Here is a 54,385-nt window from a genome sequence, read left to right on the forward strand (position 1 = left end):
GCGGCACGCACGAACGCCCCGGCACCCGGCCCGAAGCCGGCGGCCCCGCGCCCCGGCCCCAAGCCGCCGCGCGTCGGCAACAACCCGTACTCGACGGCCGCTCCGGCGGAACGCCCCGCGCCCCGGCCCGGCCCCGCGCCGCGCCCTGGTGCGCCGCGTCCCGGTCAGGGCGGACCGCGTCCCGCACCCGGTCAGGGCGGTCCCCGTCCGGCTCCCGGCCAGGGCGGCCCCCGTCCCGCACCGGGCCAGGGCGGTCCCCGTCCGGCCCCCAGTCAGGGTGGCCCCCGGCCCAGCCCCAACTCGATGCCCCCGCGTCCGAGCCCGGGTGCGATGCCGCAGCGTGCGGCACGTCCCGCGCCCGGTGGTCGTCCCGGTCGCCCCGGCGGCGGCCCCGGTGGACGTCCCGGTGGCGGCGGTGGCGGTGGCTACCGCGGCGGCGGTGGCGGCGCTCCCGGTGCACCCGCGGGCGGTGGCTTCCGCGGTCGTCCCGGTGGCGGCGGCGGTCGTCCCGGTCAGCGCGGTGGCGCGGCAGGCGCGTTCGGTCGTCCCGGCGGAGCACCGCGTCGCGGTCGCAAGTCGAAGCGGCAGAAGCGTCAGGAATACGATTCGATGCAGGCGCCCGCCGTCGGCGGCGTTCGGCTGCCGCGCGGCAACGGCGAGACCATCCGGCTCGCTCGCGGCGCATCGCTCTCCGACTTCGCCGAGAAGATCGACGCGAACCCCGCCGCACTCGTGCAGGCGCTGTTCAACCTCGGCGAGATGGTGACGGCGACGCAGTCGGTCAACGACGAGACGCTCGAGCTACTCGGCGGCGAGATGAACTACGTCGTCCAGGTCGTCAGCCCGGAGGACGAGGATCGCGAGCTGCTCGAGAGCTTCGACCTCACCTACGGCGAGGACGAGGGCGACGACGAGGACCTCGCGGCACGTCCGCCGGTGGTCACCGTCATGGGCCACGTCGACCACGGCAAGACGCGACTGCTCGACACCATCCGTAAGGAGAACGTCCGCGAGGGCGAGGCCGGCGGCATCACGCAGCACATCGGTGCGTACCAGGTGCCGACCGATCTCAACGGCGAAGAGCGGCTCATCACGTTCATCGACACCCCGGGTCACGAGGCGTTCACCGCCATGCGTGCCCGTGGTGCGAAGTCGACCGACATCGCGATCCTCGTGGTCGCGGCGGACGACGGCGTGATGCCGCAGACGGTCGAGGCGATCAACCACGCCCAGGCCGCCGACGTCCCGATCGTGGTCGCGGTCAACAAGATCGACAAGGAAGGCGCGGCACCGGACAAGATCCGTGGCCAGCTGACCGAGTACGGTCTCGTGCCCGAGGAGTACGGCGGCGACACGATGTTCGTCGACATCTCCGCGAAGCAGGGGCTCAACATCGAGCAGCTGCTCGAAGCGGTGCTGCTGACGGCGGACGCGTCGCTCGACCTGCGTGCCAACCCCGACATGGACGCCCAGGGCGTCGCGATCGAGGCGCACCTCGACCGCGGCCGCGGCCCGGTGGCGACCGTGCTCATCCAGCGCGGCACGCTCCGCGTCGGCGACTCGATCGTCGCGGGCGACGCCTACGGCCGTGTCCGTCGCATGATCGACGAGTACGGCGAGGACGTCTCCGAGGCGCTGCCGTCGCGGCCCGTCCAGGTCGTCGGCTTCACGTCGGTGCCGGGTGCAGGCGACAACCTCCTCGTCGTGGACGAGGACCGCATCGCCCGCCAGATCGCCGACCGCCGCAACGCGCGCAAGCGGAACGCACTGGCGGCGAAGAGCCGCAAGCGGATCAGCCTCGAGGATCTGGATTCGGCGCTCAAGGAGCACAGCCAGCTCAACCTCATCCTCAAGGGCGATAACTCGGGCACCGTCGAGGCGCTCGAAGAGGCGCTCCTCGGGATCGAGATCGACGACGAGGTGCAGCTGCGGGTCATCGACCGCGGTGTCGGTGGTGTCACCGAGACCAACGTCAACCTCGCCGCCGCGTCGAACGCCGTCATCATCGGCTTCAACGTCCGCTCGGAGGGCAAGGCGACGGAGCTGGCGAACCGCGAGGGCGTCGACATCCGGTACTACTCGGTCATCTACCAGGCGATCGACGAGGTCGAGAAGGCCCTCAAGGGCATGCTCAAGCCGGTCTACGAAGAGGTCGAGCTCGGCCGCGCCGAGATTCGGGCGATCTTCAAGTCGTCCAAGGTCGGCAACATCGCGGGCTGCCTCGTCACGTCCGGTTCGATCCGCCGCAACGCCAAGGCACGGTTGCTGCGCGACAACGCCGTCGTGGCCGAGACGACCACGATCCAGTCGCTGCGTCGCGAGAAGGACGACGTCACCGAGGTGCGCGACGGGTACGAGTGCGGTCTGACCATCTCGTACTCCGACATCAAGGTCGGCGACGTCATCGAGGCGTACGAACTGCGCGAGAAGCCGCGCGACTGATCGCGTAAGGTGCTCGCCTGCCCCGGAATGAATACCACCGGGGCAGGCGAGAAACGCGTGAAGGAGGACGGTCTGGTGTACGTCGGGGCACTCGAGCTCGACATTCTGCTCGGTGACGTCCGCTCGCTCAAGGAGAAGCGCGCGCTCGTCAAACCCGTGCTCGCCGAGTTGCGACGCTTCGGCGTCTCGGCGGCCGAGACGGGCGAACAGGAGCGTTATCGGCGGTCGATGCTCGGTGTCGTGCTCGCGAGTTCCGGGGTCGATCACCTCCACGAGGTGCTCGACACGTGCGAGCGGCACGTGGCGGAACGGCCGGAGTTGCAGTTGCTCGCCGTCCGGCGGCGGGTCTTCGGGCCCGAGGACTGAACGGTCCACACACAAGCAGGGATGGTGGCCGGGCAGCGCCCGGCCGGTGAGGGAGAGGACTTCCGGTCATGGCTGATCCGGCCCGCGCGCGCAGGCTCGCGAAGCGCATCGGAACGATCGTCGCGAGTGCCATCGATCACGAGATCAAGGACCCGCGGCTCGCATACGTGACGGTGACCGACACCCGCGTCACCAACGATCTGCACGACGCGACGGTGTACTACACCGTGCGCGGCGTCGATCTCGACAGCCCGCCCGACCGCGAGGCGGCCGCTGCGGGACTCGAGAAGGCGAAGGGCGTGCTCCGCTCGAAAGTCGGTGCGGGAACCGGGGTTCGGTTCACCCCGACGCTGACGTTCGTCGAGGACACCGTCCCGGACGCTGCACGGCACATGGAGGAGCTGCTCGCGAAGGCTCGTGCCGCGGACGACGAGGTCGCCCGTGCGGCAGCGGCGGCGCAGCCCGCAGGCGACGCCGATCCGTACCGCGAACCGCGTGACGGCGACGACGCGGACGTCGACGACGCGAGCGACGAGACGGCTGCCGGCGGCGCCGACGAGGACGCGCACGCGCGCCGCCCCCGGTGACCGACCGGACGTCGTCCATGACCGGCACGGCACGCGACGTCGACGTGGCCGGCGCGGTCGCGTCGCTCGACGCCGCGACGTCGGTGACGGTGCTGTGCCACGTCAACCCCGATGCCGACACGATCGGAAGCGGCCTCGCCCTCGGACTCGCGTTCGAGCGGCGAGGCGTTCCCGTGCGGGTGGCGTTCGCGGCGCCCGACGCGCTACCCGAGTCGATGTCGTCGCTTCCGGGACGGCACCTGCTCGTCCCGCCGTCGGACGTCCCGAGCAGTGACGATCTCGTCGTCGCGGTCGATGCGGGGAGCGCGGCACGGCTCGGCCGTCTCGCGGATCGCCTCGACGGCGCCCGCACGTCGCTCGTCGTCGATCACCATCTGTCCAACACGCGCTTCGCGGACGCGAATCTCGTCGTCCCGAGAGCCGAATCGACGACGGCCGTCCTGGTCGAGGTGTTCGACGCGTGGGGTGTCGACATCGACGCCGAGATCGCGACGTGCCTCTATGCGGGGCTCGTCACCGACACCGGGTCGTTCCGGTGGGTCGCGCCGGGGAGTCACGCGCTCGCGGAGCGGCTCATCGCGACGGGGGTCGATGCCGCGGCGATGGCGCGCACCCTGCTCGACACGCACCCGTTCGGCTGGCTCCCGATGCTCTCGGCCGTTCTCGCGACGGCGACCCTCCATCCGGCTGCCGCGGGCGGCCGAGGCGTGGTGACGGCGCTCGTCCGTGCGGCGGACTCGGCGGGGCTGCGCCCCGAGGAGATCGAGTCGGTCGTCGACATCGTCCGCACGACGCAGGAGGCCGAGGTCGCGGCGGTGTTCAAGGAGGCGGCCGACGGCACGTGGGCGGTGTCGTTGCGCTCGAAGTCCTCGGTCGACGTGTCCGCCGTCGCGTCGCGGCTCGGCGGCGGCGGTCACAAGCGCGCCGCCGGCTACACCAGCACGGCAGCGGCGGACGATCTCGTCGACGAGCTGGTGGCCGCGCTTGACTGAGCCGGTGCGTCCGGTGTCCGGTGACGTGTCGGCCCGGACGATCTTCGCGCTCGCGTTCCCGGCGCTCGGCGTCCTGGCCGCCGAGCCGCTCTATCTGCTGTTCGACACGGCCGTCGTCGGCCGCCTCGGCGCGCTCGATCTCGCCGGGCTCGCCGTCGGCGGGCTGGTACTCGCCCAGGTGACGACGCAGCTGACGTTCCTGTCCTACGGCACGACCGCCCGGGCGTCGCGGCGCCACGGCTCCGGGGACCGCGCCGGTGCCGTGGGCGAGGGCGTCCAGGCGACGTGGCTCGCCGTGGCCGTCGGGCTCGTCATCGTCGTGCTCGCCCAGTTCGTGGCCGGTCCGGTCGTCGGGGTGCTCGCGGGCGATTCGGGTATCGCGGCGTCGGCGGAGTCGTGGCTGCGGATCGCGATCGTCGGTGCACCGCTCGTGCTCGTCTCGATGGCGGGAAACGGGTGGATGCGCGGGGTGCAGAACACCGTGCGCCCACTGCGCTTCGTGATCGCGGGGCTCGGGCTGTCGGCGCTGCTGTGCCCCGTGCTCGTCCACGGCATGTGGGGCACACCCGAACTCGGGCTCGAGGGCTCCGCCATTGCGAACGTGATCGGCCAGTCCCTCACCGCTGTGCTCTTCGTCGTGGCTCTCGCGCGCGAACGTGTCCCGCTGCGACCGGATCTCGCGGTCATGAAGGCGCAGGCGGTGATGGGCCGCGATCTCGTCGCCCGCAGCCTCGCGTTCCAGGCGTGCTTCCTGTCGGCCGCCGCCGTCGCCTCGCGGTTCGGTGCGGCGTCGGTCGCGGCGCACCAGGTGGTCCTGCAGCTGTGGAACCTCGTGACGCTCATGCTGGACTCGCTCGCGATCGCGGCGCAGACCCTCGTCGGTGCCGCACTCGGCAGCCGGCACGCGGGCTCGGCGCGCCGGATCGCACGCCGCGTCACGGTGTGGTCGGCGATCTTCGGTGCCGGCCTCGCCGCGCTGTTCGCGGCCGGATACACGGTGATACCGCGGTTGTTCACGAGCGACGACGGCGTGCTGGACCAGATGGACAGCGCATGGTGGTTCTTCGTCGCGATCATGCCGATCGCGGGCATCGTGTTCGCGCTCGACGGCGTGCTGCTCGGCGCGGGCGACGTGAAGTTCCTGCGCAACGCGACGCTGCTGTGCGCGATCACGGGTTTCCTCCCGCTGATCTGGCTGTCGCTGGCCTTCGGGTGGGGGCTCGTCGGAATCTGGAGCGGCCTCACGCTGTTCGTCGTGCTACGGATGGTGGCGGTCGTGTGGCGGTTCCGTTCGAATCGCTGGTCGATCGAGGGCGCCGAGATCGGCGGGCGCACGAATGGAAGGATGGCGACGTGACGGCGAGACTGCTGGCGATCAGCGACACCCACGTCGGTCATCGCGGCAACCGCGAGATGACCGAGCGGCTGCATCCGCACTCACCCGACGACTGGCTGATCCTGGCGGGAGACGTCGCCGAACGGTCCGACGACATCCGCTGGTCGCTCGAGGTGCTGACGCAGCGCTTCGCGAAGGTGCTGTGGGTGCCCGGGAACCACGAGTTGTGGACGACGGCGAAGGACCCCGTGCAGATGCACGGCCTCGCGCGATACGACCACCTCGTCGCGATGTGCCGGGAGCTCGGCGTCGTGACCCCGGAGGATCCGTATCCGGTGTGGAACGACCCCACACTGGGGCCGGTCACCGTCGTCCCGATGTTCCTGCTCTACGACTACTCGTTCCTGCCGGACGGCGCGACGGACAAGGCGAGCGGGCTCGAGATCGCGCGGGAGCGCGGCGTCGTCGCGACCGACGAGTTCCTGCTCGCCAGCGAACCGTACGCGACGCGTGACGCCTGGTGCCGCGCCCGGATCGAGTACACGGCCGCGCGGCTCGACGCACTCGCGCCCGGCACGAGAACCGTTCTCGTCAATCACTTTCCGCTCGTCCGTGAGCCCACGCACGTGCTGTGGTACCCGGAGTTCGCGCTGTGGTGCGGCACCGAGGCGACCGCCGACTGGCACGTCCGCTACAACGCGGTGTGCTCGGTCTACGGGCACCTGCACATCCCGCGCACGACCTGGTACGACGGCGTGCGGTTCGAGGAGGTCTCGCTCGGCTACCCGCGCGAATGGCAGCGGCGCGGGCTGCCGGACGAGCTGCTCCGGACGATCCTGCCGGTGCCCGAGTATCCGCCGGGCGCTCTGAACAAGTGGGGCGGGCACTTCGCGGTCACGGCCGAGCAGGAGGCCGAGGCCGAGGAGATGCGTGCCAAGGTTCGGGAACGGAGATCGCGGTCGTGATCGAGCGGATTCTTCCCGGTGGTGTCGCCGCGGCCGAGCTGTTCGAGGACCCGCCGGGTCTCGCACCGCACCCGCAGGAGGCGCCGCTCGTCGCGCGCGCCGTCGACAAGCGCAAGCGCGAGTTCGTCGGTGCCCGGCACTGCGCCCGGACCGCGATGCGCACACTCGGGGTCGAGGAGGGCCCGATCCTCAAGGGCGACAAGGGCGCACCGGTGTGGCCGCGCGGCCTGGTCGGGTCGCTCACGCACTGCGACGGCTACCGCGGCGCCGTGCTCGCGTACGCGATGGCGATGCGATCCCTCGGTATCGACGCGGAGCCGGGGGCCCCGCTGCCCGAGGGCGTTCTCGGGCACGTGAGCCTGCCGGAGGAGCGCGAGCGTCTCGCGGCCGCGGACGACACCGTGCACTGGGATCGGTTGCTGTTCTGCGCGAAGGAGGCGACGTACAAGGCGTGGTTCCCGCTCACGAACAGGTGGCTCGGTTTCGAGGACGCCGACATCACCTTCGAGCGGGACGCGGACAGCGCCGACGGCGCCGTGACCGGACGCTTCCGCTCACGGCTGCTCGTGAGTGGTGAGACCGTCGACGGCGGCGCGCCGCTCACGGAGTTCACCGGGCGCTGGCTCGCGGCGGACGGCCTGATCCTCACCGCCATCGCGGTCTCGTGAGGACGGGCCCCGGCGGGCTGGCACAATCGAATCACGTGAGCGCGAATCACGTGAGCGACGAGCATGACGGACCCCCCGCGTCCGGCCGAACCCCACGGTCCGGTCTGGACGGAGCGGGCCTGCTCGTCGTCGACAAGCCGCCGGCCATGACGAGCCACGACGTCGTCGCCCGCGTCCGCAAGCTGCTGAACACCCGCAAGGTGGGTCATGCCGGGACGCTCGATCCGATGGCGACCGGTGTGCTCGTGCTCGGCGTCGAACGGGCCACCAAGATGCTGGGTCTGCTCTCGCTCACCACGAAGGCGTACTCCGCGACGATCCGGCTCGGTGCGGCGACGACGACGGACGACGCGGAGGGCGAGACCGTCTCGGCTGCGGACGCCTCGCACGTCACCGACGCCGAGATCGCCGACCGCATCGCGGCGTCGACCGGCGAGATCGACCAGATCCCGTCGTCGGTCAGCGCGATCAAGGTCGACGGCCGTCGGGCGCACGCCCTGGTCCGTGAGGGACACGACGTCGCACTCGAACCGCGCCGCGTGCGGATCGACCGTTTCGAGGTGACCGCGCGGCGCGACGAGGGCCAGTTCGTGGATCTGGACGTCGAGGTCGAATGCTCGTCGGGGACGTACGTGCGCGCGCTCGCCCGTGATCTGGGCGCCGACCTCGGCGTCGGCGGTCACCTGACCGCGCTGCGCCGCACCCGGGTCGGGCCGTTCTCGCTCGATCACGCCCTGACGCTGGGCGGCCTCGCCGACGATCCGCGGGTGAGCCTCGACATCGACGAAGCCGCGCGGGTCGCGTTCCCGCACCGCGAGATCTCGGCGGACGAGGCGGAGTCGATCAGTCAGGGGCGCTGGCTCGAGCCGATCGGGCGCAAGGGCGTCCACGCGGCGATCGCACCGGACGGCACGACGATCGCGCTGATCGAGGAACGCGGCAAGCGTGCGAGTTCGGTGATGGTGGTGCGCCCCGCGACGCTGCGCTGAGTCGAGCGCTCAGACGAGCCAGATCGCTTCTGCCGCAGGGGTTCCCAGATCGACGGCGTCGGCGGACGAGCCGAGCCGGATCGAGATGGTGCCCGCGAAATCGCGTCGTTCGAGCACCTCGACGGTGACGTCGAGGCTCACGCCCACCGAATCGAAGTACCGGAGCATCGCCGGGTCCGCGTCGGAGATCCGCGCGATTCGGCCGCGTTCGCCGTTGCCGAAATCGCTGAGCTGACGCGCCGGGGGAGTGGGAATCGTGCCGTCGCTCCGGGGAATCGGATCGCCGTGCGGATCACGCGCCGGATGACCGAGCTTCGCGTCGATCCGCGACACGAGCAGATCCGAGACCGCGTGCTCGAGCACCTCGGCCTCGTCGTGGACCTCGTCCCACCCGTAGCCGAGTTCCTCCACGAGGAAGGTCTCGAGCAGCCGGTGCCGGCGGACCATGCCGATCGCGGCGAGGACGCCCGCGTCGGTGAGCGCGATCGAGCCGTACCGGGCGTGGTCGACGAGCCCCTGATCGGCGAGCTTGCGGATCGCCTCGGAGACGGTGGAGGCGGACACCCCCATCTTCTCGGAGAGCAGTTTGGTGGAGACGCGTTCGTGACTCCACTCCTGCACCGTCCAGATGACCTTGAGGTAGTCCTGCGCGACGGACGAGAGCGAATCGGCCGACGCCGCGGTCGCGGGAGCGGACTCGCCCACGCTCCGCCCGGTCTCGCCGTCCTTGTACGCAGTCACGTCCACGAGCCTATGTCAGCGCGTCGCGGCGGGTGCATGTGACCGCACGGGTCGTGCGACGTAGGCTTCCCCCGTGCTGAGGTGGCGTGGTCTCGACGAGGTTCCAGCCGATTGGGGTCGGTGCGTACTGACCATCGGCGTGTTCGACGGCGTCCACCGCGGTCACGAGCAGCTCGTGCGCCGCGCGGTCGAGGCAGGACGCAGACGCGGCCTTCCCACCGTCCTCATGACCTTCGACCCGCATCCGATGGAGGTCGTGCGGCCCGGCACCCACCCGCCGCAGCTGACGACGCTCGCGCGGCGCGCGGAACTCGTCGAGGAACTGGGCGTCGACGTCTTCTGCGTCATGCCGTTCACCCCGGATTTCATGAAGCTCACCCCCGAGGCCTACGCCCACCAGATCCTCGTCGAGCGCCTGCACGTGACCGAGGTCGTCGTGGGGGAGAACTTCACGTTCGGCAAGAAGGCCCTCGGCACCGTCCCGATGCTCCGCGAGTTCGGAGCGCGCTTCGGCTTCACCGTCGACGGCGTCAACCTCGTGTCCGAGCACAGCGCGCTCTCGGCGCAGGACGTCACGTTCTCGTCGACCTACATCCGCGCCTGCGTCGACGCCGGCGACGTGCGCGCGGCGGCCGAGGCGCTGGGCCGGCCGCACCGCGTCGAGGGCGTCGTGGTGCACGGTGACGGCCGCGGGCGCGATCTCGGCTACCCGACCGCGAACGTCGCGCCGCCCATGCACGCGGCGATTCCGGCGGACGGCGTGTATGCGACGTGGTTCACGGTGCTCGGGCCCGGCGCCGAGATCGGCACCGTCGTGCCGGGGCGCCGGTACGCCGCCGCCGTATCGGTCGGGACCAACCCCACCTTCTCCGGGCGGGCCCGCACGGTCGAGGCGTACGTCCTCGACCACGAGGCCGACCTCTACGGCCAGCACGTCGCCGTCGATTTCGTCGAGCGGCTGCGTGGGATGGAGAAGTTCGACAGCGTGGACGCCCTCGTCGAGGAGATGGGACGCGACGCGACGCGCACGCGCGAGTTGCTCGCGGGCGGCTGACGGTACGCGCGGGCGGGTCGTCCTCGCCGCGCTGCTAGACTGGTCCGTCGGTGTGTGCTGCGGTTCGCGGTGGCCACACCGGGGCACGCTCTCCCGGTCGGCCCGGGGCGGGCCCGTTCCTCGCACGCGGACGTAACCATCAGGAGTGATGACGTGGCACTGACCACCGATCAGAAGAAGCAGATCCTCACGGAGTACGGGCTCCACGAGACCGACACGGGTTCGCCCGAGGCTCAGGTCGCCCTGCTCACCAAGCGGATCACCGATCTGACCGAGCACCTCAAGATCCACAAGCACGACCACCACTCGCGTCGTGGCCTGCTGCTGCTCGTCGGTCGCCGTCGCCGTCTGCTCAAGTACGTGCAGAAGGTCGACATCAACCGGTACCGCTCGCTCATCGAGCGCCTGGGTCTGCGTCGCTGACCTCACGCGATCGTCTCCGGACGAGCGCGACCCGATGCCCGTCCGCCGTTCGGCGGGCGGGCATCGTCGTCTGCGGTGGGCACGGCCGTGCAGCCACACGCGCGGCGCCGAGGTGTGCCGCCGTTCGCATACCAACTGGTAGTGTTCGGCACCGGGGACGTGCTCTAGCACGTTCCGCGCGAGGTCCGCTTCTGCGATCGGTCGGTCCTCGGTAGTGGCTGCCGCGACGCGACACGCATCCGGCAGCTTCGATCGATGACCGCCGGGCAGGAGTACCGCCCCTTCGGCGGACCCCCCGGGATCTCACGGCACGCGGCTCCGCGTGCCCGCGCCGCCCGAGTGGCGAGCACACGCGGCACGAGCACGTGCCACCGACAAGACGATGCAACGAGAAGACGAAGAGAAAAGACGAAGCATGACACAAACCCCCGCAGTCGCCGAGATCGACGAGGGCGTGTTCGAGTCCACCGCCGTGATCGACAACGGTTCGTACGGCACCCGCACCATCCGATTCGAGGCCGGTCGCCTCGCACAGCAGGCCGCAGGCTCGGTCGTCGCCTACCTCGACGACGAGACGATGCTGCTCTCCGCGACGAGCGCGAGCAAGGCACCCAAGGAGCACTTCGACTTCTTCCCCCTCACGGTGGACGTCGAGGAGCGGATGTACGCCGCGGGCCGCATCCCCGGCTCGTTCTTCCGTCGCGAAGGCCGCCCGTCGACCGACGCGATCCTCACCTGCCGCCTCATCGACCGGCCGCTGCGCCCGTCGTTCGTCGACGGCCTCCGCAACGAGATCCAGGTCGTCGTCACCGTGATGAGCCTCGATCCCAAGGACCTCTACGACGTCGTCGCGATCAACGCGGCGTCCGCGTCGACGCAGATCGCGGGCCTTCCCTTCTCCGGCCCCGTGGGCGGTGTGCGCGTCGCGCTCATCACCTCCGAGGAGAACAAGGCCGGCCAGTGGGTCGCGTTCCCGACGGTCGAGCAGCTCGAGAACGCCGTCTTCGACATGGTCGTCGCCGGCCGCATCGTCTCCGGTTCGGGTGACGACGCCGACGTCGCGATCATGATGGTCGAGGCCGAGGCAACCGAGAAGGTCATCGAGCTCGTCGAGGGTGGCGCGCAGGCGCCGACCGAGACGATCGTCGCCGAAGGCCTCGAGGCCGCCAAGCCGTTCATCGCACGGCTCTGCACCGCGCAGGCAGCGCTCGCGTCGAAGGCCGCGAAGCCGACCGGCGAGTTCCCGCTGTTCCCCGCGTACGGACCCGATGCGTACGAGGCCGTCGAGAAGGTCGCTGCCGACAAGCTGTCGGAGGCGCTCACGATCGCCGGCAAGCAGGAGCGCGACGACCGTACCGACGAGATCAAGGGCGAGGTCCTTCTCGCGCTCGAGGAGTCGTTCGCGGGCCGCGAGAAGGAGATCGGCGCGGCGTTCCGCTCGCTGACCAAGAAGCTCGTCCGCCAGCGCATCCTGCGCGACCAGTTCCGTATCGACGGACGCGGCATCACCGACATCCGGTCGCTCTCCGCCGAGGTCGCGATCGTCCCGCGTGCGCACGGCAGCGCGCTGTTCGAGCGTGGCGAGACGCAGATCCTCGGCGTCACGACGCTCGACATGACGAAGATGGCGCAGCAGATCGACTCGCTCGGCCCCGAGACGAGCAAGCGCTACATGCACCACTACAACTTCCCGCCGTACTCGACCGGTGAGACGGGCCGTGTCGGCTCGCCGAAGCGTCGCGAGATCGGCCACGGCGCGCTCGCCGAGCGTGCGCTCGTGCCGGTGCTGCCGAGCGTCGAGGAGTTCCCGTACGCGATCCGCCAGGTCTCCGAGGCGCTGTCGTCCAACGGCTCGACCTCGATGGGCTCGGTCTGTGCGTCGACGCTGTCGCTGTACAACGCCGGTGTGCCGCTCAAGGCCCCCGTCGCGGGTATCGCGATGGGCCTCATCTCCGATCAGGTCGAGGGCGAGACGCGCTACGTCGCGCTCACCGACATCCTCGGTGCCGAGGACGCCTTCGGCGACATGGACTTCAAGGTCGCGGGCACGAAGGACTTCGTGACGGCGCTCCAGCTCGACACCAAGCTCGACGGCATCCCGTCGTCGGTGCTCGCCGGCGCGCTGACGCAGGCGAAGGACGCGCGGCTCACGATCCTCGAGGTCATGGCCGAGGCCATCGACGGACCCGACGAGATGAGCCCGTACGCACCGCGGATCACCGCGATCAAGGTGCCCGTCGACAAGATCGGCGAGGTCATCGGCCCCAAGGGCAAGATGATCAACTCGATCACCGAGGAGACCGGCGCGAACATCTCGATCGAGGACGACGGCACGGTCTACGTCGGTGCGTCCGACGGCCCTTCGGCGCAGGCCGCGATCGACAAGATCAACGCGATCGCGAACCCGCAGCTGCCCAAGGTCGGCGAGCGGTTCCTCGGCACCGTCGTCAAGACGACCGCCTTCGGTGCGTTCGTGTCGCTGCTGCCGGGCCGCGACGGCCTCGTGCACATCAGCAAGCTCGGTGGCGGCAAGCGCATCGCGAAGGTCGAGGACGTCGTGAGCGTCGGATCGAAGATCCGCGTCGAGATCGCCGACATCGACAACCGCGGCAAGATCTCCCTGGTCCCGGTGGAGGAGGATTCCGCCGCCGGTGCCGCGGACGAGGCGCCCGCCGCCGACGCGGAGTGACCTCGGTCTTCCGAGTTCGGACCTGAGCGAGGCCCCCGCACCGTTCCCGGTGCGGGGGCCTCGCCGTATCCCGTCCCCCTCCGTGTGATATGCGCTACACCGCAGGGGAACATGTCGTGAACACTGGCGCGGCATGTTGCCGTGAGCGGGGTGGCCGCGTCACTCTGGTGCCCAGGCGAGGGTGACGCGTCGCGCTCGCCGCAACAGGAGATCGCCGCAACAGGAGATCGCCGCAACAGGAGATAGACGGGGTCCTGGCTCGTGTCGGGGAAGTCACGACCGCGAAGAAGATCCCGGTGGGAAGGTTTCACCGGGCATGCAGCGCCGAGGCGGACGCGCGCCGAGGCGGACACGGTTGGCGGCAGTGCACGAGAGGAGGCCCAGCAGTGTTCCGGATACCCATGGTGAGAATGCCGGGCGTCTCACGCCCCGAGCACGCGACGTGGCTGCTCACGGAAGTACTCGAAGCACACGAACTCGGGCCGGGCACACGGGTGCTCGACCTGTGCAGCGGTGCGGGAGCGGTGACCCTGCGGGCGAGCTCCGCGGGAGCCGGCTGGGTGACGGCGATCGACGCATCGCCCCTCGCGGCCGCGACGACCTGGATCAACGCGAAACTCGGCGGCCAGTCCGTCCGGGTGGTGCGCGGTGATCTGACCGAACCCGTCAAGGCGCAGCGATTCGATCTCGTCGTCGCGGATCCCCCGAGGACCGCGCGGTACGCGGCCACGCCCGAAGCGCACCGCGTGTGCGCGGCGGCCGACCGCGATCTGGTCGAACGCATCTGCCGTCAGGCGCCGGAACTGCTCGAACCCCACGGTGTCCTGCTGCTCGCGCGCGTCGGCAGGGCCGAGATCGAGCACGCGACCGGGCTCCTGGAGCGGGAAGGGCTGCGCGTCGAGATCGCGGCGGAACGCGTTCACGCCTCGCCGCGGGCCGTCCGGACGCGCGGTGGTGCCCGCGGCGGGCGGTCACGTGGCGCGGCCACCGTCACCCGCCGTCGTCGCGACGACCTCGTCGCGGTCCTGCGGGCGACGGTCGGCTGACGCTCTCGCCCGGCAGGGACTCGCCCGGCAGGGAGAGGGGCTGCCGCGCCCACGGCAGCGGGCCGAGGACCTCGCACCACCACGCCTCGTCGAGTCCGTCCCGAGGATCGGTGACGCCGGTGTCGAACGGTGCCGCCTCCGGCCACGGCGCGCGCGTCCGTAGTTGCTCGTCGAGGACGGCGCCCGTCGCGTCGGACGGATCGTCGCCCGCCGCGCTGCGCCGTGCGATGCGTTCGTGGAGGACGGCGGGCTCGGCGACGCACTCGACCTGCACGATCTCGGCCTGCGTGCGGTGCGCCGCGGCGACCGCCGCGTGCCGTTCGGCCGGATCGAGCCACGTCGCGTCGAGGACCACCGAGCGGCCCGACGCGAGCTCCTCGGCGCCGCGGCGCACCAGTTCCCGATACGTCGCCGCGAGCCGGTCGGGCGTGTACGGGTCGGCACCGGGAGCGAGGATCTCCTTGCGCACGACGTCGGACCGCAGCACGGGGGCGTCGAGCAGTGCACCCACAGCGCGTGCCGTCGTCGACTTGCCCGAGCCCGACGCCCCGCCGACGAGGACGAGCCGGGGCCGGGCGCGCGCGAGATGATCGAGAGCGAGATCGAGCCGGTCGATCGCGGCCGCCCGCGCCGGCTCGTCACCCTGCAGGTGCCGCAGCGCCCACACCTTCGCGCGCACGACCGCCCGGTACGCGACGAAGTGGTGGACGAGCGCGGTGGGACACGGATCGCCCGTCTCGGCGCAGTACGTGTCGACGAGGACCCGTGCCGCACGCCGATCGCCGAGCCGATCGAGATCCATCACGAGGAAAGCGACGTCCATCATCGCGTCGCCGCAGCGCAGCGCGTCGTCGAACTCGAGGCAGTCGATGATCCTCGCGCCGTCGGGCAGGGCGAAGATGTCGTCGGCCATGAGGTCGCCGTGCCCGTCGACCGCGCGCCCGTCGGCGACACGCCACTCGAACAGCGGCCCGCGGCCCGCGAGGAACTGCGCTGCGAGCGAGCGGATCTCGTGCGATCGCCGCGCGACGTCGTCGCCCAGCGCGAGCGAGTCGAGGTGATCGAGATTGTCGCGCCACAGCGCGTCGAGGGCGTCGGCGCTCCCACGCTCGTCGACGGCGTCCGAGCGCGGCGAGCGGGCGTGCAGGCCCGCGATCCGCCGTGCGATGTCGGTGACGATCCCGGTGACGTCCGTACCGGCGCGCACGAGCGTCGAGAGCCGCCGGGACGCCGGCAGCAGCCGCATCGCGACGAGATGGTCGGTGGGTGCGCCGTCCGGGCCGAGAAGATCCTCGACACCGAGATACACGTCGGGCGCGAGCCGCCGATTCAGCTCGACCTCGCGGTGGCACGCGCGCTCCCGGGCGCTGCGCTCGCGGTGATCGAGGAACCCCAGGTCGAGCGGCTTCTTGAGTTTGTGTACGCGATCGGCGACGAAGAACAGCACCGACGTGTGGGTCTCGCTCACCGTCGCGTACGGCCCCGTCGTCTCGTCCGGCCGCGCAGTCTCGCCCGGCGTGTTCATTCGCGGCTCCTCGGTGGGTCGGTGCTCGCCCGGCGACGGCGCCGTGTCCGTAGCGCCGCCGGTGGTGCCGGCGCGCGCGTGTAGAGTGGGCCGTTGCCATGACCAGGACGTCTTCTTCAGTTTCGTCGCCGGCCACCGGCGTTCACCGCACATTGCTCGCGAACGGTGTGCGTGTCGTCACCGAGTTCGTGCCCGGCGTCCGCTCGGCGTCGGTCGGAGTGTGGGTCGGCGTCGGGTCGCGCGACGAGCACCCCACCGTCGCGGGTGCTGCCCACTTCCTCGAACATCTGCTGTTCAAGGCCACTCCCGAACGCACCGCGCTCGACATCGCCCAGCTCGTCGACGGTGTCGGAGGCGAGCTCAACGCGTTCACCTCCAAGGAGTACACGTGCTTCTACGCGCACGTGCTCGACTCCGATCTCGCGCTCGGGCTCGACGTCGTGTCCGACGTCGTGCTCAACGGGTCGTGCCGCACGAGCGACGTCGACCTCGAACGACAGGTCGTGCTCGAGGAGATCGCGATGCGCGACGACGATCCCGAGGACCTCGCGGGAGACGTCTTCTCCACCGCGCTGTTCGGTGATCACCCGGTCGGCCGGCCCGTCATCGGGACGATCGATTCCGTGAGCGACATGACGCGCAACCAGCTCCACTCGTTCCATCGCCGCCGCTACACGCCCGAACGCACCGTCGTGGCCGTCGCGGGGAACGTCGACCACGCGGACGTCGTCGAGTTGGCGTCGCGGCGCTTCGCCGGTCGCGACGGTGCGGGGTCCCCGGCGTCCCGGCGTTCCGGGCGTGCCCGCTTCCGCGAGAGCCCGGCGGTCGACGTCGTCGAACGCGACAGCGAACAGGCGCACCTCACGCTCGGTGTCCGTGCGTTCGGGCGCCACGATCCGCGCCGATGGCCGCTCGACGTCCTCAGCACCGCGGTCGGCGGCGGCCTCAGTTCGCGGCTGTTCCAGGAGGTCCGGGAGCGGCGGGGGCTCGCGTACTCGGTCTACTCGGGCGTCGACACGTACGCCGACACCGGATCGTTCTCGGTGTACGCGGGCTGCCAGCCCGAGAACCTGCCCGACGTCGCCGCCGTCGTCCGCGAGGTGCTCGCGAGCGTCGCCTCGGGCGGCGTCACCGACGCCGAGTGCGCGCGGGCGAAGGGCTCGCTCCGCGGCAATCTCGTCCTCGGCCTCGAGGACTCGGCGTCGAGGATGAACCGCATCGGGCGGCACGAACTCGTCTACGGCACGCACACCACCGTCGACGACACCCTCGCCGCGATCGACCGCGTCACGCCCGAGGACGTCCGCGACGTCGCCCGAAGCCTGCTGCGCAGGCCGTACGGCGCCGTCGTCGTCGGGCCGTACCGTCGGGTGCGCGATCTTCCGCCCGCCGTCCGCGATCTCGCGTCCTGATCCCGCCGCGCCCGGTGAGGGTGCCGGTGCGTAGTCTCGAAGCGACGGATCCCCCGTCCGAACGAGCCTGCATCCACGAGGAATCGGAGTGTCGAAGGTGAGCGAGCCGATCAGGGTCGGTGTTCTCGGTGCACGCGGGAAGGTCGGGCGCGCCATGTGCGACGCCGTCGAGGCCGCCGCCGACCTCGAACTGGTCGCGCGGATCGACAAGGACGACGCGCTCGACACCCTCGTCGCCACGCAGGCGCAGGTCGTCATCGACTTCACGCATCCCGACGTCGTCATGGACAACCTCCGTTTCGTCGTCGAGCACGGTATCCACGCCGTCGTCGGCACCACGGGTTTCGACGAGGATCGGCTCGAGACGCTGCGCGGGCTCCTCGCCGACGCCCCGCAGGTCGGTGTCCTCGTGGCACCGAACTTCGCTATCGGCGCAGTGCTGTCGATGCGGTTCGCCGCGGCGGCCGCACGCTTCTACGAGTCGGTCGAGGTGATCGAACTCCACCATCCGCACAAGGCCGATGCGCCGTCCGGCACCGCGTACCGCACCGCCGGGCTCATCGCGCAGGCGCGGCGTGAGGCCGGCGTCGGCGAGAGCCCGGACGCCACGACCGCCGAACTCGACGGTGCGCGCGGTGCGAGCGTCGACGGAGTGCGCGTGCATTCGGTCCGCCTCGCGGGCCTGATCGCGCACCAGGAGGTCCTGCTCGGGACGGAGGGGGAGACCCTCACGATCCGGCACGATTCGATGGATCGCATGTCGTTCGCGCCGGGTGTCCTGCTCGGTGTCCGCGAGATCGCGGCACGTCCCGGGCTGACCGTGGGCCTCGACCCGCTTCTCGACCTGTGAGGAATCCGGTCGTTCGCGTCGTCGCGATCATCGCGGTCCTCGTCGCGATCCTGCTGTTCTACTTCTTCCTGCTCGGTCAGCGTGGCATCGCGCTCATCGGGCAGGGCGGTGTCGTGCCCGTCGGTCTCGGCATCGGTGTCCTCATCCTGCCGATCATCGGGCTCTGGATCGTCGCCACCACGTTGCGCGCCGGATTCGCGCACCAGCATCTCGCGGAGCGTGCGCGCGACGAGGGCCTCGAACTCGGCGTCGAGGGCATGCCGCGGATGCCGTCGGGGCGGATCGACCGCGACGCCGCCGATGCGATGTTCGCGGAGGTCAAGGCCGAATGGGAGGCCGACCCGGACAACTGGCGGAACTCGTATCGGCTCGCGCGAGCCTACGACTACGCCGGGGATCGTTCGCGTGCGCGCGAGACGATGCGCCGCGCGGTCGCGCTGGAACGCCACGAACGTCGAGCCTGATGGCCCGTCCGGTCCCGTCCTGTCGGCGGCTGCGCCTAGGGTCGGGGTCGTGACGACTCTGCTCGTGGTGCACCACACCCCCTCGCCCGGCACGCGTGAGCTGCTCGAAGCGGTTCTGGCGGGCGCCCGTCATCCCGACATCGAGGGTGTCGACGTGCAGGTGCGGCCTGCCCTCTCGGCGACGATCACCGACGTGCTGGGCGCCGACGGCTATCTCTTCGGCACCTCCGCGAACTTCGGCTACATGTCGGGCGCACTCAAGCACTTCTTCGACACGACGTACTACCCGGTGCTCGGTGCGGTGGCGGGCCGCCCCTACGGGCTGTGGGTCCACGGCAACAACGACACCGCCGGTGCCGTGCGGGCCGTGCAGTCGATCACCGCAGGTCTCGAACTGTCGCAGGCGGCCGAGATCCTCGAACTGACCTCGGTCGATGCCGCGGGGCGCGACGCGTGCACCGAGCTCGGTGGCACCCTCGCCGCGACGCTCGCATGAGCGCGATCGGGGCCGCTGCGGCGCGCCGGATCGCCGTCGCCGCACAGGGACTCGACGGCCGCAGCTTCGGCGGAGTCCGGACGGACGCGTCGCCGAAGGCGGTGACGCGCCGAACCCTGGCCTCGGTGGTCGACCGGATCTCGGTCGTCCAGATCGACTCCGTCTCCGCGTTCGTCCGCGCGCACTACATGCCGTTGTTCAGCCGCGTCGGCCACTACGACCGCTCGCTCCTCGACTCCGCGGCGTGGTCACACGATTCCCGCCGCCCGCGCATGCTCGTCGAGTACTGGGCGCACGAGGCCGCGTTCGTGCGGATCGAGGACTGGCCGCTGTTCGCGTGGCGGCGCGAGGAATACCGCTTCGGCCGGTGGCGTGGCCGCCGAGAGGACGCGGCGCAGCGTGCGGCGCTCATGCGCGACGTGCTCGACGTCGTGACGGAGACCGGAGCGGCGAGCGCGGCCGAGATCGAGGCGGCGCTCGGTATCGCCGCACGCGAGAACGTCGGGCCGTGGTGGGATCCGAGCGAGACGAAGGTCGCCTGCGAGGCACTGTTCGCGTCGGGAGCGCTCGCCGTCGATCGCCGCGTCGGATTCGTCCGTCACTACGATCTCGCCGAGCGCGTCGTCCCCGCCGAGGTGCTCGCGCGACGAGTCGACGAGCCCGATGCGATCCGCGCGCTCGTGGAGCGCTCCGCACGAGCGCTGGGCATCGCGACGGAGCCCGATCTGCGCGACTACTTCCGGCTTCCGGCGGCCGTCTCACGCCGCGCGGTCGCCGAACTCGTCGACGCCGGCGTCCTCGCCCCCGTCGAGGTCGAGGGCTGGGACCGCCCCGCCTATCTCCATCACGACGCGAAACGGCCACGGATCGCGTCGGGCACGGCGCTGCTCAGCCCGTTCGATCCGCTCGTGTTCTTTCGTCCACGTGCCGAACGGATCTTCGGATTCCGCTATCGCCTCGAGATCTACACGCCCGAGGCCGCGCGCGTGCACGGCTACTACGTCTGCCCGTTCCTCATGGACGGCGAACTCGTCGCGCGGGTCGACCTGTCCAGCGACCGCCGGAGCGGTGTCCTGCACGTGAAGTCGGCCTTCGCCGAACCGGGACGCGATCCGGTGGCCGTCGCACACGCGCTCGCGGAACGGCTGGGCGCCACTGCACGCTGGCTGGGCCTCGATGCCGTCCGCGTCGCCGAACGAGGCGATCTCGCAGCCGATCTCGCGAAGGCCGTCGCCGCCTGAGGTCGATCTGCGGTCAGTGCTCCTCGACGAACTTCGTGAGGCCCTTGCTCGCAGTCTCGAGGGCGACCTTCTGGCCCTTCTTGACGAGGAATCCCGGGAGTGGGATCTTCGGATCGACCGTCAGCTCGAACTCGACCGACGTTCCCCCGGATTCGGTGGGGGCGAGGCGGTATCGCCCGTCCTGCGTGTTCTGCTGGCCGCTCTCGACGAGCGTCCACGCGATCTCGTCGTCGCCGACGAAGGAGTACTCGACGACCTGCTCGTCGTTGATGCCGAGGATCGACACGTTCATCCGGACGCGGTGCGGCCGTCCGTCGTCGTGCGTGGACTCGATCGTCACCTTCTTGTGGGTGGACGACCACTCCGGCAGCCGGTCGACGTCGGCGAGTGCCTTCATGACGGTCGCCGGCTCCGCCGCGATCTCGAACTGCTTGCTACCCGATACGGCCACTGTGTCCCCTCCTCGAATCGCCGGTGACCTCGATTCCCACGTCGAGAATCGATCCTCCGGAGAAAAGTCTCATGACGGCTGCAAGTACACCACGACCGGCGAGGGGGTACCGGGAGCGCGGTCGCTCACGCTCCGCCGTCGTCGCGGCGATCGGTGTCGTCGGCGGTGCGCCCCGGCTCGGACGTGCCGCCGTCGCCGGGCGACTCCGTCCGTTCGGACTCGGTACGGCGGACGTCGCCGGGGAACCCGCCGGGACGCTGCGTGCTGCGGCGCATCTGATCGCGCAGCGCGCCCTGGACGGCCTGCGACAGCCACGAGTTGAGCGATACACCGTTCTGCGACGCGGCTTCTTCGGCGCGCGACTTGAGCTGTTCCATCAGGCGCAGCGAGACGCGGCTGATCTCACCGCTCATGTTGTCGAACGCCGCCGACACGTCGACGGGATCGGTGGGGGGTGCATCGGAGGAGCGGACCTCGGCGACGATGCGGTCGCCGTCGAGCCGAACTCCGACGGAACGGTCGGGGAGTCGGTCGTCGATCTCGGAGGCGAGTTCCGTCGCGACCGAGAGGATCGTCATTCGGGCGGCGGGCACGATCGCTTCGGCGAGTGCTGCCGCGATCTGCTGGGTGCGTTCGTCGCCGAGGGCGGCAGCGGACACGAGGTCGTTGCGGAGCCGGGCGACGTGATCGTCGATGTTCATGATCTCCACGGTACATACCGTGGCGTCATGGTGATGTCACGATGACGCCACGGTCCGGCGGCCGGTGGCGTCACGCGAGCGCCGACGGCGCGCGACCCGGCCGCCGGGCTATACAGTGGTCGGTCCAGACGAAGGGGCCTGCTCATGCACGCGGTACCACTCGAGGTGCGCCTGATCGCCCGCACCGAGTTCCTCCCGCCGGACGACGTCCCGTGGTCGACCGATGCCGACGGCGGCGAGGCGCTCTCGGAGTTCGCGGGCCGCGCCTGCTACCAGAGCTGGTCCAAGCCGAACCCCCGGACGGCGTCCAACGCCGACTACCTCCGGCACCTGCTCGCCGTCGGGCACGACTCCGTCCTCGAGCACGCGAGCGCGTCCTTCTACATCACCGGCATGTCGCGATCGTGCACTCACGAACTGATCCGCCACCGGCACCTCTCCTTCTCACAGCTGTCGCAGCGATTCGTCCGTGACGATCAGGCGGCCGTCGTCGTGCCGCCGGCGATCGCGGGCGACGCCGTGCTCGAAGCGCTCTTCGAGAAGGCCACCACCGCTGCGCACGACGCCTACCGCGAACTGCTCGACGCGCTCGAGGAGGCACTCGGCGACGACGTCGCGCCCGCGCTACGCGGCCGGCTCACCCGGCAGGCCGCCCGCGCCGTACTGCCGAACGCGACGGAGACCCGGGTCGTCGCGAGCGGGAACTACCGCGCGTGGCGGCATTTCGTCGCGATGCGCGCCACTCCGCACGCCGACCTCGAGATCAGGCGGGTCGCGATCGCGGTGCTCCGGGAGCTGCAGACGCTCGCACCCAGCGTGTTCGGCGATTTCGTGATCGAGCGCGACGGGGACGGCACGGAGACCGCGACGAGCGAGTTCGGCGACATGTGATCGAGTCGGATTCGTGAAGCCGAGCCGCGTCGTTCGCCGCCGGACGACCGGGTAGCCTTCTGACCATGACCTACGGTGATCTCGTCCCTCCTGTCGAATGTCCTTTCGGCACGGTGTCCACCGCCATGGTGACGCCGTTCTCCGCGGACGGGAAACTCGACATCGACGCGGGCGTGCAGCTGGCGGTTCACCTGGTCGACAACGGCTGTGACGGACTGGTTCTCGCGGGTACGACGGGCGAGTCGCCCACGACCACCGAGAACGAGAAGCTCGATCTGCTGCGTGCCGTCATCTCGGCGGTCGGCGATCGCGCGCGCATCATCGCGGGTGCGGGCAGCAACGACACCGCGCACAGCGTGGAACTCGCCCGCGACGCCGCACGCGCGGGCGCACACGGCCTGCTCGTCGTCACCCCGTACTACTCGCGTCCGCCGCAGGCGGGCCTCTACGCCCACTTCACCGCCGTCGCGGACGCGACGGACCTGCCCGTCATGCTGTACGACATTCCGCCGCGCTCGGTCGTCCCGATCGAGACCGACACGATCCGCCGGCTCGCCGAGAACCCGCGGATCGTCGCCGTCAAGGACGCCAAGGGCGATCTCAACGCCGGTGGCGAGCTGATCGCGACGACGGACCTGCTGTTCTATTCGGGCGACGACCCACTCAACCTGCCGTGGCTCGCGGTCGGTGCCGCGGGCTTCGTCAGCGTGATCGGCCACCTCGTCCCGAACCGGCTGCGCGAGTTGCACACCGCGTTCATGGAGGGTGATCTCGCCCGTGCCCGTGCGATCAACCTCAGCCTCGTTCCCGTCATCCGGTCGGTGGCCCGGCTCGGTGGCGTCAGCGCGTCGAAGGCCGGTCTCCGTCTGATCGGCATCGACGTGGGCGAACCTCGCCTGCCGCAAGTCGCTCCGACCAACGAGCAGATCGACCTGCTCGCCGCCGAACTCCACGCCGCGGGGGTGCTGTCGTGACCACACCGAATCGTCGCAGGAGCTCGCGCCGTCCCGCGGGACCGCCCGAGGTCGCTCCCGAGGCACCCGCTGTGGCCGAGACACCGGCACCGGCACCGGCTGCCGCCGAGACACCCGCTGCAGAGCCGGCGGCGCGTCCGCAGCGCGACAGCGGCCGGGAGAAGGCCTCGCGCGGTCCCGTGAAGGCATCGTCCGCGAAGACCGGGGCATCGCAGGGCGGTGGTTCGCGATCGGGCCGTCGCTCGCGGAAGTCGGGCGGCTCGGCTCCGGTCCCCGTCGCGGATCCCTACGACCGGCTCGGAGCTCCGCCGAAGGCTCCCTTCAAGGGGCTGCGCGTCGCCGCACTCGGTGGCATCAGCGAGATCGGCCGCAACATGACGGTCTTCGAGCATCAGGGCAAGCTGCTCATCGTCGACTGCGGTGTGCTCTTCCCGGAGGACCAGCAGCCGGGCGTCGACCTCATCCTCCCGGACTTCCGGTGGATCGAGGATCGCATCGCGGACGTCGAGGCCCTCGTCCTCACTCACGGCCACGAGGATCACATCGGTGCCGTGCCGTTCCTGCTGCGACTGCGTCCGGACATTCCGGTCGTCGGCTCGAAGTTCACGCTCGCCCTGGTCGCGGCCAAGGCCCGTGAGCACCGGCAGCGGCCGACGCTCGTCGAGGTCCGCGAGGGACAGCGGACCCAGCACGGCCCGTTCGAACTCGAGTACTTCGCCGTCAACCACTCGATTCCCGACGCGATCGCCGTGGCGATCCGCACCGAGGCCGGAATCGCGCTCCACACCGGCGACATCAAACTCGACCAGTTGCCACTCGACGGCAGGCTCACCGACCTCGCCGGGTTCTCGCGCCTCGGCGACGAGGGCGTCGATCTGTTCCTCGTCGATTCGACGAACGCCGAGGTCCCCGGATTCGTGACGCCGGAACGCGAGATCGGTGGCGTCCTCGACACCGTGATCGGCAAGGCGCGCCAGCGCGTCATCGTCGCGTCGTTCGCGTCGCATGTCCACCGCATCCAGCAGGTCGTCGACGTCGCGCATCGCTACGGAAGGCGCGTCGCGTTCGTCGGGCGCTCGATGGTCCGGAACATGCAGATCGCGCAGGACCTCGGCTACCTGAACGTCCCCGACGGGCTCGTCGTCGACATCGACACCGCGGCCTCGATGCCCGACGACAAGGTCGTGCTCGTCTCGACGGGCTCGCAGGGCGAGCCGCTCTCGGCGCTGTCGCGGATGGCGCGCGGTGAGCACCGGCAGATCAACGTCCGTGCCGACGACCTCGTCGTGCTCGCGTCGTCACTGATCCCGGGCAACGAGAACTCGGTGTTCGCCGTCGTCAACGGGCTCGCACGACGTGGTGCGACCGTCGTGACGCAGCAGAACGCGAAGGTCCACGTGTCGGGTCACGCGTCGGCGGGTGAGCTGTTGTACCTGTACAACGCGGTGCGGCCGACCAACGCGATGCCGGTGCACGGCGAGTGGCGGCACCTACGCGCCAACGCCGCGCTCGCGGAGGCCACAGGCGTGCCCGCCGACCGGATCGTGCTCGCCGAGAACGGCGTCGTCGTCGACATGGTCGACGGCCTCGCCGAGATCGTCGGCCGGGTGCCCGTCGGGCACGTCTACGTCGACGGCCTCTCCGTCGGCGACGTCGGCGACTCGACGCTGTCGGACCGGCTCGTGCTGGGGGAGGGCGGTTTCATCGCGATCACGCTGGTGGTCGACGAGGACACCGGACGCGCCGTGGGCACCCCCGAGGTGTCGGGTCGAGGCTTCTCCGACGATCCGACGGCGCTCAAGGAGGCCGCGCGGCTCGTCGAGGTCGAGCTCGAGCGGCTCGCGAGCGAGGGTGTCAACGACACGCACCGCATCGCGCAGTCGATTCGCCGGATCGTCGGCCGCTGGGTGGCCGATACGTACCGTCGCCGCCCGATGATCGTCCCGACCGTGATGGCGGTTCCTTCGGGCGACGGGGCATGATCGGCGTTACCGTCGTGCGGTGACCTACGCACAGGACGAACGCCACGCCCTCGTCGACACGATGAGGCAGGTGGGCCCGGAGGCGCCCACGCTCTGCGACGGATGGGACGCGCGTGATCTCGCGGCGCATCTCGTCGTGCGGGAGCGGCGTCTCGACGCCGCCCCCGGCATTCTGCTCCCGCCGTTGGCCGGGCACACCGAGCGGATCCGGCGCGAGTACGCGGAGCACTCGTGGGAGGACCTGCTGGGCGACGTGCGCAGCGGCCCGCCCGTGTGGTCGCCGTTCCGGGTGCTCGACTCCGTCGCGAACGTCGCGGAGATGTTCGTGCACCACGAGGACGTGCGGCGCGCCCAGGACGACTGGACCCGCCGCGAGCTCACGGACGAGCAGGCCGACACGTTGTGGCGGCTCGCGCGCACCGCCGGCATGCGCAGCTACCGGCGTGCCCCCGTGTCGGTGGTGCTCGCGCGCCCCGGCGGCGACACCGCGACCGTGCATCGCTCCCGGACGCCGCGCACCGTCACGCTGACCGGTGAGCCGTCGGAACTGCTGCTCCACGCGTTCGGCCGGGACCGCGTCGACCTCGACGTATCCGGCGAACCGGACGACGTCGCGGCGATCCACGCACTCGATCGGGGACTGTGACGGGAGGGGCCCGCGAGACACTCGACACCGAGCGGGACGGGTGTTGCAGATGGTCCCGATGGTGCCGAAGCGGCTAACCTGAGCCCATGGCTGGTAAGACGAGCGCGCGGAACTCCAAGTCGTCGTCCCGATCCGGGACGGCGTCCGGTGCGCGCTCGTCGGCCGCCCGCGGGGGCACCGCAGGCAAGGGGTCGAGAACGACGAGGACCGTCACGACGCCGCGCAAGCCCACCGCCGCACGCACTGCCCCGGCACGCTCCCGGCCCGCGCCCAAACGCAGGTCCGGAGGCCCGGCGGCGGCGATCGGCCGCGGCGCGGGAGCCGTCTGGAACGTCGCTGCACGGGCCGTGGGCGGGACGGCGCGAGCGGTCGGCCGGGCCGGCGACATCGAGCCCGGACACCGGCGGGACGGGATCGCACTCGCGCTCGTCGCGATCGGCGTCGTGCTCGGCGGCAGTGTGTGGTTCACGGTCGGCGGCCCGGTGGGCGAGGGGATCGAGACCGGGGTGCGCGCGGTGTTCGGAAGCGCCTCGGTGCTGCTGCCGACGCTGCTCGTCGTCGTCGCGATCGTGCTCATGCGGACCGAGGCGAAGCCCGAGATCAGGCCGCGACTCGTGCTCGGCTCGCTGCTGGTCGGGCTGCCCGTCCTGGGGCTGTGGCATCTCGCGCTCGGGCAACCGGAGGACGCCGAGGGCCGCACGACCGCAGCCGGATTCGTCGGCTACGCCGTCGCGGGCCCGCTGACACACGGCCTGACGGAGTGGATCTCGGTGCCGCTGCTGCTCATCGCGGCGGCGTTCGGCGTCCTGCTGCTGACCGGCACGACCGTCCGCGAAGTGCCCGACATGCTGCGCGCGCACTTCGGATTCGGCCGCGGGCACTACGACGAGTACGGCGACGACGGCTCGTACGACCCCACGCTCTTCGACGCCGACGGATACCCGCTGCACGAAGCGGGCCGCAGCCCGCACGACAACTACCCGACGGACGAGTTCGTCCGGGACTCGCGCACCGAGGTCATCGGCGTGTTCGACGACGCGCCCGCCGCGGGCGACGAGCCCACGACCGCCCTCGCGCAGCCCGCCGCGCAGGAGAAGCCGGCCCAGCAGGAGAAGGCGAGGCGCACCCGGAAGAAGGCGAAGCCCGCTCCGGAACCGGCACCCGAGCCCGAGCAGCCGCCGCTGCCCGATCTCGACGCCGACAGCGCGTTCCTCACCGGCGACGACGCCGCCGGCGACTACACCCTGCCGCCCGCGTCGTTGCTCGTGGAGGGCGATCCCCCGAAGACCCGCAGCTCCGCGAACGACGCGATGATCGAGGCCATCACCGAGGTCCTCGAACAGTTCAAGATCGACGCCGCCGTCACGGGCTTCACGCGCGGCCCGACGGTGACGCGCTACGAGGTCGAACTCGGCCCCGGCGTCAAGGTCGAGAAGATCACGGCGCTCGCCCGCAACATCGCGTACGCCGTCGCCACCGACAACGTCCGGCTGCTCGCCCCGATCCCCGGCAAATCCGCCGTCGGCATCGAGGTCCCGAACTCGGACCGCGAGATGGTGCGGCTCGCCGACGTGCTCGGCGCGTCGTCGACCCGCCGCGATCGGCATCCCCTCGTCATCGGCCTCGGCAAGGACATCGAGGGCGATTTCGTGAGCGCGAACCTCGCGAAGATGCCGCACCTGCTCGTCGCGGGTTCGACCGGCTCGGGCAAGTCGAGCTTCGTCAACTCGATGCTCGTCTCGCTGCTCACGCGCGCGACGCCGGAGCAGGTTCGCATGATCCTCATCGACCCCAAGATGGTCGAGCTGACCCCGTACGAGGGGATCCCGCACCTGATCACCCCCATCATCACGCAGCCGAAGAAGGCGGCGGCCGCGCTCGCGTGGCTGGTGGAGGAGATGGAACAGCGGTACATGGACATGCAGGCCAACCGCGTCCGCCACATCGACGACTTCAACACCAAGGTGCGCTCGGGCGAGATCACGGCGCCGCTCGGCAGCGAGCGGGTGTACCGACCGTACCCGTACATCCTTGCGATCGTCGACGAGCTCGCGGACCTCATGATGACGGCACCTCGCGACGTCGAGGACGCGATCGTCCGGATCACCCAGAAGGCGCGCGCTGCGGGAATCCATCTCGTACTCGCGACGCAGCGGCCGTCGGTCGACGTCGTCACCGGCCTGATCAAGACGAACGTGCCGTCACGGCTCGCGTTCGCGACGAGCTCGCTCACGGACTCGCGGGTCATTCTCGATCAGCCGGGTGCCGAGAAGCTGATCGGCATGGGCGACGGGCTGTTCCTGCCGATGGGCGCCGGCAAGCCGACGCGACTGCAGGGTGCGTTCATCACCGACGAGGAGATCTCGGCGGTCGTCGACTTCACGAAGAACCAGGCCGACCCCGAGTACACCGAGGGCGTCACGTCGGCGAAGGCCGGCGAGAAGAAGGACGTCGACCCGGACATCGGCGACGACATGGACGTGTTCCTCCAGGCCGTCGAACTGGTGGTGTCGAGCCAGTTCGGATCGACCTCGATGCTGCAGCGCAAGCTGCGCGTCGGCTTCGCGAAAGCGGGCAGGCTCATGGATCTCATGGAGACACGCGAAATCGTCGGTCCGAGCGAAGGATCCAAGGCGCGCGACGTCCTCGTCAAGCCGGACGAACTCGACGGGCTGCTGTGGTCGATCAAGGGTGGCGATCCGGCCGACGCGCCCGAGTCCGACGCTCCCTGACGGCCCGCCACTGCCCCGCACCTGGCGTTTTGCGGAATGCTCCGCGGGTTGTGGTTGAATTGCCCGCAGTGGAGGGGAGTATCCCCGGTATCCGCGAGAGCTTCGTCAACACGATCGGCAACGGCGCCGATCCGGAGCGCTCGGCCCGGCACACGGGTGGGAGAGACCTCCGGTAACGATCTATGTTCACCGGAGGTTCTGCTCGTGCACGTTTCCCTGTGGGTCTGGATCATCACGATCGCCGTGGTGCTCGGATTCTTCGTCTTCGACTTCTTCGCGCACGTGCGCACGCCGCACGCACCGTCGCTGCGCGAGTCCGGCTTCTGGTCGGCCTTCTACATCGGCATCTCGATCATCTTCGGCTTCATCGTGCTGTGGATCTGGGGCCCGACCTTCGGCGGTGAGTTCTTCGCCGGATACGTGACCGAGAAGGCGCTGTCCGTCGACAACCTCTTCGTCTTCGTCATCATCATGGCGAGCTTCCAGGTGCCGCGCGAGTACCAGCAGAAGGTTCTGCTCATCGGCATCGTCATGGCCCTCGGTATGCGCGGCATCTTCATCGCGCTCGGCGCCGCGGCGATCGACCGCTACAGCTGGGTGTTCTACCTCTTCGGCGTGTTCCTGCTGTTCACGGCCGTCAAGCTGATTCGTGACGAGGCGAAGGACGAGGATCCCGCCGAGCAGCAGGAGAGCCGGATCATCAGGCTGGTCCGGAAGGTGCTGCCGACGACGGAGGAGTACCACGGCGATCGGCTCGTCGTGAAGATCTCCGGCAAGCGGTTCGTCACGCCGCTGTTGCTCGCGCTCGTCGCGATCGGCTTCACCGACCTGCTCTTCGCGCTCGATTCGATCCCCGCGATCTACGGCCTGACCCAGGAGCCCTACCTGGTGTTCACCGCGAACGCCTTCGCGCTGATGGGCTTGCGGCAGCTGTACTTCCTCATCGGCGGTCTGCTCGAGCGGCTCGTCTACCTGTCCTACGGCCTGTCGCTCATCCTCGCGTTCATCGGCGTCAAGCTCGTGCTGCACGCTCTGCACGAGAACACGCTGTGGTTCCTCAACGACGGCGAACCGATCCACGGCGTTCCCGAGGTCTCCACGACCCTCTCGCTCACCGTGATCATCGGTGTCCTCGTCGTGACGACGGTCGCGAGCCTCATCAGGACGCGCGGACGTGGTGCCGGCGGCGGCGACGCCCCGAAGCTCGCCCAGCCCGAGCGCGACCCGGGCAGCGACCGGGAGTCCGCGGAGAACTGACACCCGGCGGTGACTCGCGGCTGCCGCCGCGAGTCGGCCTACTCGGCGAGGACGCCGAGCACGGGCGTCCATTCGGCGAGGCGCATGCTCGCGACGAGGCCCGCGGTGGCGAACGGATCGTGCTCCAGCACGGACCGCACCGCGGCCTCGTCGTCGCCGCGCAGCAGCAGGACGGCGCCGCTGCCGTCGGCGAGCGGGCCCGTGGACACGACCACACCCTCCTCGACGAGGCCCGACAGCCAGCTGCGGTGATCGGGGCGTACCCGATCGCGGTCGGCGGCCTGCTCGGGGGCGTACGAGTAGTGGACGACGAAGATCGGCATCGAGGGACTCCGTTCGAGTTCGGGTGACGGCGGGCTCGGTCGGCGGCCGGCGTCGTCGGAGGGGCGATCGTCAGAGGGTCAACAGCATGCGGGTGTTGCCGAGCGTGTTCGGCTTGACGTAGCTCAGATCGAGGAACTCGGCGACGCCGGCGTCGTAGGAGCGGCACATCTCCGCGTAGACCTCGGCGGTGACGGGCGTCCCGTCGATCTCGACGAAACCGTGCCGGGTGAAGAAGTCGACCTCGAAGGTGAGGACGAAGACGCGTGAGAGCCCCAGATCGCGGGCGACGTCCACGAGCGTCTCGACGAGCAGGTGTCCCGCGCCGCGGCCACGCACGATGGGATCGACCGCGACCGTCCTGACCTCGCCGAGATCGGCCCACAGGACGTGCAGCGCGCCGCACCCGACGACAGCGCCCTCGTGCTCCGCCACCCAGAACTCCTGCACCGCCTCGTACAGCGTCACGAGGTTCTTCTCGAGCAGGATGCGGCCCGAATAGATGTCGACGAGCCGCTTGATGTCGGGAACGTCCGACGTGCGTGCGCGTCGCACGACGATGCCCCGAGCCTCGGCGGGTGCAGCAGGTTCGTGCGGTGTCCGGTTCGGGTCCGAGGGGGACGGGGTCATGCGGTGAACATTAGCCCTCCCCTCAACGGATACTCTGGGCACATGTGTGTCGACCTCCGATCCGCCCCGTGTCCGCAGGTGCGGTGTCTCGCGACGGTGACCGGATGAGCGGCACCCGCGACGAGCACGGCGGCCACGAGACGGCGGATCCGCGCACCGCGCAGCACGCCGTGACGTCCCGCGGCGAGCCGGTGACGCTCGATCCCGCCGAGACGCCGGTTCCGTTGCTCAACATCGCGAACGTCCTCACGATGCTGCGTATCGCGCTCGTGCCGGTCTTCCTCGCCCTCCTCTTCGCGGGGGACGGCCACGAGGGGCCGTGGCGGATGTGGGCGTTCGTGGTGTTCGCGGTCGCGGCCGTCACCGACCGGATCGACGGTCAGCTCGCGCGACGGCACGGGCTCGTGACCGACTTCGGCAAGATCGCCGACCCGATCGCCGACAAGGCACTGATGGGTTCGGCGCTCGTCGGCCTGTCGGCGCTGGGCGACCTGCCGTGGTGGGTCACCGTCGTCATCCTCGCGCGTGAGCTCGGTATCACGGCGCTGCGCTTCGCGGTGCTCCGTCACGCCGTGATCCCGGCGGGCAGGGGCGGCAAGCTCAAGACCCTCGTGCAGACGTTCGCGATCGGCCTGTTCGTTCTGCCGCTGCCGGACGTCGCGGCCTTCCACGTGATCGCCTGGATACTCATGGGCGCCGCGGTCGTGCTCACCGTCGCGACGGGGCTCGACTACGTCGTGCAGGCGATCCGGCTGCGTGCCGGCGTGCACCGCGTCGAGGCCGGTGACGAGCCGGAACGCTCGCGGGGCGACGCTCCGGCGTCGGATTCGCGGACGTGACCGACCCGCTGCTCGGCGCCGTCCCGGCAGCCTCCGACGTCGTGGCGGCGCTGACCCGTGACGGCGCGACCGTCGCGGCGGCCGAGTCGCTCACCGCCGGACTGCTGACGGCGACCCTGGCCTCCGTGCCGGGTGCGAGCGCCGTCCTGCGCGGCGGCCTCGTGGTGTACGCGACCGACCTCAAGGCGTCGCTCGCGGGTGTCGAGGCCGACGCGCTCGCGGCGGACGGCCCCGTCGCGGAGTCCGCGGCCCGTGCCCTCGCGACGGGGGCGCGCGAGCGGTGCGGTGCACACTGGGGTGTCGGCACGACCGGCGTCGCCGGGCCGGATCCGCAGGACGGGCATCCGGTGGGGACGGTCTTCGTCGCCGTCGCGGGGCCGGACGACGTCGTGGTGCGGCGGCTCGCGCTGGACGGCTCGCGGTGGCAGATTCGTATCGGAACCGTCTCGTGTGCCGTGTCGATGCTCCTCGACCGCATGCTGGGCGGCGGCGCACGATAAGGTCGGGAACCAATCGGTCTCGTACTCTCGTTGTATGGAGACAGGTGCCGGACGAAGGAGGACCGAAATGGCGCTGTTGTTGCGGGAAGCACTCGGCGAAAGTCTCCGGCGGACTCGCGTCGCGCAGAGCCGCACGCTTCGCGAGGTGTCCAACACCGCGCGCGTGAGCCTGGGGTACCTGTCCGAAGTCGAACGGGGGCGCAAGGAAGCGTCGAGCGAGTTGCTCGCCGCGATCTGCGAAGCACTCGACGTGCCGCTCTCGGACGTGCTCGTCGACGTGAGCGAGAATCTCGCGACCGTTCCGGTCGAGCGCGCCGCCGACGAGGTCGCGGTCGGTATCGACCGGGACACCCGGGTCGTCATTCCGCAGCCGTCCGCTCGCGCCCTCGCCGCGGCCTGACGGTCGACGTACTCACATCGTGGAAACCCCGGTCCTGTCGTGGCAGGGGATGGTCGGCGCGGAGGGGAGCGCCGGCAGTGTCGGATGCGTGACGGTCGCGCATCGACGGTCGCGAGTATCGCGGCGGAACAGATGGAGGCAGGAACACACCCATGGCTAATCCGTTCGTCAAGGGCTGGAAGTACCTCATGGCGCTCTTCAACTCGAAGATCGACGAGAACGCCGACCCCAAGGTGCAGATCCAGCAGGCCATCGAGGACGCGCAGCGCCAGCATCAGGCGCTCTCGCAGCAGGCCGCGTCGGTGATCGGCAACCAGCGTCAGCTCGAGATGAAGCTCAGCCGCCAGCTCGACGAGGTGGAGAAGCTCAACGCGAACGCCCGCCAGGCCGTCACTCTCGCCGAGCAGGCGCAGGCTGCGGGCGACTCGGACAAGGCCGTCCAGTACACCAACGCGGCCGAGGCGTTCGCGGCTCAGCTCGTGACGGCCGAACAGAACGTCGAGGACCTCAAGACCCTCCACGATCAGTCCCTGCAGGCTGCCGCGCAGGCGAAGAAGGCCGTCGAGCAGAACGCGATGACGCTGCAGTCGAAGGTCGCCGAGCGCACCAAGCTGCTGAGCCAGCTCGAGCAGGCCAAGATGCAGGAGCAGGTCAGCGCGTCGCTGCAGTCGATGGACAGCACGCTGTCGGCGCCCGGCAACACGCCGAGCCTCGACGCCGTCCGCGACAAGATCGAGAAGCGCTACGCGACGGCGCTCGGTTCGGCCGAGCTCGCGCAGAACTCGGTCAACGGCCGCATGATGGAGGTCCAGCAGGCGAGCGTGCAGCTCGCGGGCCACAGCCGCCTCGAGCAGATCAGGGCGTCGATGAAGGGTGACGCGCTGCCCGCCGGTGGCGCCTCGAACCAGCAGTCGGAGGCCCCCGCGCAGCCGGCGCAGCCCGCACAACCGCAGCAGCCGGAGAAGCCCGCCGAGAGCTGATCCCGCACATCACGTACGAACGCCGCCGGCCGAGTCCATCGAGGACTCGGCCGGCGGCGTTCGTGATGTGGTGGCGGGTCAGTGGTCAGTCGTCGAGGCCGCGGGCGGCGAGTGCGTCGCCCATCGCGTCGGCCGTCGTGAGCGTCCCGACGACGACGGGAACGACGAGCGCGCGCAGCGAGAAGCCGAGACCTCGTGCGCGGCGCGCCTCGTTCACCTGCCGGACGATGTCGGCGACGAGCGGAATCGCCCGGACCGTCATCGCGAGCACGAGTCCTGCGCGTTCGGGATCGACGCCGATCCGGCGCAGCGGCCGTAGCCACCGCACGATGGTGTCGAGCATGTCGGACAGCCGCGTCGTGAGGCTCACCAGTGCGGCGAGCGCAACGGCGACGAGGATCACCCCGCACACGACGATCGCGCGCGCGAGCCCGGTGAACACGATCTGGAAGACGCCGACGACGAGCAGCATCCACACGACCGGCCGCAGCTGCCGCATCGCGACACCGAACGGGATACGGGCGACGGCGAACGCGGCGACCACGAGCACGGCGGGCACGACGAGATCCACTGGCCGGCGCACGAGCAGTGTCACCGCGACGACCGCGACCACGAGCGCGATCAGCTTGACGCCGGGCACGGCGCGGTGGAGGAGCGAATCGCCGGGACGATGGACGCCGAGTGTGCTCACGCCACCGACTCGCGGTAGCGGCGGATCGTCTCGCGCGGCGCGCCGTCGGCGACGATCCGCCCGTCCTGCACGAGCAGCGCGCGGTCGAAGTCCTCGATCAGCTCGAGGTCGTGGGTGACGACGACGGGTTGCTGCGGCAGCCGCGCGAAGCGTTCGGCGATGATCCGGCTGTTGCGGAGGTCGAGCAGGGTCGTCGGCTCGTCGGCGACGACGACGTCCGGCTCGGTCACCAGAACGGCGGCGAGTGCGAGCAGCTGCTTCTGGCCGCCCGACAGCAGGTGCGCGGGGTGGTCGGCGTGATCGGCGAGGCCGAACTCGGCGAGCACCGACGTGACGCGGTCGCGACGTTCGGCGCGGCCGAGATCGCTGCGCCTGAGCGAGAACTCGATGTCCTCGCTCACCGTCGGCATCACGATCTGCCGATCGGGGTCGGTGAAGACGAACCCGACACGTCTGCGGACGTGCCGACCGGACCTGCGCGTGTCGAGATCGTCGACGAGGACGTGGCCCTCGCTCGGGACGACGAGCCCGTTGATCATGCGCGCGAGGGTGGACTTGCCGCTGCCGTTCGCGCCGACGACGGCGATCCGGTGCTCGGTGAGGGTCGTCGTGACTTCGTCGAGCACGACGCGCTCACCGTAGGCGTGCCGGACGCCGCGGAACTCGATCCGGGGCACGGCGCGAATCAGCCCGCGGCCGGGGCGGGGGAGACGCGATGCGCGAGCAGAGCGGGATAGGCCTTGTGGACCTGCACGGCGACGAGTGCCGTCACGACGGCCTTGACGACGTCACCCGGCAGGAACGGCGCGTTCGCGGTGATCGCGGCCCACAGCGTGAGGTCGGTGCGCAGCATCATTCCCACGATGCCGAAGGCGTAGAGCACCACGACGCCGCCGAGGAGGTTGATCGCGACGCCGCCGGTGACCCGATAGCGGGGCAGCATCCGGGTGGTGAGCCAGCCGATGACGATCACTGCGGGAAGCCAGCCGACGAGGAAGCCGGCGGTGGGGGAGGCGAGCGAGGTGAGCGTCGTGCGTCCGCCCGCGAGGACGGGCAGCACGAGGCCGATCGCCATGACGGTGAGGATCGCGAACGAGCCCTTGCGGGCGCCGAGGAGCGCGCCCGCCATCATGACGCCGAGCGACTGCAGCGTGATCGGTACGCCGGACGATCCCACGGCGATGGTGCCCGGCAGGCCGAGCGCGATGACGAATGCCGCGAAGACCGCGATCTGTGCGAGATCGCGCGCGGAGAGACGACGGGAGGACGCCACGATGTACCACTTTCTGTGCAATGCAGTTCCCTGCACGTCCGGTGCACTGCGGTTCTGCAATGCCGTGCGGAGAATGCGCCGAGCCCGCCGAGTGTACGTCACCGGGCGCCGTGGACCAGGGGCTCGTGCGAGTGCCACCGGGGCTCGGGGTGTGCCCTGATCTTTCCCCCATTCGGGCCTCCGCCTCATGACGTGGCGCGTCTCGTCTGACAGTCTCGAAGGGAGAAACGGACATGCTGGACGACGAACGACACGGCAGCGGGCGGTTGTACGCGACGCGGCTCTACAGGAGGCACCGGAAATGATCTGGAAGGTTCTACTCGCGATCGTCGCACTGTGGGTCGTGATCTCGGTCGCAGGCGCACTGCTCGGCGCGGTGCTCGAAGGCGTGTTCTGGCTCGTCGCGATCGGTGCCCTCGCCGGCGGCGGGTACCTGCTCGTCAAGGCGCTGTCGAAGGATCGCGACACCACATCGCTGCACTGAGCGAGGTCCGCGCGGCGGAATCCCCGTGCGGCGGGGCGCGCGGTGGAAGGCTCGGTGAGCATGGACCCGATTCCCGAGGACTGGCGGACGGCGGTCGTGATCGTCGCGCATCCCGACGACATCGAGTACGGCGCCGCAGCGGCCGTCGCGCGGTGGACGGCGCAGGGCAAGGACGTTCGGTACGTTCTCGCCACGAGCGGTGAGGCCGGTATCGCCGGGCTTCCCCCGGAACGGTCGAAGCCCGTTCGTGAGGAGGAACAACGCCGTTCGGCCGCCGTCGTCGGGGTGTCGCAGGTCGAGTTCCTCGGTCATCCCGACGGACGGCTCGTGAGCGGTACCGCGTTGCGTCGCGACCTCGCGGCGGCGATCCGCCGGCACCGGCCCGACGTCGTCGTCACGGCGCACTTCGGTGACACGTGGTCCCGTGGCCGCGCGAACAGTGCCGATCATCGTGTGCTCGGCCGCGCCGCACTCGACGCGGTGTCCGACGCCGCGAACGAATGGATCTTTCCCGAACTCGCGGAACTGCCGGCGTGGGACGGCGTGCGTTTCGTCGCGGTCGCCGCGCCCGACGCGAGCCACGCCGTCGACGTCACGGGCTACACCGACGTCGCGGCGCGATCGCTCGCCGAGCACGCGCGGTATCTGGCGGCGCTGTCCGACACGCCCGTCGACGTCCAGGCCCGTGAACAGGTCGACACCGTCACCGCGCCGCGCGACGGATTCTCCGCCGAGCGGGCCGTCGCCTTCGAGGTCTACTGGTTCACGTGATCTCCGTGGCTGCGCGCGGCCGCTCGCCGTGTGACACGCTGTCTCGGTGCGCATCGCCCTCGTCGCCGGACCCGATGCCGGACATGCCTTCCCGGCGACGGCGCTCGCACTGCGGTTCGCGGCGAACGGCGACGAGCCCGTGCTGTTCACCGGGACGTCACGGCTGGACGGCGCACGCGAGGCGGGCGTCGACGCGCGGCTGCTGCCCGGTCTCGCGCCGCGCCCCGAGGACGACGATCTCGATGCCGGTGCCCGGATCCACGAGCGCGCCGCGCACATCGCCACCTGCCTGCTGCCCGAACTCGACGCCGTCCGTCCCGACCTCGTCGTCTCCGACGTCCTCACGGCGGGCGGCGGCCTGGCGGCCGAGATGCGGTCGATTCCGTGGGTCGAACTCTCGCCGCACTCGCTCTATCTCCCGTCGCGCGGGTTGCCGCCGATCGGCAGCGGTCTCGCGCGCGGTACCGGCGTGCGGGGCCGTGTACGCGACGTGATCCTGCGTGCGGCGACCGGCCGATCGGTGCGCAGGGGACTGCGGCAGCGCGGCGCGGCGCGGCAGTCGATCGGCCTGCCGCGGCGCGATCCGGGCCCGGCGGCCCGGCTGATCGCGACGTTGCCGGCGCTCGAGGTCGACCGCCCCGACTGGCCGCCGAACACCGAGATCGTCGGGCCGTTGCTGTGGGAACCGACGAGCGCCGTGGTCGCGCCGCCGGCGGGGGATCGGCCGCTCGTGATGGTCGCACCGTCGACCGCCGTGACGGGCGCCGTGGGGATGCTCGAGGCATCGATCGAAGGATTGCAGGGCGAGGGAGTCGCGCTGATCGCGTCGCTGCTCGAGTCCGCGCTGCCGCCCGGGGCCCCGGAGTGGGTGACCGGAGGGCTGGGCCGGCAGGACGTCATGCTCGCCGACGCCGACGTCGTGGTGTGCGGCGGCGGTCACGGGATGCTCGCGAAGGCGCTCGCGCACGGCGTCCCCGCGGTCGTCGTGCCGGGCGGCGGCGACCAGTGGGAGCTCGCGAATCGTGCGGCGCGGCAGGGGAGCGCGGTCGTGGTGCGTCCGGTGGGCCCGGACGCGATCCGGGACGCGGTACGCGCGGTGCTCCGGGATCCGCGGCATCGGGAGGCCGCCGCGGCTGCCGGTGCCTCGGCGGCGGCCGTCGCGGATCCGGTGGCGGTGTGCCACGCCGCCGTCCGTCGGTGAGCGCCGCTGCGGTGGGTGCCGTGGCCGGGCGATGGGTACGGTGGGGCTCGTGCGACTGACCGAGTTCCACGAATGGGTCCGCGACGAGTTCGGGGAGATGCGCGGCGAGGTGCTGCTCTCCGATCACGTCATGGCGTCGCTGGGTGGACGCACTCCCGGCCAGGCGATCGAGGCCGGTGAGGATCCGCGGGACGTGTGGCGTCGGCTGTGCGAGGAGTTCGACGTTCCCCGCGACCGCAGCTGACGGCGGTCGCCCGTGGCGGCTGTCCCCGTGACCCGATGCGGCGTGTCGGAGCCCCGATCCCGAATCTCGAACATCTGTTCGGCTATGCTGGTGCCCGGTCGACGAGGCCGCCACGGTGCATCCAGCTTGTCGGTGGGTCGCTCTACTGTGTGCCGCAGACCGAACACGACCGGAACATCCGTGACGCGAAACGTCGCGCGACTCGAGAAAGCGATGGGGATCACGATGGCTGCACAGGCACACGACAGGGACAAGGCCCTCGATCTGGCACTGGCGCAGATCGACAAGAGCTTCGGCAAGGGCTCGGTGATGCGGCTCGGCGAGGGCGTGCGGCAGCCGATCGCGGTGATTCCCACGGGCTCCATCGCGCTCGACGTCGCACTCGGCATCGGCGGTCTGCCGCGCGGCCGCGTCGTCGAGATCTACGGCCCGGAGTCCTCGGGTAAGACCACCGTCGCGCTCCACGCCGTCGCGAACGCCCAGGCCAACGGCGGCATCGCGGCGTTCATCGACGCCGAGCACGCGCTCGACCCCGATTACGCGCAGAAGCTCGGCGTCGACACCGACGCGCTGCTGGTCTCGCAGCCCGACACCGGTGAGCAGGCACTCGAGATCGCCGACATGCTGATCCGCTCGGGCGCACTCGACATTCTCGTCGTCGACTCGGTCGCCGCGCTCGTGCCTCGCGCCGAGATCGAGGGCGAGATGGGCGACAGCCACGTCGGCCTCCAGGCCCGGCTCATGAGCCAGGCGCTGCGCAAGATGACCGGCGCCCTCTCGAGCTCGGGAACGACCGCGATCTTCATCAACCAGTTGCGCGAGAAGATCGGCGTCATGTTCGGCTCGCCCGAGACGACGACCGGCGGCAAGGCCCTGAAGTTCTACTCGTCGGTCCGAATGGACGTCCGCCGTATCGAGACGCTCAAGGACGGCTCGGACGCCGTCGGCAACCGCACGCGCGTCAAGGTCGTCAAGAACAAGGTCGCTCCGCCGTTCAAGCAGGCCGAGTTCGACATCCTCTACGGCCAGGGAATCAGCAAGGAGGGCTCGCTGGTCGACATGGGCGTCGAGCACGGCTTCATCCGCAAGTCCGGCTCGTGGTACACGTACGAGGGCGATCAGCTCGGCCAGGGCAAGGAGAACGCCCGCAAGTTCCTCCTCGAGAACACCGACATCCGCGACGAGATCGAGAAGAAGATCAAGGAGAAGCTCGGTGTCGGCGCGGACGTGACCGCCGCGACGGACGAGAACGCGGCCGAGAAGCCGGTCGAGTTCTGATCGGATGATGCGAGGGTCGGCCGGGCGCCGCGAGGGTGGCGGCTCAGGCTCGGGAACTGCTGGTTCGGGCGGCGCACGCTCTCGCGGTGCAGCGGCCGGCGACGGGGGCACCGAGGCGCAGGCGAAGGACTATTGCCTGCGCCTGCTCGCCGATCGGGCTCGCAGTCGAGCAGAACTCGCCGGCAAACTCGACGGCCGGGGATTCGCGCCGGAGACCGCGCGAGCGGCCCTCGACCGGCTGACCGAGCTCGGTCTCGTCGACGACACCGCCTTCGCTCAGCAGTGGGTGCAGTCGCGACACACTCATTCGGGTCGGGGAAAACGGGCTCTCGCAGTCGAACTCCGGCGCAAGGGTATCGACGACGACATCGCCGCGGACGCTCTCGACGCCATCGAGCCCGAGGACGAACGCGCGCGGGCCACCGATCTCGTCACCCACAAGCTGCGCTCCACGCGGATCCGCGACGACGCCGAGCGGGAGAAGGTGCGGCGCAGGCTCGTCGGCATGCTCGCGCGCCGCGGGTTCCCGTCGTCGATGGCCTACGCTGTCGTCGCCGAGCACCTCCCTGGAGTCGAGGAGGAGTTCGCAGGGGATCTCGACGGCGAGTGAACTTCGGCGGCGAGCGAGTAGGGACCGGCCGGTTCAGCCGAGCGGATTCGCTGCGTCACCGACGACGAGATCGGCCCACTCCCACGGCCTCTCGTCGCCGTAGAGCACCGACTCGTCGTGTGCCCACCGCTGTACGTGTTCCCGGTGGGCCGGCCAGTCGGCACGGGCGCGCAGCCGCCGCACTCGCTCCTCGGCGGGAACCGACAGCCACACGACGTACGAGTACAGCTCGCGCCAGGCACGGCGTGCGCTTCCGCATCCTTCGACGAGGATCGTCCCGTGCGGCGGCAGCTTGTGCCACTCCGCGAACTCACCGCGCTCCCAGTCGAATCGACGCCACCGGGCGGGCCGCCCGGCGTCCAGCGGGGCGAGGATCGCGTCGTGTAGCCGGGCGCCCGACGCGATGAGGTCGTCCCATCCCGCATACAGATCGTCCATGTGGACGACGGCCGCGTCGAGCAGCGGCGCGAGATCGTGCGCCAGCCGGGTCTTCCCGCTTCCGGAACGACCGTCGATCGCGACGACACGCGCACCGGCGCGGCCGTGAGGCCGGGCGCCGATGCGCGTAGCGAGTGCCCTGACGTCCACCGTCGAGACTTCGGGCGGGTCAGGTGCGCCGGTCGGTGAGATCCATGCCGGGCACCGCGACGTCGGTGGGGGCCTGAGTCGGGGCGGCGCCGCGTCCGCGGGTGCGCAGCCGCTTCTCGACCCACGTCGCGAGTGCGGTGAGCGCGCTGTTGAGCGCGATCATGATCGCGGCGACGACGAGCAGGGCCGGGAGGTAGTTGCCGTAGAAGGCGCCGACCTGCTGGCCGGAGCGGACGACCTCGACGTAGCCGATGATGTAGCCGAGCGCGGAGTCCTTCAGCGCGACGACCATCTGGGAGATGATCGCGGGGAGCATCGCCGTGACGGCCTGCGGCAACAGGATCGTCGCCATGACCTGGCTCTTGCGCATGCCGAGTGCGTAGGCGGCCTCGGACTGTCCCTTCGGGAGCGACTTGATGCCGGCACGGACGATCTCGGCGATGACCGAGCCGTTGTAGAGCGTCAGGCCGGTGACGACCGCCGCGAGTGCCAGGTAGCGAGACTGGAAAACCTGGTACTCGGCGAAGACCTGATACGTGAAGATCATGAGGATCAGGACGGGGATCGCGCGGAAGAGTTCGACGACGGCGCCGCAGAACCACCGGATCGCGGCGTGATCGGAGAGCCGGCCGATCCCGAACACGAAGCCGAGGATCAGGGCGAAGACGATCGAGAGCGCGGCGGCGACGATCGTTCCCTGGATACCGGGAATCAGGTACGTCGACCACGTGCTCGACTCGAGGAACGGCTCCCACTTGTCCGCAGTGAGCTGGCCCTTGTCGTCGAGGGCCGTGTAGACGAGGAAGCCGACGGCGACGAGCAGCAGCGCTGCCACACCCGAGGCGGCCCGGTAGACCGCGCGCGCCTTGGGGCCCGGCGCGTCGTACAGAACGGTCGCTGAACTCATCGGGCAACCTCGAATCGCTTGCTCAGGTAGCCGAAGAGCAGGCCCATCGGCAGGGTCAGGATCACGAAGCCGAGGGCGAAGATGCCACCGACGACGAAGATCGCGGCTTCGTTCTCGATCATCGTCTTCATGAGGAACGACGCCTCGGCGACGCCGATGACCGACGCGATCGTCGTGTTCTTCGTCAGTGCGATGAGCACGCTGCCGAGCGGTGCGAGAACCGCGCGGAAGGCCTGCGGCAGAACCACGAGGCGGAGGTTCTGCGAGAACGTCAGGCCGAGCGACCGCCCCGCCTCGGACTGGCCGACGTTGACCGTGTTGATGCCCGACCGCAGCGACTCGCACACGAATGCCGCGGTGTACACCGCGAGGCCGAGGACCGCGAGCCGGAAGTTGTTGTCGGCCAGGAAGGTCGGCGACGTCTCCTGCGCGAGGGCGACACCCATCGTCTGGTACAGCCCGAACGAGCAGAAGATGATGATCAGGGTGAGGGGGGTGTTACGGAAGATCGTGACGTACGTCGCCGCGATCGCACGCGCGACCGGCACCGGCGAGACCCGCATCGCTGCGAGCACCGTTCCGATCACGAGCGCACCGAGCGCGGACAGCGCCGTCAGTTTGATCGTCATCCAGAAGACGTCGATCAGCTGATCGCCGTATTTGTCGAGTAGGTTCACGAACCCTCTCCTGATCAGGGTGGGGCGGGACGATTCCGCCGATCACGTTCCGTTCGTGGCGGAGGTGATCGGCGGAACCGTGGGGGAATCGTCAGTAGCGGTCGACCGTGGGCGGAGTCGGCAGTGCGTAGCCCGACGCGCCGACGGTCTCCTCGAAGGCGGCCTCCCACGAGCCGTCGGAGATCATCTCGTCGATGGCGTCGTTGATGGTGCCGCGGGTCTCGTCGTCACCCTTCGCGAGGCCGATGCCGTAGCGCTCCTCGGTGAAGGGCTCGCCGACGACCTTGAGCTCGCCGGGGTACTGCGCGGCGTAGCCGGCGAGGATGATGTCGTCGGTGGTGACGGCATCGACCGAGCCGTTGCGGAGCGCCTCGACGCAGGCCGAGTAGGTGTCGTACGGCTGAAGCTGCACGTCGCCGGCGTAGTTGTCGAGGATGTTCTGGGCGGGAGTCGAGCCCGTCACCGAGCACAGCCGCTTGCCGCCGCTGAGCGACTCGGGGCCGGTGATGTCCGTGTTGTCCTCACGAACGAGCAGCGACTGTCCGGCCACGAAGTACGGGCCCGCGAAGTCGACCTTCTCCTTGCGGGCGTCGGTGATCGAGTACGTCGCGACGACGTAGTCGACCTCGCCGTTCTGGATCAGCGTCTCGCGCTGCGCGGAAGGTGCTTCCTTCCACTCGATGTTCTCCGGTGCGACGCCGAGCTTGTCGGCGACGTACTTCGCGACCTCGACGTCGAAACCGGTGAAACTGCCGTCCGGGGTGCGCAGGCCGAGGCCCGGCTGGTCGAACTTGATGCCGACGGTGAGGTTGCCCTCCGCAGCGCTCTGTGTGGCGCTGCGCTCCTCGTCGCCACCACACGCCGTGGCGACGGCGGCCAGGGCGAGCGCGGCGACGGCCGTCCGGACCGTTCGTGTGATCCTCATCGAGTTCCCTTCGTTGTGGAATGGATAATCCGAACGCTGCCGGTTCGGTTGTCGCCGCGCCGGAACAGCAGAAGCGCGAAGTCGGTGACTTCGGCTGGTGTCAGTGGCTGAGGATCTTGCCGAGGAAGTCCTTGGCGCGGTCCGACTTCGGGCTCGTGAAGAACGACTCCGGGTCGGTGTCCTCGACGATCTCGCCGTCCGCCATGAACAGGACGCGGTCGCCCGCGCGGCGCGCGAAGCCCATCTCGTGGGTGACGACGAGCATCGTCATGCCCTCCTTCGCGAGGGCAGTCATGACGTCGAGGACCTCGTTGACCATCTCGGGGTCGAGCGCCGAGGTGGGCTCGTCGAACAGCATGACCTTGGGGTCCATCGCGAGGGCGCGTGCGATGGCGACACGCTGCTGCTGTCCGCCGGAGAGCTGCGCGGGGTACTTCTCGGCCTGGTTCGCGATGCCGACGCGGTCGAGCAGTTCGAGTGCTCGCTTCTTGGCCTCGTCCTTGCCCTTCTTGCGGACCTTGAGCGGGCCGAGCATGACGTTCTCGAGGATCGTCTTGTGCGCGAACAGATTGAACTGCTGGAACACCATGCCGACGTCGGCGCGCAGCTGCGCGAGCGCGCGACCCTCCTCGGGGAGCGTCTTGCCGTCGATCGCGATCGAACCCGAGTCGATCGGTTCGAGCCGGTTGATGGTGCGGCACAGCGTCGACTTGCCCGACCCCGACGGTCCGAGCACGATGACGACCTGCCCGGCTGGGACGTCGAGCTGGATGTGCTTGAGCACGTGCAGATCACCGAACGTCTTCTCGACGTCGTGCATCGAGATCATCGGTGTGGCGTCACCCGCTGCGGGGACGACGGAGTCGTCGGCGTTCGTCATAATCGCAAACCTTAGGTGTAGACGGCGGAGTTCGCGCGAAGGATCGTGTCGGGTCGCTGCGAGCATTGGCACAGTACCGTCGAAGTGCTCGGGCGTGGTAACCCGATCCGGACAGTTCGGGCCCGAACGCACCGGGAATGCCCGTGGCTCCGGAGCCGTGAGTGCCGGGTGATTGGGTTCGCGCCACGCCCCGGCCGTACCCTGGAACGCGTGGATTCGAACGGTTCCGGCACGACGGACGCGCAGCGGACGTACGAGGTACGCACGTACGGATGCCAGATGAACGTGCACGACTCGGAACGGCTCGGCGGCCTGCTCGAGGATGCGGGCTATCGGCGGGCCGACCAGGGCGACTCGCCCGATCTGGTCGTCTTCAACACGTGCGCGGTCCGCGAGAACGCCGACAACAAGCTGTACGGCAATCTCAGTCATCTCGCGCCCGTGAAGGAAGCGAACCCCGGCATGCAGATCGCGGTCGGCGGGTGCCTCGCGCAGAAGGATCGCGACACCGTCGTCTCGCGTGCCCCCTACGTCGATGTGGTCTTCGGCACGCACAATCTCGGGTCGCTGCCCGCGCTGCTCGATCGCGCGCGGCACAACCGCCGTGCCGAGGTCGAGATCCTCGACGCGCTCGAGGCGTTCCCGTCGACGCTGCCGGCCAAGCGCGATTCGCCGTACTCGGGCTGGGTGTCGATCTCGGTGGGATGCAACAACACGTGCACCTTCTGCATCGTTCCGTCGCTGCGCGGCAAGGAGGTCGACCGCAGGCCGGGCGACATTCTCGCCGAGGTGCAGGCCCTCGTGAACGAGGGCGTCGCCGAGGTCACGCTGCTCGGCCAGAACGTCAACGCCTACGGGGTGTCGTTCGCCGATCCCGATGCCCCCCGTGATCGCGGCGCCTTCGCGAAGCTGTTGCGCGCGTGCGGAGAGATCGACGGGCTCGAGCGGGTCCGGTTCACCTCGCCGCACCCCGCCGAGTTCACCGACGACGTCATCGATGCGATGGCGCAGACCCCGAACGTGTGCCCGCAGCTGCACATGCCCCTGCAGTCCGGATCGGACCGCGTCCTCAAGGCGATGCGCAGGTCGTACCGGACGTCGAAGTTCCTCGGGATCCTCGACAAGGTGCGTGCCGCGATGCCGCACGCCGCGATCACGACCGACATCATCGTCGGGTTCCCGGGGGAGACCGAGGAGGACTTCCAGGGAACTCTCGACGTCGTCCGCCGGGCGCGGTTCTCGGGAGCGTTCACCTTCCAGTACTCGAAGCGGCCGGGAACGCCCGCCGCCGACATGGCCGATCAGCTCCCCAAGCACGTCGTGCAGGACCGCTACGAGCGGCTGATCGCGCTGCAGGAGGCCATCGGCCTCGAGGAGAATCGGAAGATCGTCGGACGCGAGGTGGAACTGCTCGTGACCGACGGCGACGGCCGCAAGAACGCCGCGACCGCGCGGATGAGCGGACGCGCCCGCGACGGCCGCCTCGTGCACTTCCGTCCGGAGGGAACGCTCGACGGCGCGATCCGTCCCGGCGATCTGGTGACCGTGACGGTCACCGGCGCGGCCCCCCACCACCTCGTCGCCGACGGCGACGTCCACGGTCACCGGCGCACCCGTGCCGGGGACTCCTTCGAATCCGGCGTCACCCCGAAGACCCCGCCCATCGGCGTCGGGCTCGGAATACCTGCGGTGGGGGCGCCCGCACCCGAACCAGCACAGATGGGATGCAGCGCATGAGCGACTCCGGCGACATGAGCGAACGCGAGACGTTCGCCCGCTACCGGGAGGAGGCCGACGCGACCGAGAAGAAGGTGGCGAGCGAGATCGATCCCGGCGCACGGGCTCTCGTCGTCGCCGTCGGCACCGTCGTGCTGCTGGTGTCGCTCGCGCTCCCGCACACCGGATCGGCGAGCGGATTCGACGTCCTCACGTTCGGCGAGCGCGCCGACGCCGAGGCGATCCGGGTGCCCTCGGTGCTGTTCGTGTGGTTCGCGCTCGTGTTCGGTGTCGTCGCGTCGATGCTCGCGCTCGTGACGCGCCGGTGGTTCGTCGCGTGGATCGCGGCGGCGGGCAGCGCGGTGTCGATGGTCTTCGGCATGTTCGCGATCTGGACCCGGCAGACCGCCCCCGACGTGACCGAGGCCGGTCCGGGCCTCGGGCTCGTTCTCGGATGGCTCACGATCATCGTGCTGACGTTCCACTGGGTCCGTGTCGTGTGGAGCAAGACCGCACGTCAGCTCGAGGCCGAAGAACGTCGCCGCGCGGCCGCCGCCGAGGCGGAGGAGCGTGGCGAGGGCGGGCCGGTGCTCGGCCCACCGCTCTGACGGACCGGCTCAGCCGCCGACGGCGCCTTCGGCGGCCTCGGCCCACTCGCGCCACTGCGCCGCCTGCTGGAGCGCCCGGTCCGCGTCCTTCTGCCGGCCTGCGGCGAGGGCCTTCTCGGCCTGATCCTCGAGCTGCGCGACCCGCTCGCGGAACTGCGCGGCGCGTGCGTGCGCTTCGGGATCGCTGCGTCGCCACTCGGCGTCGGACGCGTCCCTGACCTTGTGTTCGACGGCGCGGAGCCGGGACTCGAGGTCGTGCATCCGCTCGCGGGGAACCTTCCCGATCGCGTCCCACTTCTCCTGCAGTTCGCGCAGTGCCGCACGGGCGCCCGCGAGATCGCGCTCGGGGTCGACGTGCACCTCGGCGAGCAGCTTCTCCTTCGCCGCCGCGTTGTTCTCGAACTCGGCGTCGCGTTCGGAGTTCGCGGCGTTGCGCGCCGCGAAGAAGACGTCCTGAGCGCCCTTGAAACGCTTCCAGAGCGCGTCGTCGGAGTCGCGGGGCGCGCGGCCGGCGGCCTTCCACTCGGCGAGCAGTTCACGGAAGGCGGCGGACGTGGGGCCCCAGTCGGTGGAGTCGACCATCGCCTCGGCTCGCTCGACCAGCTCCTCCTTGCGGGCCTTCGCCGCCGCACGATCGCGGTCGAGTTCCGCGAAGTGGGCGCCGCGCCGGCGATTGAAGGCCTCACGTGCCTTGGAATAGCGCCGCCACAGCTGATCGTCGAGCTTGCGATCGACGCCGCGGATGGTCTTCCACTCGTCGAGGATCTCGCGCAGCCGGTCGCCCGCGGCCTTCCACTGCGTCGAATCCGCGGCGATCGCCTCGGCCTCGTCCGCGAGTGCGGCCTTGCGATCGGCGCTCTCCTGCCGCACCGTCTCGCGTTCGGCCTTCGCGGTCTCGGCGGCGACCTCCGAGTCGGCGGCGATGACACGCAGTCGCGCCTCGAGCGTCTCGACGTCGCCGACGACGGCGGCGTCCGGCAACGTCTCGATCAGGGTCAGTGCGGCTGCACGCGTCTTGCGCGGGTCGCCGCTGTGCGCGGACAGCCTCGCCTCGAGGAGGGCGACCTCCGTCGTGAGATCGTCGAATCGCCGTCCGAAGTGCGCGAGGCCCTCGGCGGCGTCGCCCGCCTGCCACGACCCGACGACGCGTTCGCCTGCCGTCGTGCGCAGCCACACGGTGCCGTCGTCGTCGACGCGGCCCCACTTCGCGGGATCGCTCGCGGGCAGGACCGGTGCGTGGGGCTCGGTCGCGGCGGCGGTGTGGGGACCAGGGCGCGGCACAGGACCGGGCTTGGGGGAGGGACCGGGCTTGGGGGACGAGCCGGGCTTCGGTGCGGAACCGGGCCCCGGCGTGGGACCGGGGTGCGTTGCGGGGTCGCGAACGCTCCCCGTGTCGTGGTTCTCGGTCATCGGTCGTCCACCTCTCTGCCGCGCGTCACGGCTGCCTGCGCACGTCCGGGCCCCGTGCCGCGGCCGGGTGCCTGTGTCGGATTCCCCGGGTGCTCGTGTCGGATTCCATTGAACCCGGTATCGGGCCGACGCGGCTATCGAATCACGTGGATCGGGACTCGCGGTGACGCGCGGGTCGTTTCGGGGGGTTCGGCTACCGTTGCTTCCGTGTTCGCCGCCGCAGGTTTCGTCCCGTCACCACCCGTGCTCGTCCCCGAACTCGCGGGCGGCGCGGACATCCACGACCTGCGCAAAGCCGTCGAATCCCTCGCCGGCACGCTCGCAGCCGCCGCAGATCGGTGGGTCGTGGTGGGGGCGGGCGACACGGACGACGTGCGCGAGTTGCGGGGCACGGGGACCTTCGCGGGCTTCGGCGCCGACGTCGCCGTGCATCTCGGCGGGAACGATCTCGGCGCGCCGGATCCGCTGATGCCGTTGCCCGGGCTGATCGCCGGGTGGGTGCGCGCCACCTGGACGCCGCACGTGGCGCTCGACGTCCGGCTCGTGCCGCGGGCCTGGGACCGAGCGCAGGCCACCGAATTCGGCCGCGGCCTGCGTGCCCGGCTCGATCGTGAGCGAGAGGTGAGCGCTGTGCTCGTCGTCGCGGACGGCGCCACGACGCTCACGGAGCGTGCCCCCGGCGCGTTCGACCACCGCGGGCCGGAGCTGCAGGCCCGCCTGGACGACGCGCTCGCCGGGGGCGATCCCTCCGCGCTCGCGGAGGTGCCGGGGGCGCTCGCCCGCGAGGTGGGTGTCTCGGCCGTCGCGGCCTGGTACACCCTCGCCGGGCTGTTCGACGGCGCCCCGCCCGCCGACGTCGTCGAGCTCTATCGCGCCGCCCCGTTCGGCGTCGGCTATCACGTGGGGGCGTGGCGCGGGTGAGCACGAACGAGGCCCCGCCGCCCCGGCCCGTCGCGATCGTCGGGCCGACGGCCACCGGAAAGTCGGCGCTCGCACTCGCCCTGGCGGAACACCGGGGCGGCGAGATCGTCAACATCGACGCGATGCAGCAGTACCGCGGGATGGACATCGGGACGGCCAAGGCGACCGTGCGCGAGCGCCGCGGCATCCCGCACCACCAGCTCGACGTCCTCGACGTCACCGAGACCGCGACGGTCGCGCGGTATCAGCGCGCGGCCGCTGCCGACATCGACGACATCCGGGCTCGCGGCCTCGTCCCGATCGTGGTCGGCGGGTCGATGATGTACGTCCAGGCGCTCTTCGACTCGTGGGAGCTGCCACCCACCGATCCCGAGGTGCGCGCCCGGTGGGAGCACGTTCTCGACACCGCCGGGGTCGACGCGGTGCACGCCGCGCTGCGCGAGCGCGATCCCGAGGCCGCGGCCACGATCCTTCCCACGGACGGGCGCCGGATGGTGCGGGCGCTCGAGGTCGTCGAGATCACGGGCGCACCGTTCGCGGCGTCGCAACCGCAGCGGGGACGGCCCCGCTGGGACGCGATCCTCGTCGGCATCGACCGCGACACCGACGAGCTCGATCGCCGCATCGCGCAGCGCACCGAGCGGATGTTCGACGACGGCCTCGTCGCGGAGGTCGCCCACCTCGCCGATCACGGCCTGCGGGAGGGGACGACCGCGCGTCGTGCGATCGGCTGCGCGCAGGTGCTCGAGTACTTGGACGGCGACGCCGACCTCGCGTACGCGCGCGAGCGCACCTTCATCGGGACCCGTCGCTACGTCCGGCGGCAGCGATCGTGGTTCCGCCGCGACGAGCGGATCACGTGGTTCGACGCAGCCGAATCCGACGTCGCCGAGCGCGTCGCGCGGCATGTCGACGACGTCTCGTCAGGGGAAGGCGACCGCCGCGCCGACTAGACTGCCGGGCATGGGTGACGCGGTTGGACTCGGGGACGGCCGGACGGCCGGCATCCCCTTCGTGAAGGGGCACGGCACGCAGAACGACTTCGTCGTCCTGCCGGACGAGGACGTCGGTGTGGACCTGCGGCCGGAGCGGGTAGCGGCACTGTGCGATCGCCGCCGTGGTCTCGGCGCCGACGGCGTGCTCCGCGTCGCGCGCGCCGGTGCCCTCGTGAGCGCGGGTGTGCTGGATGCGCTTCCGGACGGCGTGACCGGGGACGACTGGTTCATGGACTATCGCAACGCCGACGGCTCGATCGCGGAGATGTGCGGCAACGGCGTCCGCGTCTTCGCGCATCACCTGGTCGCGTCGGGGCTCGAGGAGCGCACCGAGTTCGTCGTCGGCAGCCGTGCCGGCGGGAAGCCGGTCGTCGTGCACGACGCCGACCCCGAGGCGGGTGACGTCACCGTCGACATGGGCGCCGTGCGGGTGCTGGGCGAGTCGACCGCCACGGTGTCGGGGCGGGTGTTCACGGGTGTCGGGATCGACGTGGGAAATCCGCATCTGGCCTGCGTCGACCCACACCTCACGGCGTCGTCGCTCGCCGCACTCGATCTCGGCGGCGCACCGGGCTTCGACCCGGGCGTCTTCCCGCAGGGCGTGAACGTCGAACTCGTGACGCCGCTCGAGAACGGCGCCGTCGACATGCGCGTCCACGAGCGTGGGGTCGGCGAGACCAGGTCGTGCGGTACGGGAACCGTCGCCGCGGCCGCTGCGGCGTTGCGCTACGACGGCCTCGACGAGGGCGCACTCACCGTCCGCGTCCCCGGCGGCGACGTCCTCGTGACGATCCACGGCGGTACGGCGACGCTGCGCGGTCCGTCGGTGCTGCTCGCCTCCGGATCGCTGTCGGAGCGGTGGTGGAAGACGCTCGGCTGAGCGCACCGCGCGGCCGAACCGGGCCCGACCGGGACGGCTGCCCGGAAAGTCGGGTGCGTACCGGCCGCGATCCGTGGGATCATGGTGGGGTATGACGAACACGCACGCGGCCGATGCCGCCACCGAACCGGACGCCGCAGCCGATGCCGGCGCCTCCTTCTCCTCGGATTCCTCCGATCGCACGGCAGCCGATGCGGGCCCCCGCGTGAGCCGCGGCGGCATCGCACCGTCGACCGGCGAGATGCAGCTCGACGACCGCGGCGCACTGCGTCGCGTCGCTGGCCTGTCCACCGAACTCGCCGACGTCACCGAGGTCGAGTACCGGCAGCTTCGCCTCGAACGGGTCGTCCTCGTGGGGGTGTGGACGTCCGGATCGGCCGCCCAGGCCGACGCGAGCATGGCCGAGCTCGCTGCGCTCGCCGAGACCGCGGGCTCCGAAGTCCTCGAAGGACTCGTGCAGCGCCGTGACCGACCCGACGCCGCGACCTACATCGGATCCGGCAAGGCGGAGGAACTGCGCGCCATCGTGCTCGCGACCGGCGCCGACACCGTCATCTGCGACGGCGAACTGACACCGGCGCAGCTCACCGCCCTCGAGCGCGTGGTCAAGGTCAAGGTGATCGACCGGACAGCGCTCATCCTCGACATCTTCGCGCAGCACGCGACGTCGCGCGAAGGCAAGGCGCAGGTCGCGCTCGCGCAGATGGAGTACATGATGCCGCGGCTGCGCGGCTGGGGTGAGTCGATGTCGCGCCAGGCGGGCGGCCGCGCCGGCAGCAACGGCGGTGTGGGTCTGCGCGGTCCCGGTGAGACGAAGATCGAGACGGACCGCCGCCGCATCCGCGAGCGCATGGCCAAGCTTCGCCGCGAGATCAAGGCGATGAAGGCCGCACGCGACACCAAACGCGATCGCCGCGTCCACGGCGCGACACCCAACGTCGCGATCGTCGGATACACCAACGCCGGCAAGTCGAGTCTGCTCAACGCCCTCACGGGCAGTGGCGTCCTCGTCCAGGACGCGCTGTTCGCGACGCTCGATCCGACGAGCCGCCGGGCGAAGCTCGACGACGGCCGCGAATACGTCCTCACCGACACCGTCGGATTCGTCCGTCACCTGCCGACGCAGCTCGTCGAGGCGTTCCGGTCGACGCTCGAGGAGGTCACGGACGCGGACCTGCTCATGCACGTCGTCGACGGCTCCGATGCGCTGCCGACCGAACAGATCAAGGCGGTACGCGAAGTCGTCACGGAGGTGCTGCGCGAGAGCGACGCGCCGCCGCCGCCCGAGCTGATCGTCGTGAACAAGATCGACGCCGCGGACCCGACGACGATCACCCAGCTCCGTGGGCTGCTCACCGGAGCCGTGTTCGTGTCGGCGAGGACGGGGGAGGGGATCGACGAACTCCGGGCGCGACTGGACGATCTGCTCGACCGCCCCGACGTCGAGATCGACGTCGTGATCCCGTACACGCGGGGCGATCTCGTCGCGCGCGTCCACGCCGAAGGCCGCATCCTGGAGAGCGCGCACGAAGGCGACGGCACCCACCTTCGCGCACTCGTCGCACCGCCGCTCGCGGGAGTGCTCGCGGAGTTCACGGGCTCGCCCGCCCGGTGAGGAGAGCGGTCGTCGCGGTCGCCTCGGCGGCCGTCGTCCTCACGGCGGGGACCGCTGCCGCCCAGCCCGCGCCGCGCGATGCAGCGATCGCGGACCTCGGCGACGCCGAGACGCTCTGTACCCCCACCGATCCGGATCCACGGCTCGACGAGATCTCCGGCCTCGCCGTCGATGGCGAGAGTCTCTACGTCGTCGGGGACAGCGGGTCCGACGACGCCGTCGCCGAACTCGGGCCGGACTGCTCCGTGCGGCGCTGGATTCCGCTGCCCGTGGACCCGTACGACGTCGAGGATCTCGCGCGCACGGCGGACGGCACGCTGTGGTTCGCCGACATCGGCGACAACGCGCGGCGTCGTGAGACCGTCGCGCTGATCTCCGTCGATCCGGCGACGGGCACCGGGACCCTGCACCGGCTCACGTACCCCGACGGCCCGCACGACGCCGAGACGATCCTCATGGGCGCCGACGGCGTCGCCGTGATCGTCACCAAGAACCTCTTCGGCCCGAGCGGGATCTACCGCACGCCGGTGCCGGTCGACCAGCTCGCCGAGCCGGGCCCGACGCCGCTCGAGGACATCGGGGATCTCGACCTCACGGAGCGTCAGGACGCGGGCGCCGCGCTGTCGGAGTCGGTCTTCACGGGCGGTGCGGTGGCGGCGGACGGCTCGGTCGGGGCGGTCCGCAGCTACAGCCACGTCCACCTGTTCGACCTCCGCGGCCGCGACATCGCGGCGGCGCTCACGGCTGGGCCCGACGTCACGGCGGAGCTGCCCCCGCAGCCGCAGGGCGAGGCCGTCGCGTTCGGCCCGAACGGCGATCTGCTCGTCGCGTCGGAGGCGCGGGGCGGGCCCCTGCCGCCGATCCTGCGGATCCCGGACGTCGTCGAACGTTTCCACGAGCAGCGGTCCGGGGACGGCGCGGCGTCGGCCGCACCGCCAGCCGAATCGCCCGCCGAGTCACCCGCGGCGGCGCCGTGGGTGCTGCTCGGCGGCGGCCTCCTCGCCGCAGCCGGCTCGTTCGCCCTGTGGCGGCGCCGCCGCTCGTGAGTGATCTTCCGGTCTCCACACCGGAAACTCGCTCACGAGCGCGAAGCGCCTCGGATGAGGTCGGCGCAGCGTTCGCCGATGAGCATCGTCGTGATGTTGGGGTTGACGGCGGTGATCTTCGGCATGACCGAGGCGTCGGCGACGCGCAGCCCCTCGACCCCCTTGACCCGCAACTCCGGGTCGAGCGGTGAATCGTCGTCGTCCGCGGCGCCCATCCGTACCGTCCCGACCGGGTGATAGACGGTGTTGTGCGTGCGGGTGATGTAGTCCGCGATCTCCTCGTCGGTCTGCACGTCCTCGCCGGGCGACAGCTCGCGGCCGGCCCACTCGGCCATCGCCGGCTGTGCCACGATCTCGCGCGCCCGTCGCACCCCCGCGATCATGATCGCCATGTCGTACGGGTCGGTGAAGTACTGCGGATCGACCTTCGGCTTGTCCCGGTAGTCGATGCTGCGCAGCCTCACCGTCCCCTTCGACCGCGCATGCGTCACGTTGGGTGTCAGGCAGAACGCGTTCTCCGACGTCGGATATCCCTGCCGCAGCGTGTGCATGTCGAACGGGATGCTGCCGTAGTGGAACATCAGGTCGGGACGGTCGAGGCCCTCCTCGGTGGGCGAGAAGATGCCGATCTCCCACCACTGCGTCGAGCGCGTCACCATGGGCTTGCGTGCCTCCCACTGCACGACGCCCTCGGGATGATCCTGCAGGTGCGAGCCGACGCCGGGGGAGTCGACGACGACATCGATGCCGACCTCGCGCAGATGATCCGCGGGACCGATCCCCGACAGCATGAGCAGCTTCGGCGAGTCGATCGCGCCGGCCGACAGCACCACCTCCTTGCGCGCAGTGATGCGGCGCGAGTGGATGCCGTCGGAGAGCACGACGTCGACGCCGATGCACCGGCCGTCCTCGACGGGGAGCTTGCGCGCCCAGTGGTCGGTGAGGATCGTGAGGTTCTCGCGCTCGAGGATCGGGTGCAGGTAGGACACCGACGACGACGAGCGCACGCCGTCCTCACGGCCGTTGATCTGGAAGAAGTTGGCGCCGTTGACGATCGTCTCGCCCTCGTTGAACT

Annotated in this window: 56 protein-coding genes; 40 read left to right on the forward strand and 16 right to left on the reverse strand. The window is 70.5% G+C overall.

The features are described from left to right. From infB to truB, 8 genes are all read left to right on the forward strand, one after another. On the forward strand, positions 1–2,442 hold a 2,442-nt coding region (infB, locus tag RR1_RS17765; RefSeq protein ID WP_072713731.1), incomplete at its 5' end, for a translation initiation factor IF-2. A 75-nt stretch (positions 2,443–2,517) separates the two neighbouring features. After that, on the forward strand, positions 2,518–2,808 hold the full coding sequence (locus RR1_RS17770; protein ID WP_040772611.1) for a DUF503 domain-containing protein: 291 nt from the start codon (positions 2,518–2,520) through the stop codon (positions 2,806–2,808). A gap of 68 nt (positions 2,809–2,876) precedes the next feature. After that, complete coding sequence (gene rbfA, locus RR1_RS17775) at positions 2,877–3,395, forward strand: 30S ribosome-binding factor RbfA (protein WP_010837591.1); 519 nt, start codon at positions 2,877–2,879, stop codon at positions 3,393–3,395. A gap of 17 nt (positions 3,396–3,412) precedes the next feature. Further along, the gene (locus RR1_RS17780) at positions 3,413–4,387 is read left to right on the forward strand and encodes a DHH family phosphoesterase (RefSeq protein ID WP_040772612.1); all 975 of its coding nucleotides are present in this window, start codon (positions 3,413–3,415) and stop codon (positions 4,385–4,387) included. Then, a complete protein-coding gene (locus RR1_RS17785) occupies positions 4,380–5,744 on the forward strand; it encodes an MATE family efflux transporter (RefSeq protein ID WP_051111105.1) in 1,365 nt (454 codons plus the stop codon). The genes RR1_RS17780 and RR1_RS17785 overlap by 8 nt, the downstream gene beginning before the upstream one ends. Continuing rightward, positions 5,741–6,688: a metallophosphoesterase family protein gene (locus RR1_RS22965; protein WP_010837594.1), complete on the forward strand. Its 948-nt coding sequence runs from the start codon at positions 5,741–5,743 to the stop codon at positions 6,686–6,688. The genes RR1_RS17785 and RR1_RS22965 overlap by 4 nt, the downstream gene beginning before the upstream one ends. Continuing rightward, a complete protein-coding gene (npt, locus tag RR1_RS17795; RefSeq protein WP_010837595.1) occupies positions 6,685–7,356 on the forward strand; it encodes a 4'-phosphopantetheinyl transferase Npt in 672 nt (223 codons plus the stop codon). Before RR1_RS22965 ends, npt begins: the two co-directional genes overlap by 4 nt. Before the next feature lie 50 nt (positions 7,357–7,406). Continuing rightward, entirely contained in the window at positions 7,407–8,345 is a 939-nt protein-coding gene (truB, locus tag RR1_RS17800; RefSeq protein ID WP_010837596.1) for a tRNA pseudouridine(55) synthase TruB, read from the forward strand. A 9-nt stretch (positions 8,346–8,354) separates the two neighbouring features. Here the strand turns inward: truB and RR1_RS17805 are convergent, their stop codons facing one another. Next, entirely contained in the window at positions 8,355–9,050 is a 696-nt protein-coding gene (locus RR1_RS17805) for a metal-dependent transcriptional regulator (RefSeq protein ID WP_143153913.1), read from the reverse strand. A 109-nt stretch (positions 9,051–9,159) separates the two neighbouring features. Here RR1_RS17805 and RR1_RS17810 point away from each other — a divergent pair, with 109 nt between their 5' ends. The 4 genes from RR1_RS17810 (at position 9,160) to RR1_RS17825 (ending at position 14,298) form a co-directional block, all read left to right on the forward strand. Further along, positions 9,160–10,140 (forward strand): bifunctional riboflavin kinase/FAD synthetase, encoded by a 981-nt coding sequence (locus RR1_RS17810; RefSeq protein ID WP_010837598.1) that lies wholly within the window; start codon positions 9,160–9,162, stop codon positions 10,138–10,140. A 153-nt stretch (positions 10,141–10,293) separates the two neighbouring features. Further along, positions 10,294–10,563: a 30S ribosomal protein S15 gene (gene rpsO / locus RR1_RS17815; protein ID WP_010837599.1), complete on the forward strand. Its 270-nt coding sequence runs from the start codon at positions 10,294–10,296 to the stop codon at positions 10,561–10,563. A 415-nt stretch (positions 10,564–10,978) separates the two neighbouring features. Further along, positions 10,979–13,252, forward strand: a complete 2,274-nt coding sequence (locus RR1_RS17820; RefSeq protein ID WP_040772594.1) for a polyribonucleotide nucleotidyltransferase — start codon at positions 10,979–10,981, stop codon at positions 13,250–13,252. Positions 13,253–13,638: 386 nt separating this feature from the next. Continuing rightward, a complete protein-coding gene (locus tag RR1_RS17825; protein WP_143153911.1) occupies positions 13,639–14,298 on the forward strand; it encodes a methyltransferase in 660 nt (219 codons plus the stop codon). On the opposite strand, the gene RR1_RS17830 is transcribed toward RR1_RS17825, so the two are convergent. Next, on the reverse strand, positions 14,243–15,823 hold the full coding sequence (locus tag RR1_RS17830; protein WP_010837602.1) for a bifunctional aminoglycoside phosphotransferase/ATP-binding protein: 1,581 nt from the start codon (positions 15,821–15,823) through the stop codon (positions 14,243–14,245). The genes RR1_RS17825 and RR1_RS17830 overlap by 56 nt on opposite strands. A 98-nt stretch (positions 15,824–15,921) precedes the next feature. On the opposite strand from RR1_RS17830, the gene RR1_RS17835 reads away from it, so the two are divergent. The 5 genes from RR1_RS17835 to RR1_RS17855 all read left to right on the forward strand — a co-directional run bounded on the left by RR1_RS17835 (position 15,922) and on the right by RR1_RS17855 (position 20,286). Then, the gene (locus RR1_RS17835; RefSeq protein WP_010837603.1) at positions 15,922–17,235 is read left to right on the forward strand and encodes a M16 family metallopeptidase; all 1,314 of its coding nucleotides are present in this window, start codon (positions 15,922–15,924) and stop codon (positions 17,233–17,235) included. Positions 17,236–17,332: 97 nt separating this feature from the next. Next, positions 17,333–18,085, forward strand: coding sequence for a 4-hydroxy-tetrahydrodipicolinate reductase (dapB, locus tag RR1_RS17840; protein WP_040772619.1), 753 nt, complete (start codon positions 17,333–17,335; stop codon positions 18,083–18,085). Beyond that, entirely contained in the window at positions 18,082–18,549 is a 468-nt protein-coding gene (locus tag RR1_RS17845) for a hypothetical protein (RefSeq protein ID WP_010837605.1), read from the forward strand. Before dapB ends, RR1_RS17845 begins: the two co-directional genes overlap by 4 nt. Before the next feature lie 49 nt (positions 18,550–18,598). Further along, positions 18,599–19,045 carry a flavodoxin family protein gene (locus tag RR1_RS17850; protein WP_010837606.1) on the forward strand — a complete coding sequence of 149 codons (447 nt, stop codon included), beginning with the start codon at positions 18,599–18,601 and terminating at the stop codon, positions 19,043–19,045. Next, on the forward strand, positions 19,042–20,286 hold the full coding sequence (locus RR1_RS17855) for a winged helix-turn-helix domain-containing protein (protein ID WP_010837607.1): 1,245 nt from the start codon (positions 19,042–19,044) through the stop codon (positions 20,284–20,286). The genes RR1_RS17850 and RR1_RS17855 overlap by 4 nt, the downstream gene beginning before the upstream one ends. 13 nt (positions 20,287–20,299) lie before the next feature. Here the strand turns inward: RR1_RS17855 and RR1_RS17860 are convergent, their stop codons facing one another. Both RR1_RS17860 and RR1_RS17865 read right to left on the reverse strand, forming a co-directional pair. Beyond that, positions 20,300–20,737, reverse strand: coding sequence for an SRPBCC family protein (locus RR1_RS17860; protein WP_010837608.1), 438 nt, complete (start codon positions 20,735–20,737; stop codon positions 20,300–20,302). A gap of 125 nt (positions 20,738–20,862) precedes the next feature. Next, on the reverse strand, positions 20,863–21,438 hold the full coding sequence (locus RR1_RS17865) for a toxin-antitoxin system HicB family antitoxin (RefSeq protein ID WP_040772621.1): 576 nt from the start codon (positions 21,436–21,438) through the stop codon (positions 20,863–20,865). Positions 21,439–21,582: 144 nt separating this feature from the next. Here RR1_RS17865 and thyX point away from each other — a divergent pair, with 144 nt between their 5' ends. The 6 genes from thyX (at position 21,583) to RR1_RS17895 (ending at position 29,920) form a co-directional block, all read left to right on the forward strand. After that, complete coding sequence (gene thyX / locus RR1_RS17870; RefSeq protein ID WP_010837610.1) at positions 21,583–22,329, forward strand: FAD-dependent thymidylate synthase; 747 nt, start codon at positions 21,583–21,585, stop codon at positions 22,327–22,329. Between the two features lie 65 nt (positions 22,330–22,394). Beyond that, a complete protein-coding gene (gene dapA / locus RR1_RS17875; protein WP_010837611.1) occupies positions 22,395–23,303 on the forward strand; it encodes a 4-hydroxy-tetrahydrodipicolinate synthase in 909 nt (302 codons plus the stop codon). Then, entirely contained in the window at positions 23,300–25,285 is a 1,986-nt protein-coding gene (locus RR1_RS17880; RefSeq protein ID WP_040772599.1) for a ribonuclease J, read from the forward strand. The genes dapA and RR1_RS17880 overlap by 4 nt, the downstream gene beginning before the upstream one ends. Before the next feature lie 19 nt (positions 25,286–25,304). Then, positions 25,305–25,931, forward strand: a complete 627-nt coding sequence (locus RR1_RS17885; protein WP_010837613.1) for a TIGR03085 family metal-binding protein — start codon at positions 25,305–25,307, stop codon at positions 25,929–25,931. Between the two features lie 86 nt (positions 25,932–26,017). Beyond that, positions 26,018–28,663, forward strand: a complete 2,646-nt coding sequence (locus RR1_RS17890) for a DNA translocase FtsK (RefSeq protein WP_040772601.1) — start codon at positions 26,018–26,020, stop codon at positions 28,661–28,663. Positions 28,664–28,867: 204 nt separating this feature from the next. Then, positions 28,868–29,920: a TerC family protein gene (locus tag RR1_RS17895; RefSeq protein WP_081634117.1), complete on the forward strand. Its 1,053-nt coding sequence runs from the start codon at positions 28,868–28,870 to the stop codon at positions 29,918–29,920. Positions 29,921–29,958: 38 nt separating this feature from the next. Here RR1_RS17895 and RR1_RS17900 read toward each other — a convergent pair whose 3' ends face one another. Both RR1_RS17900 and RR1_RS17905 read right to left on the reverse strand, forming a co-directional pair. Next, the gene (locus RR1_RS17900; RefSeq protein ID WP_010837617.1) at positions 29,959–30,243 is read right to left on the reverse strand and encodes a YciI family protein; all 285 of its coding nucleotides are present in this window, start codon (positions 30,241–30,243) and stop codon (positions 29,959–29,961) included. A gap of 70 nt (positions 30,244–30,313) precedes the next feature. After that, positions 30,314–30,871, reverse strand: coding sequence for an amino-acid N-acetyltransferase (locus RR1_RS17905; protein WP_010837618.1), 558 nt, complete (start codon positions 30,869–30,871; stop codon positions 30,314–30,316). A 251-nt stretch (positions 30,872–31,122) separates the two neighbouring features. On the opposite strand from RR1_RS17905, the gene pgsA reads away from it, so the two are divergent. The 4 genes from pgsA (at position 31,123) to pspA (ending at position 33,590) form a co-directional block, all read left to right on the forward strand. Continuing rightward, the gene (pgsA, locus tag RR1_RS17910) at positions 31,123–31,710 is read left to right on the forward strand and encodes a CDP-diacylglycerol--glycerol-3-phosphate 3-phosphatidyltransferase (protein ID WP_238558962.1); all 588 of its coding nucleotides are present in this window, start codon (positions 31,123–31,125) and stop codon (positions 31,708–31,710) included. Beyond that, positions 31,707–32,210 carry a CinA family protein gene (locus RR1_RS17915; RefSeq protein ID WP_010837620.1) on the forward strand — a complete coding sequence of 168 codons (504 nt, stop codon included), beginning with the start codon at positions 31,707–31,709 and terminating at the stop codon, positions 32,208–32,210. The genes pgsA and RR1_RS17915 overlap by 4 nt, the downstream gene beginning before the upstream one ends. Before the next feature lie 67 nt (positions 32,211–32,277). After that, positions 32,278–32,610, forward strand: coding sequence for a helix-turn-helix domain-containing protein (locus RR1_RS17920; protein WP_010837621.1), 333 nt, complete (start codon positions 32,278–32,280; stop codon positions 32,608–32,610). A 152-nt stretch (positions 32,611–32,762) separates the two neighbouring features. Continuing rightward, positions 32,763–33,590: a phage shock protein PspA gene (pspA, locus tag RR1_RS17925; protein ID WP_010837622.1), complete on the forward strand. Its 828-nt coding sequence runs from the start codon at positions 32,763–32,765 to the stop codon at positions 33,588–33,590. 85 nt (positions 33,591–33,675) lie between these two features. Here the strand turns inward: pspA and RR1_RS17930 are convergent, their stop codons facing one another. The 3 genes from RR1_RS17930 to RR1_RS17940 are packed head-to-tail and all read right to left on the reverse strand — an operon-like array spanning position 33,676 to position 35,554. Next, a complete protein-coding gene (locus RR1_RS17930) occupies positions 33,676–34,281 on the reverse strand; it encodes an energy-coupling factor transporter transmembrane component T family protein (RefSeq protein WP_010837623.1) in 606 nt (201 codons plus the stop codon). After that, positions 34,278–34,958 (reverse strand): energy-coupling factor ABC transporter ATP-binding protein, encoded by a 681-nt coding sequence (locus tag RR1_RS17935; protein ID WP_010837624.1) that lies wholly within the window; start codon positions 34,956–34,958, stop codon positions 34,278–34,280. Before RR1_RS17935 ends, RR1_RS17930 begins: the two co-directional genes overlap by 4 nt. Positions 34,959–34,966: 8 nt before the next feature. Continuing rightward, positions 34,967–35,554 (reverse strand): biotin transporter BioY, encoded by a 588-nt coding sequence (locus RR1_RS17940; protein ID WP_040772605.1) that lies wholly within the window; start codon positions 35,552–35,554, stop codon positions 34,967–34,969. A 301-nt stretch (positions 35,555–35,855) separates the two neighbouring features. Between RR1_RS17940 and RR1_RS17945 the strand changes: the two genes are divergently transcribed. The 6 genes from RR1_RS17945 (at position 35,856) to recX (ending at position 40,142) form a co-directional block, all read left to right on the forward strand. Then, positions 35,856–36,038 (forward strand): hypothetical protein, encoded by a 183-nt coding sequence (locus tag RR1_RS17945; protein WP_010837626.1) that lies wholly within the window; start codon positions 35,856–35,858, stop codon positions 36,036–36,038. A 60-nt stretch (positions 36,039–36,098) separates the two neighbouring features. Beyond that, positions 36,099–36,809, forward strand: a complete 711-nt coding sequence (locus tag RR1_RS17950; protein WP_040772608.1) for a PIG-L deacetylase family protein — start codon at positions 36,099–36,101, stop codon at positions 36,807–36,809. Between the two features lie 46 nt (positions 36,810–36,855). After that, positions 36,856–38,010 carry a glycosyltransferase gene (locus RR1_RS17955; RefSeq protein ID WP_010837628.1) on the forward strand — a complete coding sequence of 385 codons (1,155 nt, stop codon included), beginning with the start codon at positions 36,856–36,858 and terminating at the stop codon, positions 38,008–38,010. Positions 38,011–38,059: 49 nt separating this feature from the next. Beyond that, positions 38,060–38,254 (forward strand): DUF3046 domain-containing protein, encoded by a 195-nt coding sequence (locus RR1_RS17960; RefSeq protein WP_040772625.1) that lies wholly within the window; start codon positions 38,060–38,062, stop codon positions 38,252–38,254. Between the two features lie 225 nt (positions 38,255–38,479). Then, entirely contained in the window at positions 38,480–39,532 is a 1,053-nt protein-coding gene (recA, locus tag RR1_RS17965; RefSeq protein WP_040772627.1) for a recombinase RecA, read from the forward strand. Between the two features lie 4 nt (positions 39,533–39,536). Beyond that, positions 39,537–40,142 carry a recombination regulator RecX gene (recX, locus tag RR1_RS17970; protein ID WP_010837631.1) on the forward strand — a complete coding sequence of 202 codons (606 nt, stop codon included), beginning with the start codon at positions 39,537–39,539 and terminating at the stop codon, positions 40,140–40,142. A gap of 33 nt (positions 40,143–40,175) precedes the next feature. On the opposite strand, the gene RR1_RS17975 is transcribed toward recX, so the two are convergent. From RR1_RS17975 to RR1_RS17995, 5 genes are all read right to left on the reverse strand, one after another. Continuing rightward, a complete protein-coding gene (locus RR1_RS17975; protein ID WP_010837632.1) occupies positions 40,176–40,730 on the reverse strand; it encodes a uridine kinase family protein in 555 nt (184 codons plus the stop codon). 19 nt (positions 40,731–40,749) lie between these two features. After that, on the reverse strand, positions 40,750–41,637 hold the full coding sequence (locus RR1_RS17980) for an amino acid ABC transporter permease (protein ID WP_010837633.1): 888 nt from the start codon (positions 41,635–41,637) through the stop codon (positions 40,750–40,752). Next, positions 41,634–42,314 (reverse strand): amino acid ABC transporter permease, encoded by a 681-nt coding sequence (locus RR1_RS17985; protein ID WP_010837634.1) that lies wholly within the window; start codon positions 42,312–42,314, stop codon positions 41,634–41,636. Before RR1_RS17985 ends, RR1_RS17980 begins: the two co-directional genes overlap by 4 nt. 91 nt (positions 42,315–42,405) lie before the next feature. Next, positions 42,406–43,239, reverse strand: a complete 834-nt coding sequence (locus RR1_RS17990) for a glutamate ABC transporter substrate-binding protein (protein ID WP_010837635.1) — start codon at positions 43,237–43,239, stop codon at positions 42,406–42,408. Between the two features lie 100 nt (positions 43,240–43,339). Next, on the reverse strand, positions 43,340–44,068 hold the full coding sequence (locus tag RR1_RS17995; RefSeq protein WP_174555435.1) for an amino acid ABC transporter ATP-binding protein: 729 nt from the start codon (positions 44,066–44,068) through the stop codon (positions 43,340–43,342). Positions 44,069–44,329: 261 nt separating this feature from the next. On the opposite strand from RR1_RS17995, the gene miaB reads away from it, so the two are divergent. Further along, the gene (miaB, locus tag RR1_RS18000; protein ID WP_010837638.1) at positions 44,330–45,856 is read left to right on the forward strand and encodes a tRNA (N6-isopentenyl adenosine(37)-C2)-methylthiotransferase MiaB; all 1,527 of its coding nucleotides are present in this window, start codon (positions 44,330–44,332) and stop codon (positions 45,854–45,856) included. Next, a complete protein-coding gene (locus tag RR1_RS18005) occupies positions 45,853–46,443 on the forward strand; it encodes an Rv2732c family membrane protein (protein WP_040772633.1) in 591 nt (196 codons plus the stop codon). Before miaB ends, RR1_RS18005 begins: the two co-directional genes overlap by 4 nt. Before the next feature lie 9 nt (positions 46,444–46,452). Here the strand turns inward: RR1_RS18005 and RR1_RS18010 are convergent, their stop codons facing one another. Next, complete coding sequence (locus tag RR1_RS18010) at positions 46,453–47,853, reverse strand: DUF349 domain-containing protein (RefSeq protein WP_040772609.1); 1,401 nt, start codon at positions 47,851–47,853, stop codon at positions 46,453–46,455. A 207-nt stretch (positions 47,854–48,060) separates the two neighbouring features. Between RR1_RS18010 and RR1_RS22075 the strand changes: the two genes are divergently transcribed. The 5 genes from RR1_RS22075 to RR1_RS18035 all read left to right on the forward strand — a co-directional run bounded on the left by RR1_RS22075 (position 48,061) and on the right by RR1_RS18035 (position 53,310). Beyond that, on the forward strand, positions 48,061–48,774 hold the full coding sequence (locus tag RR1_RS22075) for a class III extradiol ring-cleavage dioxygenase family protein (RefSeq protein ID WP_010837641.1): 714 nt from the start codon (positions 48,061–48,063) through the stop codon (positions 48,772–48,774). Next, positions 48,762–49,727 carry a tRNA (adenosine(37)-N6)-dimethylallyltransferase MiaA gene (gene miaA / locus RR1_RS18020; RefSeq protein ID WP_010837642.1) on the forward strand — a complete coding sequence of 322 codons (966 nt, stop codon included), beginning with the start codon at positions 48,762–48,764 and terminating at the stop codon, positions 49,725–49,727. The genes RR1_RS22075 and miaA overlap by 13 nt, the downstream gene beginning before the upstream one ends. 52 nt (positions 49,728–49,779) lie before the next feature. Next, positions 49,780–50,649, forward strand: a complete 870-nt coding sequence (dapF, locus tag RR1_RS18025) for a diaminopimelate epimerase (RefSeq protein WP_040772635.1) — start codon at positions 49,780–49,782, stop codon at positions 50,647–50,649. Positions 50,650–50,740: 91 nt separating this feature from the next. After that, positions 50,741–52,264 (forward strand): GTPase HflX, encoded by a 1,524-nt coding sequence (gene hflX / locus RR1_RS18030; RefSeq protein ID WP_010837644.1) that lies wholly within the window; start codon positions 50,741–50,743, stop codon positions 52,262–52,264. After that, positions 52,261–53,310 (forward strand): hypothetical protein, encoded by a 1,050-nt coding sequence (locus tag RR1_RS18035; protein ID WP_010837645.1) that lies wholly within the window; start codon positions 52,261–52,263, stop codon positions 53,308–53,310. Before hflX ends, RR1_RS18035 begins: the two co-directional genes overlap by 4 nt. 32 nt (positions 53,311–53,342) lie before the next feature. On the opposite strand, the gene RR1_RS18040 is transcribed toward RR1_RS18035, so the two are convergent. Next, positions 53,343–54,385: GMC family oxidoreductase (locus RR1_RS18040; protein WP_040772610.1), on the reverse strand; the 1,043-nt coding region annotated here is incomplete at its 5' end.

Source organism: Rhodococcus rhodnii NBRC 100604 (genome assembly GCF_001894925.1).
Lineage (GTDB): Bacteria > Actinomycetota > Actinomycetes > Mycobacteriales > Mycobacteriaceae > Rhodococcus_F > Rhodococcus_F rhodnii.

Bases quoted from the DNA above. Each gene is read 5' to 3' on its own strand.
- rbfA (WP_010837591.1), top strand. From the start codon at position 2,877: ATGGCTGATCCGGCCCGCGCGCGCAGGCTCGCGAAGCGCATCGGAACG.
- RR1_RS17780 (WP_040772612.1), top strand. From the start codon at position 3,413: ATGACCGGCACGGCACGCGACGTCGACGTGGCCGGCGCGGTCGCGTCG.
- RR1_RS17820 (WP_040772594.1), top strand. From the start codon at position 10,979: ATGACACAAACCCCCGCAGTCGCCGAGATCGACGAGGGCGTGTTCGAG.
- RR1_RS17830 (WP_010837602.1), bottom strand. From the start codon at position 15,823: ATGAACACGCCGGGCGAGACTGCGCGGCCGGACGAGACGACGGGGCCG.
- RR1_RS17835 (WP_010837603.1), top strand. From the start codon at position 15,922: ATGACCAGGACGTCTTCTTCAGTTTCGTCGCCGGCCACCGGCGTTCAC.
- RR1_RS17855 (WP_010837607.1), top strand. From the start codon at position 19,042: ATGAGCGCGATCGGGGCCGCTGCGGCGCGCCGGATCGCCGTCGCCGCA.
- RR1_RS17865 (WP_040772621.1), bottom strand. From the start codon at position 21,438: ATGAACATCGACGATCACGTCGCCCGGCTCCGCAACGACCTCGTGTCC.
- thyX (WP_010837610.1), top strand. From the start codon at position 21,583: ATGCACGCGGTACCACTCGAGGTGCGCCTGATCGCCCGCACCGAGTTC.
- dapA (WP_010837611.1), top strand. From the start codon at position 22,395: ATGACCTACGGTGATCTCGTCCCTCCTGTCGAATGTCCTTTCGGCACG.
- RR1_RS17890 (WP_040772601.1), top strand. From the start codon at position 26,018: ATGGCTGGTAAGACGAGCGCGCGGAACTCCAAGTCGTCGTCCCGATCC.
- RR1_RS17900 (WP_010837617.1), bottom strand. From the start codon at position 30,243: ATGCCGATCTTCGTCGTCCACTACTCGTACGCCCCCGAGCAGGCCGCC.
- RR1_RS17905 (WP_010837618.1), bottom strand. From the start codon at position 30,871: ATGACCCCGTCCCCCTCGGACCCGAACCGGACACCGCACGAACCTGCT.
- pgsA (WP_238558962.1), top strand. From the start codon at position 31,123: ATGCTGCGTATCGCGCTCGTGCCGGTCTTCCTCGCCCTCCTCTTCGCG.
- RR1_RS17920 (WP_010837621.1), top strand. From the start codon at position 32,278: ATGGCGCTGTTGTTGCGGGAAGCACTCGGCGAAAGTCTCCGGCGGACT.
- pspA (WP_010837622.1), top strand. From the start codon at position 32,763: ATGGCTAATCCGTTCGTCAAGGGCTGGAAGTACCTCATGGCGCTCTTC.
- RR1_RS17945 (WP_010837626.1), top strand. From the start codon at position 35,856: ATGATCTGGAAGGTTCTACTCGCGATCGTCGCACTGTGGGTCGTGATC.
- RR1_RS17950 (WP_040772608.1), top strand. From the start codon at position 36,099: ATGGACCCGATTCCCGAGGACTGGCGGACGGCGGTCGTGATCGTCGCG.
- recA (WP_040772627.1), top strand. From the start codon at position 38,480: ATGGCTGCACAGGCACACGACAGGGACAAGGCCCTCGATCTGGCACTG.
- recX (WP_010837631.1), top strand. From the start codon at position 39,537: ATGATGCGAGGGTCGGCCGGGCGCCGCGAGGGTGGCGGCTCAGGCTCG.
- RR1_RS17980 (WP_010837633.1), bottom strand. From the start codon at position 41,637: ATGAGTTCAGCGACCGTTCTGTACGACGCGCCGGGCCCCAAGGCGCGC.
- RR1_RS17990 (WP_010837635.1), bottom strand. From the start codon at position 43,239: ATGAGGATCACACGAACGGTCCGGACGGCCGTCGCCGCGCTCGCCCTG.
- RR1_RS17995 (WP_174555435.1), bottom strand. From the start codon at position 44,068: ATGATCTCGATGCACGACGTCGAGAAGACGTTCGGTGATCTGCACGTG.
- RR1_RS18005 (WP_040772633.1), top strand. From the start codon at position 45,853: ATGAGCGACTCCGGCGACATGAGCGAACGCGAGACGTTCGCCCGCTAC.
- RR1_RS18010 (WP_040772609.1), bottom strand. From the start codon at position 47,853: ATGACCGAGAACCACGACACGGGGAGCGTTCGCGACCCCGCAACGCAC.
- hflX (WP_010837644.1), top strand. From the start codon at position 50,741: ATGACGAACACGCACGCGGCCGATGCCGCCACCGAACCGGACGCCGCA.